Source organism: Pseudomonas parafulva, assembly GCF_000800255.1.
GTDB classification, from domain to species: domain Bacteria; phylum Pseudomonadota; class Gammaproteobacteria; order Pseudomonadales; family Pseudomonadaceae; genus Aquipseudomonas; species Aquipseudomonas boreofloridensis.
Window position 1 is genome coordinate 513721 of the sequence record NZ_CP009747.1, and the last position, 56145, is coordinate 569865.

Below are 56145 nucleotides of genomic sequence, written 5' to 3' on the forward strand. Positions count from 1 at the left end.
GCGGAAGGCCAGGTCCTCACCCAGGAACGAGTCGGGGTCTCGCCAGTTGCTGGTGGCCTGGACCCGGCCGTTGGTGTCCAGCACATAGATGGCCCGGCTGCGGCTGCGCCGGTTCAGGCCTTCGAGGTATTCGTTGACCGCCTGGCGTGGACCGCCGTCGGGGTCGGCGAGCAATTGCGAAACGCTGTCTTCGAGTTCCAGCAGGCTGGGCAGGTAGGTGTACTTGCTGATTTCGCTCTCGACCGTGCGCGCATGCAGCTCGAGCTGGCGTTCGCCGTTCTCGCTGAGGGTGCGGATGCCGTTGCTCTCGCTGATCATGTAGCCGACCGACCCCAGGCCGACCATCAGCAGGATGATCAGAGGCGGTAGAAACAGTTGGCGGATCAGGCGGGATTTCACGGCAGGCTGTGCAGGGCGAAGAAGCGAGGGATCGCATTTCATCACAGTGGCCTTGTCACCACCAGCGTGCGCCGCCTTGGCGGACGGCGCACGCCTGGCGCATCAGTGCTGCAGGATCTTGCTGAGGAAGTGCTGGGTGCGTTCATGACGCGCTTCGGGTTTACCGAAGAAGTCTTCCTTCTGGCAGTCCTCGATGATGTGGCCCTTGTCCATGAAAATGACCCGGTTGGCGACCTTGCGTGCGAAGCCCATTTCATGGGTGACGCACATCATGGTCATGCCCTCATGGGCCAACTCGACCATCACGTCCAGCACCTCGTTGACCATTTCCGGGTCCAGCGCCGAGGTCGGTTCGTCGAACAGCATGACGATCGGGTCCATCGACAGCGCCCGGGCAATCGCCACGCGCTGTTGCTGACCGCCGGAAAGCTGACCGGGGTGCTTCTTGGCGTGGGCGCCCAGGCCCACGCGGTCGAGCAGGGCCAAGCCTTTCTTGGTGGCTTCGGCTTCGCTGCGCCCAAGCACTTTGCGCTGAGCGATGGTCAGGTTCTCGGTGATCGACAGGTGCGGGAACAGCTCGAAGTGCTGGAACACCATGCCGACCCGCGAGCGCAGCTTCGGCAGGTTGGTCTTCGGGTCGGCGATCGAGGTGCCGTCGACCACGATGTCGCCCTTCTGGAAGGGCTCCAGCGCGTTGACGCACTTGATCAGGGTGGACTTGCCCGAGCCGGACGGGCCGCAGACCACCACCACTTCGCCTTTCTTGACTTCGGTGGTGCAGTCGGTCAGTACCTGGAAGTCCCCGTACCACTTGTTGACGTTCTTGATGGAAATCATACGGTGATCCTTTTTTGCAGGCGCTTGACCAACCAGGAGGCGGAGAAACTGATGATGAAGTACACGACACCGGCAAAGATCAGGAACTCGTGGGAGCGCCCGATGATGTCGCCGTTGGCGCGTGCCGAGTTGAGGAAGTCGATCAGACCCACGGTGTATACCAGCGAGGTGTCCTGGAACAGGATGATGCTCTGCTGCAGCAGCAACGGAGTCATCTTGCGAAATGCCTGGGGCAGGATGATCAGGCGCATGCACTGTCCGTAGGACATCCCCAGGGCTTGGGCGGCGCCCATCTGGCCTTTGGAGATCGACTGCACACCGGCGCGCACGATTTCGCAGAAGTAGGCAGCCTCGAACATCATGAAGGCCACGACGCAGGAGGTGAAGGCGCCGATCGGGGTGTCTTCACCGGTGATCCAGCGCAACACGAAGGGCACGGCCAGGTAGAACCAGGTGATTACCAGCAGCAGTGGGATCGAGCGGAAGTAGTTGACATAGGCCCCTGCCAGGTTGGCCATCAGCTTGCTCGAGGACAGGCGCATCAGCGCCAGCAAGGTGCCCAGCACGATACCGCCGACCACGCCCATGACCATCAGTTGCAGGGTGATCAGCATGCCATCCCACAGGGCTGGCAGTGCGGGGATGATTTCACTGAAATCCAGGTCCATCATTTACCTCCCACGGAAATCAGGCCCGGCACGGCGACTTTCCTCTCGATCAAGCGCATGAGCAGCATCAAGCTCATGTTCAAGGTGAAGTAGATCAGCGTGGCCAGGGTAAAGGCCTCGAACAGGTTGGCGGAGAACTCGGCGGTTTGCTTGGTCTGTGCCAGCAACTCCATCAGACCGATCAGCGACGCTACCGACGAATTCTTGAACACGTTGAGGAATTCGGAAGTGAGCGGCGGGATGATGATCCGATAGGCTTGCGGCAGCAGCACGTTCATGTAGATCTGCGTCAGGCTGAAGCCCATCGCCCGCCCGGCCGATTCCTGTCCGCGGGGCAGGGCCTGGATGCCGGTGCGTACCTGCTCGCACACGCGCGCGGCGGTGAACAGGCCCAGGCAGATGACTACGCTGATCAGTGCCGAGGTGGTCGGGTTGAGATCCTGCTTGAACCATTCCTGCAGGCCTTCGGGCAGCAGGTCCGGTACCAGGAAGTACCAGATGAACAACTGCACCAGCAGCGGTACGTTGCGGAACAGTTCCACATAAGCGGTGGCGATGCCCGATACGAGGCGATTCGGCACGGTACGCATCACGCCCAGCAGCGATCCCAGCAGCAAGGCGATGATCCAGGCTGAAACGGCGATGGCAATGGTCCAGCCCAGACCGGTGATGTACCAGTCCAGGTAGATTTCGTCGCCCACGCCGGTGGACTTGAAGAAAACGCCCCAGTCCCAGTTGTAATTCATCGGGATTTCCCCTCAGACGGTTGTTTCACGGGCACCTTTGAACTTCCAAGGGCGCAGGCGCCCTTGGAAGTAAAGGTTAGACACTAATGAGTGGCCTGTCGGATCGATTGCGGTGCGTTGGAGCACCAGGCCACTAGCTACTGGAGGTCAGGACTTCTTTTCGTCCGCAGCCTTGTCGGTAGGCTCGGCAATCAGCTTTTTCAGTTCGTCGCTCATTGGGAATTGCAGGTTCAGACCCTTCGGCGGAATCGGCTGCTCGAACCATTTGTTGTAGCTCTTCTCGACAGCGCCCGACTTGTAGTAGGCAATGATGGCGTCGTCGACTGCTTTTTTGAACTGGGGATCGTCCTTACGCACCATGCAACCATAGATTTCGTAGGATTGCGGGGTGCCAGTAATGACCCAGTCGGTCGGTTTCTTGGCCTTGGCCATCTCGCCGGCCAGCAGGGCGTCGTCCATCATGAAGGCGACTGCACGACCGCTTTCGAGCATGTTGAAGGCTTCACCGTGGTCCTTGGCGGAGATCACGTTCATCTTCATGTTTTTCTCGGCGTTCATCGCTTTGAGCAGACGCTCAGAGGTGGTGCCCGCGGTGGTGACGACGTTCTTGCCCGCCAGGTCCGGGAAGTCTTTGTACGCCGGCTGACCGTCCTTGACCTTGGTCAGCAAGCGAGTGCCGACTTCGAAGATGCCCACGGTAAAGCCAACTTGTTGCTGGCGTTCGACGTTGTTGGTGGTGGAGCCGCACTCCAGGTCAACGGTGCCGTTCTGCACCAGCGGGATGCGGTTCTGGGAAGTGACGAGCTTGTAATCGACCTTGATATCGGTGCCCAGCTGCTTTTTCAGCGCCTCGACCACGGCCAGTTGGACATCATGGGAGTAACCCTGAGGAACGGTGCCGCCCGTCAGGTACGAGAAGGGAATGGAAGAGTCGCGATGACCCAGGCTGATGGTGCCGGAATCCTTGATCTTCTTGAGCGTGCCGGTCAGCTCTTCAGCCATGACCGGCGAAGCGATGACGGCGGCGGCGATTGCAGCGCCCAGCAATTGACGAACGATACGCATCAAATTTTCCTCGACGTTTGTTTTTCTTATGGAGCCGTTGGCGGACTCTTCGTTCAACGAACACACCGTGGGGGAGGGTGTTCGGCTTTTAAGTGTAGAGCATGACTCGTGCCAAACTCAGATATCGATCATAACGTCTGAATTTACTTGGCTTAAGTCTTTTCTGGATCGCCAGATGAACAGTCCGTGTGCGGTTTTCCGAATAGGGTGTGCTTGCTCGTTCGGAATGCCGAACGAGAAGGTTGGTGGCCAAGTGGGTATTAGCTGATTACCACCAGGGTCTGCCCAGAAGCGGGTGTGCTGATGGACACCACCAGCGAGACGCAACCATGACCCCTGTTCTGCATCCTGAATCCGTCGATACCTTCATCGCCTCTCGTTTGCCGCCTTGGTTAACCCAGGCAGGTCTCGATCAGTTCACACTCTACCGCCGTGCCTTGTTCACCCACCGGGCGTCTGCCGAGCGTCTGGCGGCACTGCTCGACAGCATCCCAACGCTCGACGACTTCGCCGAACAGCGGCTGGGCCAAGCGCTCAAGGCCAGGGGCGTGCCTCAGACCGACCTGCGTCGTTCCTGCGTACGCATCACCCGGCAGGTCAAGGCGCCTTCGGTCGGTACCGCTCTGCCGGGGCCGGTATATCCGGTGGTGTCGCAGCAAAGCTTGCTCGGCGCGGCGTTGCACAATTTTCATGTGGCGGAGACCCGTCCACATTTCATGCGCACTGGGCAATTGCTGGACCCCCAGGGCAAGCCTCTGCCGTTGGGGCTGGAGGCTTTCGCTGGGCTGTGTCGTCAGGTGGACATCGGCAAAGCCTACCAGGCGCGACTAGAGCAATGCCTGCGCCCGGCCGATGTTCCTGGGCAGCCCCCCGGAGAGGGGCGCAGGGTCGTGAATCGTGTCTTCGAGGAGAGCTGGCGTGCCAGCCTGGAGTTGGCCGTGCGTACGGCCAGGTTGAAAGACGAGCTGGACGAGACCCGCTACCTGCAACTCCTCCCGCTGTTCGCGCGCCCCCCCGTCGTGCCGACATTGCCAGTGATGCTCACGACGTGCCAGCCCTACCTGCTCGGCAAGTGCCTGCGAGGCGTGGTGGGCATCGAGGTTCGGGATGTCGGAAAAACCGAGCTCAGCGCGGTGTTGATCTGGATTGCAAACGATCCTGAGCGTCCGATGAGCTGCCATCGGTCCTGGGACGCCTTCTACCGCGCCCAGGCCGAACGTCTTCGACAGGTCGGTTATCAGCGCTTCTTCCAGCATTTGGTCAGCCTGCGTGATCGCCCACAGTTCCTCAGCGTGCTGAGAGCACGGCTGGCCAAGCTCGACGCATCGCAGGCCGATCATCTGGATGGTCGCGCCCTGCCGCTGGCAGAACCGCTGTTTTCCCACTTACGCCAGCAGCAGATCGATACCCTCTTCGACGACGCGCGATTGCTGGCGGTACCCACGGGTGACGAGGACGAGGAAGACCGGCAGCAACGTCTGCAAAGCTACTTATCGTTGGGCATGGACTTGGTAGGCATGGCAGGGTTCTTCGTTCCGCTGCTGGGTCAGGCGCTACTGGTGGTTGGCGTGGCGCAGATCGCCAATGACATTTATGAGGGGTACGAGGACTGGCAGATCGGTGACCGCAAAGGGGCCATCGACCATGCATTGAGTATTGCCGAGCAAGTGGTGATTGGCGCTGTGGTGTCGGTAGGCGGCGCTGCTGTGGCACAGCGGCTGCCGCGCCTGGACTTCGTCGACGCCCTGGCACCGGTACGCCTGGATGATGGCCAGGTGCGGTTAATGGATCCGCAACTGGCCGGCTACTACCGGCCGGAGGCTGCTCAAGCGATCGCGGTGGGGCAAAGCCGCTTCGGGCTTGCGTTCGAAGAGGGTGGAGATTCGGCACGTATCGTTCATCCATCACGCCCCGAGGCATACCCTCCGCGCGTGTCGAGCAATGGCGCGTCCGGCTGGCGACACGAGCTTGAGCGGCCACAGCATTGGCAAGGCGCTCGTGAGTTGCTGAGCCGATTTGGCGACGGCTTCGGCGACATTCCCGATACAGTGGCCGAGGATGTACTACAGATCACAGGTATGAGTCAGGATCAATTGCGTCGCCTGCATCTGGAGAGCGCGCCGGCGCCGGCCCGGCTGGCCGATCTGGTAGACCTGCTTCGTCTGCACCAAGCTCAGCCGGATGCCGGGATGGCTGCACTGGAGGAACAACAGTTCTTGCGCCAACGTCCGAGCTCGACCCATGAACGTCTGCTCAAGGACAGTTTTCCAGGACTCACGCTGCGCTGCATCCAGGAACTGCTGGAGCGGTCGGGCACCGCGGATATCGAACGGCTGACCAGCGCCGGACGCGTGCCTCTCTCGCTCGCCGAGCACGCGCGCTGGGCCTTGCGCCAGCGCCGACTGGATCGCGCCTGTGCGGGGTTGCGCTGGCCATGGGCGAGCTCTGCGGACAGTGAGCAACTGGCGCTGGGGCTGCTGGATCAGCATGCGCCCTGGCCGGACTCTGTGCGTGTCGAAGTGCGCGACACGACCGCGCAAGGCCCGTTGTTGGCCAGTCATGGCTCTCTGCAGGCGTCGGAGCTGCTGACGGTCGTCCGCGCAGCCGATGGCTATCGAGTGCAGGGCACCGACGCCCCTTCGAATCACGTGATCGGTGCATTATTGAGCCGGCTGACTACGCAGCAGCGCAGCGTTCTGGGCCAAAGTGCGTCCAGCGAAGCGGCGCTATTGGCCAAGGTCACTCACGCTATCGATCGTGAACGCGCTGCATCGATACTGGGCATGAAGGGTGACCGGGCTGGCTTCGCGCCACCCCGTCGATTCGCCGACGGTCGGCTGGGCTACCCGCTCAGCGGGCGTGCCGGGGGAGATCGACAGGCGATACGACGCGGTATTCATCAGATTTATCCAACGCTCGATGCCCTGCAACTGGATGCCTATCTGGAGTCCTTGGGTCAGCAGCGGGTGGGCCTTTGGGAGCATTATGCGCAGTTGCAAGACCAGTTGGGCCGGCTGCGCCAGGCGCTGGCGAGTTGGCAGAGAAACTGGTCGAATCCGCTCGATGCGCTCAGGCGTCGCCGCGTGGCCACGTCGATTCGCCGTAGCTGGCGACGCAAAGTCACCGATCAGGCGGAGGACTTCGTACTGCTCATCGATGGCGAGTCGGTCGGCAGCCTGCCTCGCTTGCCCTCAGACGTGAGCTTTGCGCACATACGCCGTCTGCGCCTGCGCAACATGGCGCTCGAAGACATCGACAACGGATTTCTCGGGCGCTTCGAGAGGTTGATCGAGCTGGATCTGAGCGCCAATCGGCTGCAGGCCATTCCACAGGCCATCGAGCAGATGCCCCGACTTCGCGAGCTACGTCTGGCCAACAACCGCATCAGCCTGACGGCTGCTGGCGAACGCACCTTGTCAATGCTGCACGAGCTGGAGGTGCTTGACCTGAGCCACAATCCGCTGGGGCGTGCTCCGGCACTCACGCAGTTGCGACGTCTGCGCGAAGTGCGCCTGCGCGATGCCGGTCTCAATGCGCTGCCCGAGCAGGTCAGTTGGCGCGGTAGGGTGGACGTGCGTGACAACCAGATTCGCCAGTTGCGCGAGGATTTGCGTCAGTTGCGCGACCAGCTAGAGCGAACGGCGCTACATGACAATCCTCTGAACGAGGCCAGCGAGGCTTTGGCCGACCAGGCGGCGGGGATTGCGTCCGGGGTTCGCGGCAGCCCGTCGTTCCGGCATGCTCCCGTGGACATCGCGTTGCGCGATGCGTGGGTTGGCGATGTCAGTGCGCAACTGCGCGACAGGCGCCGTGCGATCTGGGCGGCGTTACAGGGGGAAGCGGAATCGGTAGACCTGTTTCGGTTTCTCGCCGACCTGCTCGAGAGTGAAGAGGCCGAGTCCTACCCCCAGTACTACCGCAAACGCGTATGGCAGATCCTGCAAGCGTGCGAACAGCACACGGCACTGCGTCAACGGTTGTTTCTGGAGGCGGCAGGGCCTGGCACCTGTGAGGATCGCTTGACATTGGTGCTCGAGCAGATGGAGATCGCCGTCATGGCCCAAGGTGTCCTGGCTGCGGGCAACGCAACTGAATCAGAAGCGAATCTGGTCGCGCTTGGCCGGGGGCTGTTCCGCCTCGACGAAGTCGATCGCATTGCCTCGCGGCATATCGTGCGCATGCGCGAGGAACCCATGGCGGTGGTGGACGAGATCGAGGTGCGCTTGTATTACCGGCAGAGGTTGCTCAGGCCGCTGGCATTACCGATCAATGCTGACGAAATGTATTACGAAAGCTTCGCAAACGTCACCACCAGCCACCTTTCGGCGGCGCAGCAGGAGGTGCTGGCTGCAGAAACGCCCAGGGTCCTGGCTGAATCGATTGCTCAACGACCTTTCTGGGGCGAGCAGATGCGCGTCCTGCACCCGCAGCGCTTCGACGCGCTGGCAGACCAGTTCCATGGTCGGATGGAAGCGTTGGAGGCGCAGGTCGAGCGTCACGCGATCGACGAGTGGACATATGAACTGCGCAGCAGGGGGCTCAAGTACGAGTACGAGATAGCCGAGAGCAGATTGTTGCGCACGATGGCAGAGCAGGCCCTGCGACGTCTGCAGTGATGTCGCCCGAGCCGGGGCCGGTCATGAGTCCCGGCCCGCGGAATTCAGGCGGCTGCCCGATGAAGTCTGTGTTGTAGATAGTCGGCCAAAGCCTGTTGCTCGGCGGGGGTGGTGAACAAACCCAGCTTGGTTCGACGCCAGAGGATGTCGTCAGCGGACACCGCCCACTCTTGCTCGCACAGATAATCCACCTCGCGGGCGAACAGGCCGCCGCCGATGGCCTGGCCAAGATCGTCCGGCCCCTGCACATCCTGCAGCAAACGCCAGACACGGTTGCCATAGGTGACCGCCCAGCGCTTGGCGATGTCCTGTGCCAGCCAGCCGTGGGCCGCCAACAGGGCTTGCACCAACGCTTGCACGCTGGTCATGTCCTCACCGCCGGGCAGCGCCGAGGTGGCGGTCCAACTGCCGCGCATCTGGGGAAAGAACGGCTTGAGTTCGGCCATCGCCGACTCGGCCAGTTTGCGGTAGGTGGTCAGCTTGCCGCCGAACACCGACAGCAGAGGCGCCTGATCGGCGTGGCGTGACAGTGCCAAGGTGTAGTCACGGGTGACTGCCGAGGGGTTGTCGGACTCGTCGTTGCACAGCGGGCGCACGCCGGAGTAGGTGTGCTGGATGTCGACACGCGATAGCTGATGGTTGAAATGGGCATTGACCACGTTCAGCAGGTAATCGGTCTCGGCCTCGGTGATCGCAACTTGCGCCGGATCGCCGCTGTATTCGCGGTCGGTGGTGCCGATCAGGGTGAAACGGTCCAGATAGGGGATGCAGAAGACGATACGCTGATCTTCGTTTTGCAGGATGTAGGCCTGCTCACCTTCGTACAAGCGCGGCACGATCAGGTGGCTACCTTGGATCAGGCGAATGCCGTAGGGCGCGTCCAGTTTCAGATCGTCCTTGATGAAGCTGGCCACCCAAGGGCCGGCGGCATTGACCAGCGCGCGGGCCCGAATGCTCTGCAGACGACCGTCGGCATGCTGCAACTCCACCTGCCACACGCCATCGACGCGCTCGGCGCGCAGGCAGCGGGTGCGGGTCTGGATAGTCGCTCCTTGCTCACGGGCGGCCATGGCGTTGAGCACCACCAGGCGGGCATCGTCGACCCAGCAGTCGGCATATTCGAAACCGCGGCTGATCTCGGGCTTGAGCGGGTAGCCCGGACCGAAGCGCAGGCTGCGCGAGGCGCCCAGGCGTTTGCGCTTGCCGAGGTGATCGTAGAGGAACAGGCCGGCGCGAATCATCCAGGCCGGGCGCAGGTGCGGGCGGTGTGGCAGGACGAAGCGCATGGGCTTGACGATATGCGGCGCCTTGGCCAGCAACACTTCGCGCTCGGCCAAGGCTTCGCGGACCAGACGGAATTCGTAGTGTTCCAGGTAGCGCAGGCCACCGTGAATGAGCTTGCTGCTGGCCGAGGAGGTGTGCTGAGCCAGGTCGTCCCGCTCGCAGAGAAACACCTTCAGGCCACGCCCGGCAGCGTCCGCCGCGATGCCGACGCCATTGATGCCGCCGCCGATCACGGCAAGGTCATAGCACTCTGCGGGGGTCGATGGGGTCTGTGGGGACTGGGACACGGGCAAGGCCTCCTGGGCACGGCTCACAGCGAATGTGAACATCGATGTTCGTTTGCGAAAATACTAGCGCAACAAAACGGCCCTTTCCAGTCGCGATCAATAGAAAATACTGATCGCTTACGGACTAAATGAACATTTGTGAACATGAGATGACGGCCGCGCCGGGTCGTCCCCGGCGGGCGCCGTCCAGGAAGGCTCAGACGACCTCGAGGCGAACTTTGTTCTGGTTCAGCAACTGCGAAAGCGCCGGGGTCGGCGTCTGGTCGGTGACCAGGCAGTCGATCAGGTTGATCGAACCCAGTCGCACCATGGCGTTGCGCCCGAACTTACTGGAGTCGGCCGCGAGCAGCACTTGTCGAGCGTTGGCGATGATCGCCTGGGAGACGCGCACTTCCTGATAGTCGAAGTCCAGCAGGCTGCCGTCTTCGTCGATCCCGCTGATACCGACCACGGCGAAATCCACCTTGAACTGGCTGATGAAGTCGACGCTGGCCTGGCCGACCACGCCGCCGTCACGGCGCACGGTGCCGCCGGCCACCAGTACCTCGAAGTCGTCCTTGGCGGCGAGGATCGAGGCCACGTGCAGGTTGTTGGTGATCACCTTGAGGTGGTTGTGGTTGAGCAGGGCGCGGGCGATGGATTCGGTGGTGGTGCCGATGTTGATGAACAGCGAGGCGTGATCGGGAATCTGCCGGGCCACGGCTTCGGCGATGCGCTGCTTTTCGTCGCGCATCTGGTCGGCGCGCATGGCATAGGCGGTGTTCTCGACGCTCGAGTCGTAGGCGGCGCCACCGTGATAGCGACGCAGCAGGTTGGCTTCGGCCAATTGGTTGATGTCGCGGCGGATGGTCTGGGGGGTGACGACGAACAGTTGGGCCATTTCCTCGATACTGACGTAGCCGCGTTCGCGCACCAGTTCGAGAATTTGTTGTTGGCGGGGGGGCAGATTCATGGGCGGTCCTTTGGGGCTGCCGGACAAATGCTGCAATGATGCCGTAGGACGGGGATGTCGGCCAGTGGCGTATCCCACCGCTGCGTCCTGGCCCTGTAGGCGCGGCGAAGCACCGCGCCTACAGGGTGCAGCAGGCTTCAGTCGGTGTGATCTTCCCAGTCACGGGTGCGCTCGACGGCTTTCTTCCAGCCGGCATACAGCTTTTCTTTGTGCGCGTCGTCCAGTTGTGGGCTGAACTCACGCTCGATGATCGCCTTGTCGCGCAACTCGTCCAGGCTGCCCCAGAACCCGCAGGCCAGGCCCGCCAGGTAGGCAGCGCCCAGGGCGGTGGTCTCGCGCATCTTCGGCCGCTCGACACAGGTACCGAGAATGTCGGCCTGGAACTGCATGAGGAAGTTGTTGGCTACCGCACCGCCGTCCACGCGCAGTTCGGACAGGCGCTGGCCGCAGTCCTGCTGCATGGCGTCGAGCACGTCGCGGGTCTGGTAGGCGATCGACTCCAGCGCCGCGCGGATGATGTGATCGACTTTCACCCCACGGGTCAGGCCGAACAGCGCGCCGCGTGCGTAGGGATCCCAGTAGGGTGCGCCCAGGCCGGTGAAGGCTGGGACCAGGTAGACGCCGTTACTGTCCTTGACCTTGCTGGCGAAGTACTCGGTGTCCAGTGCGTCGTTGACGATCTTCAGTTCGTCGCGCAGCCACTGCACGGTGGAACCGCCGTTGAACACGGCGCCCTCCAGGGCGTAAGCCACCTCGCCGCGCGGTCCGCAGGCGATGGTGGTGAGCAAGCCGTGGGACGAGGTCACGGCCTTGTCGCCGGTGTTCATCAGCAGGAAGCAGCCGGTGCCATAGGTGTTCTTGGCCTGGCCAGGTTCCACACACATCTGGCCGAACAGCGCCGACTGCTGATCGCCCGCGATGCCGGCGATGGCGATGCCGCTCTTGGTGTGGCCGTAGACTTCGGACGAGGGGCGCACCTCGGGCAGCATCTGCCGCGGAATGCCGAGGATCTCCAGCAGTTTGTCGTCCCACTGCAGGCTATGGATGTTGAACATCAGCGTGCGCGAGGCATTGGTGTAGTCGGTGACATGCACCTTGCCGCCGGAGAATTTCCAGATCAGCCAGCTGTCGACGGTGCCGAACAGCAGTTCGCCGCGCTCGGCGCGCTCGCGCACGCCCTCGACGTTGTCCAGGATCCACTTCAGCTTGGTGCCGGAGAAGTAGGGGTCGGTGACCAGTCCCGTGGTTTCGCGAATGTACTGTTCGTGACCGTCACGCTTGAGCTGGGCGCAGATCTCGGTGCTGCGTCGGCACTGCCAGACGATGGCGTTGTACACCGGGCGCCCGGTTTCCTTGTCCCACACCACGGTGGTTTCGCGCTGGTTGGTGATGCCGATCGCGGCCACCTGGGCGTGGCTCAGGCCGGCCTGTGCCAGGGCTTCGACCATGGTTGCGCTCTGGGTGGCGAAGATTTCCATGGGGTCATGCTCGACCCAGCCGGCCTGCGGGTAGTGCTGGACGAACTCGCGCTGGGAGGTACCGACCACGTTGGCGTCGCGGTCGAAGATGATCGCCCGCGAACTGGTGGTGCCCTGGTCCAGGGCGATGATGTAGTGCTTATCCTGGGTGTCTGTCATGGTCGTTGCCTTGCACGAAATGGGTAGGGTCAGGGCTTCAAGGGGCCAGGTGGCTCAGTGCCGATCTCAGGAGGCCTGAGTATCGCCCTGGTTGACGGCCGCTGTCTGCGGTTGGGCGGCTTCGGCCGTCGGCAGGCTGCGGGCGATGAGTACGCGGTAGCCTGCGGCCCCCAGGCAAGCACCGAGAATCGGTGCCAGCAACGGGACCAGGAAGTACGGGATGTCGCGTGCGCCGGTGAAGGCAATATCGCCCCAGCCGGCAAAGAAGGTCATCAGTTTGGGACCGAAATCTCGGGCCGGATTCATGGCGAAGCCGGTCAGTGGGCCCATGGCGCTGCCGATCACCGCGATCAGCAGGCCGATCAGCAACGGCGCGGTGGCGCCGCGCGGCAGGCCGTTGTTGTCATCGGTCAGGGCCATGATCACGGCCATGAGGATGGCGGTGATGATCACTTCCACCAACGCCGCCTGGGCGGTGGACAGCGAGGGATGCGGGTAAGTGGAGAACACCGAGGCCAGCTCCAGGCTCGCCGGACTGCCGCGCAGCATGCCGTGGGCCTGTTCGAAATCGAAGAACAGCGTGCTGTACAGGCAATACACCAACGCAGCGCCACAGAACGCACCGGCTACCTGAGCGATCACGTAGAACGGCAGTTTGCGCTTCTCGAAACCGGCGAACAGCGTCAGCGCGATGCTGACCGCCGGATTCAGGTGAGCGCCCGATACCCCGGCACTGAGGTAGATCGCCATGCTGACGCCAACCCCCCAGATGATGCTGATTTCCCACAGGCCGAAGCTGGCGCCGGCGACCTTGAGCGCAGCGACGCAGCCGGTGCCGAAAAAGATCAGCAGTGCCGTACCCAGGAATTCGGCCATGCATTGGCCGCCAAGCGTCGGTTGTCGTAGAGCTGTGGTCATGGATGAACCTCGGTTCTTGTTGTTGTGAGACGCTGAGCGCTCAGCGGTTCTCGCCGGTAATCCATCCCCATGAATCATCAGCGAGTGTACGAATGTGCACTTTTTCTGTGCGTGTTTTCTTCAAAAACGAAAAAATATAGACAAGAAACGCTGATGTCAAAGGTCGAAAGTGAACGATCAGCCACATTTCGACTCACGACCGCGCAGTCGTTTGCGCACTGCTGGTGCAGGCGGCAGAAGGCCACTGGCTGGCCCCGGGCAATTGGCCTACAGTAGCCGCCGAGCCGATCCTGACTGGAGCTGTGCATGACCCCCGCCCTCGACCTGTTGAAGAACGCGCGCGCCGAACATCGCGTGCTCAGCTACGAACACGACCCAAAGTCCGCGTCCTATGGCCTGGAGGCTGCCGAGAAACTCGGGCTGGATCCGCAGCAGGTGTTCAAGACACTGCTGGCGTGCAGCGAGAAGGGAGAATTGCTGGTTGCGGTGGTGCCGGTGGTCGGCACGCTCGATCTGAAGGCGTTGGCCCATGCCGCCGGGGTGAAAAAGTGCGAGATGGCCGACCCTGCCGCCGCGCAGCGTGCCACCGGCTATTTGGTAGGCGGCATCAGTCCGCTGGGGCAGAAGAAGCGCTTGCGCACCTTCATCGATGCATCAGCGCAGCAGTTCGACAGTATTCATGTCAGTGCCGGACGGCGCGGCCTGGAGGTGGAACTGGCCGCTGCGGTGCTGGCCGAGCATACCAAGGGTGTGTTCGCCAGCATCGGCCGGGGCTGAGACGAGCGTCACAGCCCGGCCGCAGTGATCAATGGGCTGGACTGTGGCGGCGCACGCCGTTGTCCTGCGTGGTGAGGTGCGCGGCTACGCTGCCGGGCACGGCGAACAGCACCAGATGATCGGCCGCTACGGCAATGCCCACGTCCTGACCGATCTGATGATCGACATGACTGGGGAAGATCGCCTCCAGTTGGCTACCGGTCGGCAGTTGCAGGCGATAGAGGGTTGAGGCGCCGAGGAAGCTCTTGCCGTGGATGCGCGCGCGCAATGCGCTGTCCGGGGCATGCACGATGTCGTCGGGTCGCAACAGCACGTCCACTGCGCTGCCCGCGGGCATCGCATAGGCACGGTTGCCGCGCAGCTCGCCCAGCTCCGTGGTGACGGCCTCGGGGCTGCTCATTTGCCCACGGATGAAGTAACCCTGGCCGATGAAGCTGGCGACGAACGGCGTCTGCGGTTCGTGGTACAGGTTGTAGGGCGTGTCCCATTGCTCCAGGCGACCTTCCTTGAACACACCGACATGGTCGCTGACGGCGAAGGCTTCTTCCTGGTCATGGGTGACCAGAATCGCACTGGTGCCGCGGCTCTTGAGAATGTCGCGCACCTCGTGGCTCAGGCGCTTGCGCAGCTCGACGTCGAGGTTGGAAAAGGGCTCGTCGAGCAGCAGCAGTTGCGGCTCCGGCGCCAGCGCGCGGGCCAGCGCGACGCGTTGCTGCTGGCCGCCGGACAGCTCGTGCGGGTAACGCCCGCCCAGGCCGCCGAGCTTGACCAGTTCGAGCATGTCTTCGACCACCTGGGCCTGGCGTGGGTGCTTGGCGATGCCGAAGGCGATGTTCTGCGCCACCGTGAGGTGCGGGAACAGCGCGTAATCCTGGAACACCATGCCGATGCGGCGCTTTTCCGGTGCGAGGGTGAAGCCGGCGCGCGAGATGACCTCGCCGGCCAACTGGATCTCGCCGTCATGCACCGGCTCGAAGCCGGCGATGGCGCGCAGGGTGGTGGTCTTGCCGCAACCGGAGGAGCCGAGCAGGCAACCGATGTCGCCGGCGTTCAGGTGCAGGTTGAGGTTCTGGACGATGCGCTGCTCGCCGTAGCCACAGGCGAGGTTGCGCAGGTTGAGCAGCAGGGGTTGACTCATGCGGTGTGGTAAGCCGGTTCTACAAGGAATTCAAGAAGGGCCTTCTGTGCATGCAGGCGGTTCTCGGCCTGGTCCCAGGCGACCGACCGGGGGTCGTCGAGCAGGTCCTGGCTGATTTCCTCGCCACGGTGGGCGGGCAGGCAGTGCATGAACAGGGCATCGGGTGCCGCCAGGTCGAGCAGTTCGCGGGTGACCTGGTAAGGCGCGAAGTGCGCCAGGCGCCTGGCAGTTTCCTCTTCCTGGCCCATGGAAGTCCAGACATCGGTGGTCACCAGATGCGCGCCGCGCACCGCTTGCTGCGGGTCGCGGATGATCTGCACGCGATCGCCGCCCAACGCCAGGAAGCGCGGATCGGGTTCGTAGCCTTCGGGGCAGGCGATGCGCAGTTGGAAGTCGAACTGGCGGGCGGCTTCGATGTACGAGTTGCACATGTTGAAGCCATCACCGATCCAGGCCACGGTCTTGCCCTGGATCGAGCCGCGGTGCTCGACGAAGGTCTGCATGTCGGCGAGCAGTTGGCAGGGGTGCGATTCATCGGACAAGCCGTTGATCAACGGGACTTTCGAATGGGCGGCGAACTCGGTGAGGGTGCTGTGGGCGTGGGTACGGATCATCACCACATCGACCATGCTCGAGAGCACGATGGCGCTGTCGCCAATCGGTTCGCCACGGCCCAGTTGGGTGTCGCGCGGGGACAGGAATATCGCCTGGCCGCCGAGCTGGATCATGCCGGCTTCGAACGACACCCGCGTACGGGTCGAGGACTTCTCGAAGATCATCCCCAGTACGCGGTTCTTCAGAGGCTCATGGAGCACGCCGCGCTTGCGCAGGCCCTTCAGCTCGATGCCTCGACGGATCACGCCGAGCAGTTCGTCAGCGGTGAAATCCAGCAGGGAGAGAAAGTGCCTGGTGCTCATGAGATGACTACCTTATCTGCAACGTTTTGCAGGCCGGCCGTAGGTTTTTTTTGACAACGGCGGTGACCTGCGGCGTAAGCCGCGCGGGGCGGACGGAATGGGGAAAGGCGCAATACTATAATTAAATGTCGCCTGAAACCAAGAGGTGAAACAGGTCGCCTGTATCAAGGCGTGTCGTAAACCCTTGTGAAGCGACTGTTTTTTATTTTCTACAGGGTTGTACACGGGCCATCGGGGCGTTTGCAAACCCCGTGTCGCGAATCGTGCGCCTGATGACGCTCGATTCACAGCGCTTAGCGCCGTGGCGGCGGGAGGCGCGCGGGCATAGTCTGGGCTCTCCAGAACAACAAGGCAGAGGCGGCCATGACCAAGACCCTGCATTACCGTGCGTGTCATCTGTGCGAAGCCATCTGTGGCCTGGCCATCGAAGTCAGCCACGGACCGGATGGGCTGGCTTCGATCGATTCCATCAAGGGCGACCGCGAAGACCCGTTCAGCCGTGGCCACATCTGCCCCAAGGCCGTGGCCCTGCAGGACATCCAGGACGACCCGGATCGCCTGCGTCAGCCCCATCGGCGGGTCGGCGATCACTGGCAGCCGATCGGCTGGGACGAAGCCTTCGCCCTGGCCGCCGAGCGGCTGTGGCAGATCCAGCAGCATCATGGGCGCAACGCCGTGGCGGTGTACCAGGGCAATCCCAGCGTGCACAACTATGGGCTGATGACCCACAGCAACTACTTTCTCGGCCTGCTCAAGACCCGCAACCGTTTTTCCGCCACTTCGGTCGACCAGTTGCCCCAGCACCTGACCAGCCACCTGATGTACGGCCATGGCCTGCTGCTGCCGATACCGGACATCGACCACACCGACTTCATGCTGATCCTCGGCGGCAACCCGCTGGCCTCCAACGGCAGCATCATGACCGTGCCGGATGTGGAAAAACGCCTGAAAGCGCTGCGTGCCCGCGGTGGTCGTCTGGTGGTGATCGACCCCCGTCGCAGCGAAACGGCGGCGATGGCCGATCAGCACCTGTTCATCCGCCCCGGTGGTGACGCGGCGTTGCTCTGCGGGCTGCTCAACACCCTGTTCAGTGAAGACCTCGCGCGCGGCTCGCACCTGCCGGTGCAAGGGCTGCAACAGGTGCGCGAAGCCATTGCGCCGTTCACGGCCCAGGCCATGAGTGCGCTGTGCGGCGTAGAGGCCGAACAGATCCGCCAGTTGGCCCGCGATTTCGCGGCGGCGCAGCGCGCGGTGTGCTACGGGCGCATGGGGGTCTCGACCCAGACCTTCGGCACCCTGTGCCATTGGCTGGTGCAACTGATCAACCTGGTCACCGGCAACCTCGACCGGGTGGGCGGCGCGCTGTGCACCGACCCGGCGGTGGACCTGGTCGCCAGTACCTCGGGCGGGCACTTCGACCAATGGCGCAGCCGCGTTTCCGGCTTGCCGGAGTACGGCGGCGAGCTGCCGGTGGCGGCGCTGGCCGAAGAAATGCTGACGCCTGGCGAAGGCCAAATCAAAGCCTTGGTCACGGTGGCCGGCAATCCGGTGCTGTCCACCCCCAATGGCCGCCAATTGGACGGCGCCCTGGCGGGGCTGGAATTCATGCTCAGCATCGACCTGTACATCAACGAGACCACGCGCCACGCCGACCTGATCCTGCCGTCCACCTCGGCGCTGGAAAACGACCATTACGACAGCACCTTCAACCTGCTGGCGGTGCGCAATGTCACCCGTTTCAACCGGGCGATCCTGGCCAAGCCGCAGGGCGCACTGCACGACTGGGAGATCTTCGTCGGTCTGGCACGCGCCTTCGCCGAGCGGGCGGCCCTGGAACTCAAGCCGACCTTGCCGCCGGCGCAGATGATCGACCTGGCCTTGCGCACAGGACCCCGTGGCGAAGCCTCGCCCTGGAACCTGTCGTTACAGACGCTGGACGCACATCCCCATGGCCTGGACCTGGGGCCGTTGCAGGCGAACCTCGCCACGCGTCTGCGCACTCCCGCGCAGGCGGTGCAGGCCGCGCCGCAGGTGCTGCTCGACGACTTGCAACGTCTGGCACGCCAGGTGCCCATGGCGCCCGACCAACTGTTGCTCATCGGCCGGCGTCATGTCCGCAGCAATAATTCCTGGATGCACAACTATCACCGCCTGATCAAAGGCAAGCCGCGCCATCAACTGCTCATGCATCCGCAGGATCTGCAGCAGCGGCAGCTCGAAGATGGCCAGTGGGTACGCGTGCGTTCGCGCACCGGCAGCCTGGAAGTGCAGGTGTTGGCCAGTGACGAGGTGATGCCGGGCGTGGTCAGCCTGCCCCATGGGTGGGGGCACGCACGCCAGGGCGTCCAATTGCAGATCGCCCAGGCGCAGCCGGGGGTGAGTGCCAATGACCTGACCGACGAAACCCTGCGCGATGCACTGTCGGGCAACGCCGCGCTCAATGGCGTACCGGTGCAGGTCGAGGCGGCTTGATTCGATCGTGAGCCGAGGGCCATGGCCGAGCACGGCACTCGGCTTTCCGATACAATGCCCGACCGTGCCGACGACCGTGTCGGAAAGTTCAGCCGAGGTGCTCCATGGATATCATCGAAACAATCAAAGAGCAGATTGCCAACAACACCATTCTGCTTTACATGAAAGGCTCGCCGAATGCCCCGCAGTGCGGCTTCTCGGCCCGTGCTTCGCAGGCGGTGATGGGGTGCGGCGAGAAGTTCGCCTACGTCGACATCCTGCAGAATCCGGAAATCCGCGCCAACCTGCCCAAATACGCCAACTGGCCGACCTTCCCGCAACTGTGGGTGGGCGGCGAACTGGTCGGCGGCAGCGACATCGTGCTGGAAATGTTCGAAAAGGGTGAACTGCAGACCCTGATCAAGGACGCGGCCGCCAAGGCCAAGGCCTCCGAGGCCTGATGGTATCTTTGGCACGCCCATGAAAAAGCCCCGCCTAGGCGGGGCTTTTTCATGGGCGGTAGAGGCGAAACTTACTCTTCGCCCATCTGCGACTGCAGGTAGTTCTCGATGCCGATCTTGTCGATCAGGCCCAACTGGGTTTCCAGCCAGTCGATGTGCTCTTCCTCGGCTTCGAGGATGTCTTCGAGCAGGTCGCGCGAGCCAAAGTCACCAGCGGTTTCGCAGTGGGCGATGGCGGCTTTCAGATCGATCAGGCCTTTGTTTTCGATCTTCAGATCGCACTCGAGCATTTCACGGGTGTGCTCGCCGATGAGCAGTTTGCCCAGGTCCTGAACGTTGGGAATGCCTTCGAGGAAGAGAATACGCTTGATCAATTTATCAGCGTGCTTCATCTCGTCGATGGACTCTTTGTACTCGTGCTTGCCGAGCGCGTTCAGGCCCCAGTCTTCATACATACGCGCGTGCAGGAAGTACTGGTTGATCGCGACCAGCTCGTTTCCGAGGATCTTGTTGAGATGCTGGATGACGCTTACGTCGCCTTTCATGTCCGGGTTCCTGCCCTGAGAAGTGAGCCAATAGGCGAAGTCTGAGCCCGACAACTTTCTATGTCAAACCTAAGTTGTTGAATAATAAGTGAAAATTAATAGGAATAAGAATGTTTGTGAACCGCGTTGGTGGGCTAACTTATTGAATTACAGGCATAAAAAAACCGGACACGAGGTCCGGTTCTTTGAAAGGGGGGTGTTTTAAGCGGCGGTGAATTCGACGGGGTAGGGCAGTGCAGGCTGCTGGGCGAGCTGAAGTTCGGTGAGGGTCTCACGAACCACCTGCTTGGCCAGGCAGGCGCATTTACCACATTGGCTGGCCACGTTGGTGGCGGTACGGACTTCCTTGTAGCTGCAGCATCCTTCGTAGATCGCATCGCGGATCTGTCCATCGGTGACGCCGACGCAGAGACATACGTACATAGGGTCTGACCATCGCTGGGTGAGTCGATGCGTTGGAGACTAATGGTAATGAGAATGCTTGTCAAAGCACTTGAAGAATGATTCATCTTCGCGCGACCGGCGGTCCGATTCGGCCTGTCATGATATCCCGTGTATGATGGTCGGTCTTTGCAGGATGCCGGGCGAGTCGACTCGCCTGGGCAACGGTTTTCACCCCCATCAGGAGATGACGAATGAGCGTACTCGTTGGTAAACAAGCCCCGGACTTCACCGTTCCAGCCGTGCTGGGCAACGGCGAGATCGTCGACAGCTTCAACCTGGCTTCGGCGATCAAAGGCAAGTATGGCCTGGTGTTCTTCTACCCGCTGGACTTCACCTTCGTCTGCCCGTCCGAGCTGATTGCCCTGGACCACCGCATTCCCGATTTCGAAGCCCGCGGCGTAGAAGTGATCGGCGTGTCGATCGACTCGCACTTCACTCACAACGCCTGGCGTAACACCCCGGTCAACAACGGCGGCATCGGCCAGGTCAAGTACACCCTGGCTGCCGACATCACTCACGAAATCTGCAAGGCCTACGACGTCGAGTCCGAAGGCGGCGTGGCCTTCCGTGGTGCGTTCCTGATCGACAAGAACGGCGTGGTCCGTTCGCAGATCATCAACGACCTGCCGCTGGGCCGTAACATGGACGAGCTGCTGCGCTTGGTCGACGCCCTGCAATTCCACGAAGAGCACGGCGAAGTCTGCCCGGCCAACTGGAAGAAAGGCGACAAAGGCATGAACGCTTCGCCGGAAGGCGTAGCGGCCTACCTGAGCGAGAACGCCGGCAAGCTGTAATACGGTGTGATGCAAAAAAAACCGGCCTCCTGGCCGGTTTTTTTTTGCGTCGAGTTTTTAGCGACAAGCGGCAAAGAAAGCCAGCACTGCGGTGTCCACGCTTGCCGCTTGCTCAGCCGCGCCAGCCGCCCATGTCCTTCCAACGGTTGACGATGCCGCAGAACAGCTCAGCGGTTTTCTCCGTGTCGTAGCGCGCCGAGTGCGCCTCGCGGCCGTCGAAGTCGATGTCTGCGCTCTGGCACGCTCTGGCCAGTACCGTCTGACCGTAGGCCAAGCCGGCCAGCGTGGCGGTGTCGAAGCTGGAGAAGGGGTGGAAGGGGTTGCGCTTGAGGTCGTTGCGCGCCACCGCAGCGTTGAGGAAGCCCAGGTCGAAGCTGCTGTTGTGGCCGACCAGGATCGCCCGCTTGCAGCCATTGGCCTTCAGCGCTTTGCGCACACCACGGAAGATGTCGGTGAGTGCGCTTTCCTCGCTCACGGCCATGCGCAGCGGGTGATCCAGCTTGATGCCGGTGAACTCCAGCGCAGCAGGCTCGATGTTGGCGCCTTCGAAAGGCTCGACACGGAAGAAGTAGGTGTGTTCCGGGAACAGGAAGCCCTTTTCGTCCATGCCGATGGTGACGGCGGCAATTTCCAGCAGCGCGTCGGTGGCGCTGTTGAAACCGCCGGTCTCGACATCCACCACCACCGGCAGGTAGCCGCGAAAACGCTCGGCCATGGGATGGCGCGAACCGCCACCGGACGGCAAGTCTTGATCGTCTTCGTAGAGGTCTTCGCTCATACGGTGTCCTCCAGCAGGCGCCAGCGCAGGGTTTCACCCGCACGCAGCGGCACCACCTGGGTATCGCCGAACGGCAGGCTGGTCGGTGCGGTCCAGTCTTCACGGATGAGCGTGATGCGGTCGGTGTTCGCCGGCAGGCCATAGAACGCTGGACCGTGCAGGCTGGCGAAGCCCTCCAGCTTGTCCAAGGCGTTGCGTTGCTCGAAGGCTTCGGCGTACAGCTCGATGGCCGCGTAGGCGGTGTAGCAACCGGCGCAACCGCAGGCCGCTTCCTTGGCATGCTGGGCATGCGGCGCCGAGTCGGTACCGAGGAAGAACTTCGGATTACCGCTGGTGGCCGCATCCAGCAGGGCCACTTGGTGCGTATTGCGCTTGAGGATCGGCAGGCAATAGAAATGTGGACGAATGCCGCCGACCAGCATGTGGTTGCGGTTGTACAGCAGGTGCTGCGCGGTGATGGTCGCCGCGACGTTGGCCGGGGCCTCGCTGACGAAATGCGCGGCATCGGCGGTGGTGATGTGCTCGAACACCACCTTGAGCGTCGGGAAGCGCTCGACCAGGCGACGCATATGCTCATCGATGAAGCGTTTTTCGCGGTCGAACACGTCGATGTCCGCGCGCGTCACTTCACCATGCACCAACAGCGGCAGCCCGGTTTCGGCCAGCGCTTCGATCGCCGGGAAGATATTGTCGATGCTGGTGACGCCCGAGTCGGAGTTGGTCGTGGCGCCGGCCGGATAGAGCTTGGCAGCGAACACGATGCCGCTGGCCTTGGCCGCATGGATGTCTTCGGGGCGGGTGCGGTCGGTGAGGTACAGCACCATCAGGGGCTCGAAACGGCTGCCGGCAGGACGCGCCGCGAGGATGCGCTCGCGGTAGGCTTCGGCTTCATGGGCGGTACGTACCGGCGGAACCAGATTGGGCATGATGATGGCGCGGGCGAAGGTACGCGCCACGTCGCCGACGGTATGTCGCAGCACAGCTCCATCGCGCAGATGGATGTGCCAGTCGTCGGGACGCAGGAGGGTCAGGCGATCGGACATTGGGGTTTCCAGGCGGTTCGAACTCAGCCGCCAATGCTACCGGAAAACCCTGAGAGCGGCACGGCTATCAAGTTTTCCAGCAGGCGTCCGATAGCCTGCAGGTAAGACGTCAGAATTTGTGGAGCCGCCTGTGCGCCAGCGTTACCTACTCCTGCTCAGCCTGTGCGCCAGCCTGCCGGCCGGTGCAATGACCTTCCAGACCCGCATGGAGAACATTGCGTGGAAGGTCGAAGGCGATCAGTTCGAGTGTCGGCTGATTCAGCCCATCGAGGGCTTCGGCAGCGGCCAGTTCGTGCGCCGTGCCGGAGAGCAGCCGGTGTTCCAGCTGCGTTCTGACAGCAACGCGCTGGGCGCGGGCTCGGCCACCCTGTTGGCGGCTGCCGCGCCATGGCAACCCGGACGTGGCGACGTCAACCTGGGGGCCGTGCGTCTAAGCCGCTCCGGCGTGCTGTTCAGCACCTCCCAGGGACAGGCCAGCCGGTTGATCAACGGGTTGCTCGACGGCCGCAGTACCGTGGTGCGCAACTATACCGGCGAGGGCGGCCGGCCCATGGAAGTGCATGTGTTGCCGGTCAGCTTCGCCAAGGCCTACAGCGACTATCAGGTCTGCGCCGCCAAGCTGTTGCCGATGAATTACGATCAGATTCGTCAGACCCAGATACCGTTCCCCGGCACCGGTTTCGAGCTGGACAGCTCGGCACGGGCGCGTCTGGACGTGATCCTCGACTACATGAAGGCCGATCCGACGGTCAACCATATCGAGCTCGACGGCCACTCCGACAACAGCGGCAATCGCCTGGCCAACCGCGATGCGTCGCGGCGTCGTGCCATGGCCGTGGCCGAGTATCTGCAAGCCCGCGGCGTGCCGGAGGCGCAGATCGTCGTACGTTTCCACGGTGAGCGTTATCCGCTGGTCAAGAACAACACCCCCGCCAATCGCGCGCGCAATCGGCGTGTGAACATTCAGCTCGACCGTGTCACGCCGGTCGAGAAACCGGTTGAGAAGCCCCACGACGCCGCGCCTGCCACGCCCGCCCAGCCCGCTGCGGCACCTGCCGCGACCGCTGCGCCAGCGGCCACCGCTGCGGCGGCCTCGGCCAAGAAAATCTGATTTCGACGGAAGGTCGCGCCCGCGACACTTCCTGTCGCTTTGGCATCAGAAGCTGTCGCGCCACTGTAAATTCCTCAACGAGATCGGTAGAATCGCGGGTTTTCCGTACAACCCCGTGGAGTGATGGCATGGCGGACGTAAAGAAGGTCGTACTGGCGTATTCCGGCGGCCTTGATACTTCGGTGATTCTCAAGTGGCTGCAAGACACCTACAACTGCGAAGTGGTGACCTTCACCGCTGACCTGGGCCAGGGCGAAGAGGTCGAACCGGCCCGTGCCAAGGCGCAGGCCATGGGCGTCAAGGAAATCTACATCGACGACCTGCGCGAAGAGTTCGTCCGCGATTTCGTCTTCCCGATGTTCCGTGCCAATACCGTCTACGAAGGCGAGTACCTGCTGGGTACCTCCATCGCCCGTCCGTTGATCGCCAAGCGTCTGATCGAAATCGCCAACGAAACCGGTGCCGACGCGATCTCCCACGGCGCCACCGGCAAAGGCAACGACCAGGTGCGCTTCGAACTGGGCGCCTATGCGCTCAAGCCGGGCGTCAAGGTCATCGCCCCGTGGCGTGAATGGGACTTGCTGTCCCGTGAAAAGCTGATGGACTACGCCGAGAAACACGGTATTCCGATCGAGCGTCATGGCAAGAAGAAATCGCCGTACTCGATGGACGCCAACCTGTTGCACATTTCCTACGAAGGCGGCGTTCTGGAAGATACCTGGACCGAGCACGAAGAAGACATGTGGCGCTGGAGCGTCTCCCCGGAGAATGCCCCGGACCAGGCGACTTATCTCGAGCTGACCTACCGCAACGGTGACATCGTGGCCATTGACGGCGTCGAGAAGACGCCGGCCACTGTGCTGGCCGATCTGAACCGCATTGGCGGCGCCAACGGCATCGGTCGCCTGGACATCGTCGAAAACCGCTACGTGGGCATGAAGTCGCGCGGCTGCTACGAGACGCCTGGCGGTACCATCATGCTCAAGGCGCACCGTGCCATCGAGTCGATCACGCTGGACCGCGAAGTCGCTCACCTCAAGGATGAGTTGATGCCCAAGTACGCCAGCCTGATCTACACCGGTTACTGGTGGAGCCCGGAGCGGGTGATGCTGCAGCAGATGATCGACGCTTCCCAGGTCAACGTGAACGGTGTCGTGCGCCTGAAGCTGTACAAGGGCAACGTCACCGTCGTCGGTCGCAAGTCGGACGACTCGCTGTTCGATGCCAACATCGCTACCTTCGAGGAAGATGGCGGCGCCTACAATCAGGCCGACGCGGCAGGCTTCATCAAGCTCAACGCCCTGCGCATGCGTATTGCTGCGAACAAGGGTCGCTCGCTGCTCTGATTGTTGTTGCAGTGACTAAAGCCCGGTCGCAACGACCGGGTTTTTTGTATCTGCAGGTAGTGCTCCGGCCCGCCTACAAGTCGATTTTGTCGCCTTTCTCCAACGCTCGAATCGACAGCAAGATGCGTGATCGGCACTCCAGGTTGTAGAAGATCCACCGGCACTCCCTGCCGGGGGGGCGATTGAGTGCATTGAGCACGTGAGTCTCGATGTTCTTGTGTGCACCGGGCCCTGACAGGGCGATGGTCATGGGCGCCTGGGTATCGGCGTAGAGCGGCTCCTCATCGTCCACAGCGCGCTTGTCCGGGGTGTAGAGCGACTCGTGGTTGAAGTTCAGCGTCAAAAAGAACAGCACGGTGAGGAAAAACGGGAAGCCCACCAGAAACCAGGTGTAGATCGATTGACTGCTCTCGCTCAGGAACGGCAACGAAGCAAGCGCCGACGCCTCGATGATGCCGGAGAAAATGGCAATGATCGTCAAGGGACTCATCTGTTCGGTGCTGTTCATGGCGAGGGCCTCCTTCGGGCTTTGTCCATCTGTACCCTGTCGCCTCGCCGAGAAAAACGCTTGCTGTTTCCCCTCAAGGAAAAAATTACCGGTTGTCATGGGCCCGGTATAACTATTCGCTCCCAAAAGATTGAAAGATCTCACTCGTTGGTCGTGCTATCCACACTTTGCATTTTTGCGGCCACTGGACTTTCACTTGATTGCCCATTCAGGTGATGGATATCGAACGGATCTGTCGCCCAAATGTAGGACGTTTCTATTAGCAGTGTAAGTTTCATCTTTGACTGCGTCCTACTGATGAATCACCGCGCCACAACAGCGATGGCTCGGTTATCGTGGCGCGTCAGAACTTAGAACGGATCAATGGATATCCCATGAATAAAGTACTTATCGTGGATGATCATCCGGTCATTCGCTTGGCCGTACGTATGTTGATGGAGCGTCATGGATATGAAGTAGTGGCGGAGACCGATAACGGTGTAGATGCGCTGCAGATGACCCGGGACTATCTGCCCGATATCGTCGTACTCGACATTGGCATACCCAAGCTCGACGGTTTGGAGGTGATCTCGCGCATGACGGCGGCGAGTCCTGGGAGCAAGGTGCTGGTGCTGACCTCACAGGCCCCAGGGCACTTTTCCATGCGCTGCATGCAGGCCGGCGCGGCCGGTTACGTGTGCAAGCAGCAGGAACTGACCGAACTGCTCAGTGCGATCAAGGCCGTGCTCTCGGGGTATAGCTACTTCCCCAATCAGGCGCTGCACAAGACTCGCAGCGGCGTCAGTGGCGGCAGCGAGAGCGAGATGGTCGAGCGCTTGTCAGGGCGCGAAATGATGGTGCTGCAGCAGTTGGCCAGAGGACGAACCAACAAGGAAATTGCCGATAGCATGTTTCTCAGCAACAAGACGGTGAGCACCTACAAGACCCGGCTACTGCTCAAGCTCAATGCGCGATCGCTGGTGGACCTGATCGAACTCGCGCAGCGCCATGGCCTGGCCTGAAGCACTTGAGGCCTCTAGGGCAGGAGGCCTGCGTGCCACGGGCTACAGGTCGTAATCGAAGTCGGCCAATTGCCGCTGCAAGCGCCGTTCTTCGAGCAAGTTGTCGATAGTGCGGCGTTTGCTCAGGTTGGTTTTGGCAGGTTCCACCTGCGGTTCTGCGTCGTCTTCCGCGACGAAGTCCTCGTCGATCAATTCGTCTTTATCGGTGCTCATGCATCGCTCCAAGCCAAGGGGCCATTGGCCGTCCTTATAGCGAGAATCGCAGAACCGGTAAAAAAGATTTTTTCAATCGGACATCATGATTTTTTGCTAAAGCGTCAATCGTCCGAGGTCTTGTGCCGATACTCGCACAAGTCCTCGATCCGGCAACTGCCGCAGCGAGGCTTGCGTGCCTGGCAGACGTAACGGCCGTGGAGGATCAGCCAGTGGTGGGCGTCGAGCAGGTAATCCTTCGGCACGAACTTCAGCAACTTCTTCTCCACCTCCAGGACGGTCTTGCCTGGCGCAACCCCTGTGCGGTTGCTGACCCTGAAAATGTGGGTATCCACTGCCATCGCCAGTTGCCGAAAGGCCGTATTGAGGACCACGTTGGCTGTCTTGCGGCCCACACCGGGCAGGGCCTCCAGCGCTTCGCGCGTCTGCGGCACCTCGCTACCGTGCTGCTCGATGAGCAGGCGGCACGTTTCGATGACGTTCTTGGCCTTGCTGTTGTACAGGCCGATGGTCTTGATGTACTCGCTCAACCCCGCCACGCCCAGAGCGAAAATGGCCTCAGGGGTATTGGCCACCGGATACAGCCGGGCGGTAGCCTTGTTCACACCCACATCGGTCGCTTGCGCGGACAGAATCACCGCGATCAGCAGTTCGAAGGGGGTGGTGTAGGCCAGTTCGGTTTTTGGATCGGGGTTGTCTTCGTGCAGCCTGCGAAAGATCTCCAGGCGTTTGGCGGCATTCATGAGGCCACGCATTCCTCGGCGACGGAAAGGGGAGAGTCAGCGCTGCAGCCTGGGGCGTCGGAAGACGCCCCAGGCCGGGGCCCGGTTCACTTGATGCGTTGGCCTGGCTTGGCACCGCTGTCGGGGCTGAGCAGGTAGATTTCCTCGCCGCCGGGGCCAGCCGCCATGACCATGCCTTCGGAGACGCCGAAGCGCATTTTGCGCGGCTTGAGGTTGGCGACCATCATCGTCAATCGGCCTTCGAGCTTGGAAGGGTCAGGATAGGCCGACTTGATGCCGGAGAACACGTTGCGCCGTTCATCGCCAATGTCCAGGGTCAGTTGCAGCAGCTTGTCGGCTCCGGCCACCGCCTCGGCTTTGACGATCAACGCGACACGCAGATCGACGGCAGCGAAGGTGTCGAACTCGATCTCAGCCGACAGCGGATCTTTGCCCAATTCGCCATTGCCCGCCGGTGCCTGAGCGTCGGCGCTCAGCAAGTCTTCCTTGCTGGCGGCGATCATGGCCTCGACCTTGGCTGGCTCGATGCGGCTCATCAACGCCTTGAACGGGTTCAGGGTATGGCTTTCCAGGCGCGACAGGTGGTCGTTCCACGTCAGCGGTGCGACGTTCAGGAAGGCCTCGGCATCGGCGGCCAGCAGCGGCAGCACGGGTTTGAGGAAGATCACCAGTTGCCTGAACAGGTTGATGCCCTGGGCACAGATGGCCTGGACCTCGTCCTGCTTGCCTTCCTGCTTGGCCAGGGACCAAGGAGCTTTATCGGCGATCCACGCATTGGCACGATCGGCCAGGGCCATGATCTCGCGCATGGCGCGGCCGAAGTCGCGGGCTTCATAGGCGTCGGCGATCGACGGGGCGGCGGCGAGGAACGCCTCGGTGAGCTCCGGTGCCGCGTCGCCAGCGACCATCACGCCCTGGTTGCCCTTATGGATGAAGCCTGCGCAGCGGCTGGCGATGTTCACCACTTTGCCGACCAGGTCCGAGTTGACCTTCTGCACGAAGTCGTCGAGGTTCAGGTCGAGGTCGTCTACACCGCGTCCGAGCTTGGCCGCGTAGTAGTAACGCAGGTATTCGGGCTGCAGGTGATCCAGGTAGGTGCGGGCCTTGATGAAGGTGCCGCGGGATTTGGACATCTTCGCGCCGTTGACGGTGAGGTAGCCGTGCACGTTCACTGCGGTCGGCTTGCGCAAGCCAGCGCCTTCGAGCATCGCGGGCCAGAACAGCGCGTGGAAGTTGACGATGTCCTTGCCGATGAAGTGGTACAGCTCGGCTTGCGAGCCTTCGTTCCAGAACGCGTCGAAGTCCAGCTCCGGACGGCGAGCGCACAGGTTCTTGAAACTGGCCATGTAGCCGATCGGGGCGTCCAGCCAGACATAGAAGTACTTGCCGGGCTCACCCGGAATCTCGAAGCCGAAGTAGGGGGCGTCACGGGAGATGTCCCACTCCTGCAGGCCGGCGTCCAACCACTCGGCCAGCTTGTTGGCCACGGCTTCCTGCAGGGTGCCGCTGCGGGTCCACTGCTGCAGCATGGCCTGGAAATCTGGCAGCTTGAAGAAGAAATGCTGGGAGTCACGCAGTACTGGGGTGGCGCCGGAGATGGCCGACTTGGGGTTCTTCAGTTCGGTTGGCGCGTAGGTGGCACCGCATTTTTCGCAGTTGTCACCGTACTGGTCCTCGGCGGCGCACTTCGGGCAGGTGCCCTTGATGAAACGATCGGCCAGGAACATACCCTTTTCCGGATCGAAGTACTGGGTCACCGACCGATTGGCGATGTGCCCGGCTTCGCGCAGGCGGGTGTAGATCAGGCTCGACAGCTCACGGTTTTCTTCGCTGTGGGTGGAGTGGAAGTTGTCGAAGTCGACCAGGAAGTCTGCGAAGTCGCTGCTGTGCTCGGCCTGCACGTTGGCGATCAACTGCTCGGGGGTGATGCCTTCCTTCTCCGCGCGCAGCATGATCGCCGAGCCGTGGGCATCGTCGGCGCAGACATAGATGCACTGATTGCCGCGCAGCTTCTGGAAGCGTACCCACATGTCCGTCTGGATGTATTCCAGCATGTGGCCAAGGTGAATCGATCCATTGGCATAGGGCAGGGCGCTGGTGACGAGAATCTGACGTGGCTCGGACATGGTGGCTCGGCTACTTATCTGGCGACGGGTAAAAATGAGGATGATCGGCCACTATAAAGGGCTGGCGCAGATATTTCACCCCGCAGACGCATCTGTGCGCGCTTGCGGGTTAGCATAGGCGCCTGTTCCACTTTTCCGAAAAATGCCACGGGAGTCTCCATGAGTGCCGTCACACCCGCCGCCATCGAAGGCGTGCTTCGCCAGTACACCGACCCGTACCTGAACCAGGATCCGGTCAGCGCCGGCTGCGTGCGCGCCATCGACGTTCAAGACGGTCAGGTCAGTGTGCGCTTGCAATTGGGTTACGCCGCCGGCCTGTTCACCAATGGCTGGGCTCAGGTGCTGCAGACGGCCATCGAGAACCTCGACGGCGTGACGTCGGCGCAGGTGCGCATCGACACGCAAATCGTTGCGCACAAGGCTCAAGCCCAGGTGCCGGCGCTGGCCAATGTGAAGAACGTCATCGCGGTGGCCTCGGGCAAGGGTGGCGTGGGCAAGTCGACCACTGCCGCCAACCTCGCCCTGGCCTTGGCGCGCGAGGGGGCGCGAGTGGGCATCCTCGATGCCGATATCTATGGGCCGAGCCAGGGCGTGATGTTCGGCATCCCGGAGGGTACGCGCCCGCAGATCCGTGATCAGAAGTGGTTCGTGCCGATCAAGGCCCATGGTGTCGAGGTGATGTCCATGGCGTTCCTCACTGACGACAACACGCCGATGGTCTGGCGCGGACCGATGGTCTCCGGCGCCTTGCAGCAACTAGTGACCCAGACCGCCTGGGACGATCTCGACTATCTGGTGATCGACATGCCGCCGGGCACTGGCGACATCCAGTTGACCCTGGCGCAGAAAGTGCCGGTGGTCGGTTCCGTGGTAGTGACCACGCCTCAGGACTTGGCGTTGCTCGATGCCAAGAAGGGCGTCGAGATGTTCCGCAAGGTCAACATCCCGGTGCTGGGTGTGGTGGAGAACATGGCGGTGCACATTTGCTCGAATTGCGGCCATGCCGAGCACCTGTTCGGCGAGGGCGGTGGAGAGAAGCTGGCGAGCCAGTACGGGGTCGAGTTGCTGGCGTCGCTGCCGCTGTCCATGGTCATCCGTGAGCAGGCTGACAGTGGCAAGCCTACAGCTATCGCCGAGCCGGATAGCCAGATCGCCATGATCTATCAGGAACTGGCGCGTCAGGTCGGTGCGCGCATCGTGCTGCAAGAGGCCGCAGCACCGGCGATGCCGAGCATTACCATCAGCGAGGACTGATCCGGCATTTAGGATTGCATTGCGGGCTTGCCCGCGATGCATCCAGCGCTGACCCATTCGCAGCCATAAAAAAACCCGCCATAAGGCGGGTTCTTTTGAAAGCGAGGAAGCTAAATCGACTTAGGCGATTTGAACTTCTTCAGCCTGCATACCTTTCTGGCCGCGGGTAGCGACGAAGGTAACAGCCTGGCCTTCTTTCAGGGTTTTGAAGCCGTCAGCCTGGATGGCTTTGAAGTGTACGAACAGGTCGTCACCCGACTGAGGAGTGATGAAGCCGTAGCCCTTCTCATCGTTGAACCACTTGACGGTACCGGATTGGCGGTTGGACATGTGTCTGTCTCCTTGGACAAAGTAGATTTCGGCTCAGGAAACGCCCTGGCCGGGACTGAGTGCAAAGAGAGCGGAAAATTCAGCGATGGGCCGATCAGGATCGTGCATCTAACAGATTCTCGGTGTCACGTGCAGCACAGTGGCGTCACCTTACCCCACTTTCCGCAACCTGCCAATGGCCAACAGCGGCTTTGATGAAATTCGTCTCGGCGAAGCGCGAGCCCGTGCCGGGCGCGGGATAGGGCAGGAAACTTTATCGTGTCGGCCAGGACCGGTAAGATGCACATCTCGTTTTCAATCTCGACCTTTCAGGACAACCCGCCATGAGCATCAAATCGGACAAGTGGATTCGCCGCATGGCGCAGGAACACGGCATGATCGAACCCTTCGTCGAACGCCAGGTGCGCGGCGAACAGGACAGCCGGGTGATTTCCTTCGGGGTGTCCAGCTACGGCTACGATGTGCGCTGCGCCGACGAGTTCAAGGTCTTCACCAACATCAACTCGGCGACCGTCGATCCGAAGAATTTCGACGAAGGCAGCTTCGTCGACATCAAGAGCGATGTCTGCATCATTCCGCCGAACTCCTTCGCCCTGGCGCGCACCGTCGAGTATTTCCGCATTCCCCGTGACGTGCTGACCATCTGCCTGGGCAAGAGCACTTACGCCCGCTGCGGGATCATCGTCAACGTCACGCCGCTGGAGCCTGAGTGGGAAGGTCACGTGACCCTCGAGTTCTCCAACACCACGACCCTGCCGGCGAAGATCTACGCCAACGAAGGCGTGGCGCAAATGCTGTTCCTGCAGTCCGATGAGGCCTGCGAAGTGTCGTACCGCGACCGTGGCGGCAAGTACCAGGGCCAACGTGGCGTGACCCTGCCGCGCACGTGAACCGACGAACCGGGGGAATTAGTTTCCCTTTTGACACTCCTACGAGGTAACTCCCCGGCGTGCATAACGCGCGCCGGCCTTGTCTGGAGCAGCCCATGAAACTCGACCCTGCAATCAGTGCCAAACTGGCTGGCCTGCAGCCGAACCAGATCGGCATGCTGGCGTGGAGCCTCCTTGCACACCCTCCGGTGCACTTGCATGCCGGCGGTGTACCACACCAGCCCGATCCCGACCCAGCGCCCACGGAGCCCGGCGAACCCACCATACCGGACCAGCCACCGCCTACCCCGATGGCCTGATCACCTGGGTAGTGCCCATACACGATCCCCACCCGCCACGAACAGGCGGGTGCCTGGAGAAGGGTCCACAGTCCAGCCTCCGGTGAACTCGCCGAAGGCTGGTAGCAGGCTGACAGTGTTGTCAAAGACGAAACACGGCAGCCTCAGCCGTTGCCTACCGCGACCTTTGAGCACGCAGGCCGGGTGAACGTGTCCGGCGATCACTGGCAGCGTGGCGTGGGCTTTGGGCTCGTGTGCCAACGCAATACCGCCCATCACCCAAGGTTCCTCCACCACCTCGATCCCCAGCGTGTGCGGCGGGTCGCCTGCATGGCGATCATGGTTACCCCGCACCAGAATCATCTTCAATTGCGGATGCCTGTCGCGCCACAGCGCCAGCCTGGCGAGCGTGGCCGGTGCCCGGGCGCTGCGCGCATGGAGAAAGTCGCCCAGTACGATCAATTGTTGGCAATCGTAATGTTCCAGTAGCCGGTCCAGGCGCTCCAGCGTCGCGCTGGTGGTGCCTCGGGGCACTGGCTGGTGGAGGGCACGGTAGCTGGCCGCCTTGCCGATGTGCACATCGGCCACCAGCAGCGCCCGTTGCGCCGGCCAGTAAAGCGCCTTGTCCGGTAATAGCCAGAGGGTTTCGCCGCAGTGCTCAATGACCAGATGTTGCACGTCCAGCGAGGCCTCCTCGACAGGGTGTGGGTGATTCACGGTCGGCTCGCCGCCTTCTCCAGGTCGGCCACCATCCGCGCGATACGATCGGCGAGCTTTTCGGTGCTCAGGGTCTCGCGCATCCCTTCGATCAGCAGTGCGAAAGCCAGTGGGCTGGGCCGTTGCAATGCATGCAGGTCCAGGCTCAGGCCTGCCAGTTTCTGCAATTGGTGACTCAGCCGCTCGATTTCCAGTTCTTCCATCAGCACCTCATCACGCGCCTGGCCCAGCAGCAGGTTATCCGCATCATGCTTGCGGAACACTTCGTAGAACAGACCGCTGGACGCTTGGATCTGACGGGTACTTTTCTGCGCTGCCGGGTAGCCGCCAAAGACCAGGCCGGCGATCTGGGCGATTTCTCGAAAACGCCGCAGCGCCATCTCCCCCGCATTCAAGCTGGCAAGCACATCCTCGAGCAGATCATCGACCGTCAGCGCGGCGGGCAGATACGCTGCCCAGTCCACCGCGCTGGCGGCCAGCAATTCGAAGCCATAGTCGTTGACGGCGATCGAGACCGACAGCGGCTGCTGCCGGCTGACCCGCCAAGCGAGCAGATTGGCCAGTCCCAGGTTGGCCATGCGCCCGGCGAAGGGATAGACGAACAAGTGCCAGCCCTGGCGCGTATGCAGCGTCTCGGCGAGCAAGGTGCGTTGCGTGGGCAGCGCCGACCAACTGGCCTGAAGCGCCAGCAGGGGACGCACCGCGCGCATTTCCGGGCCCTCGTAATGGCCATGGGCCGCGGCATCCAGGCGCTCGACCAGGGCATCGGCCAGCTCGCTGGACAGCGGCATGCGCCCCCCATTCCAGCGTGCCACCGCCGCTTTGCGCGCCGTGCTGCGACGCACGTAGGCGGTCATGTTTTCCACCCGTACCAGCTCCAGGATGCGCCCGCCGAACAGCAGGGTATCGCCAGGCTTGAGACGGGCGATGAACGATTCTTCGACGCTGCCCAGCGACTTGCCGCCTCCGCCTTTGCTCCAGTATTTCAGTTGCAGGCTGGCATCGCTGACGATGGTGCCGATGCCTAAGCGATGGCGGCGTGCCAGACGCTCGCTGGCCACGCGCCAGAGGCCATCGGGGTGAGCTTCGACGCGTTGGTAATCCGGGTAGGCCGTCAGCGAGCTGCCGCCATGGCGCACGAAGGCCAGTGCCCACTGCCACTGGGCGTCCTGCAAGTCCTGAAAGGCCCAGGTGCTGCGCACCTCTTCGAGTAACTGCTCAGGCCGGAACCCGCTGCCCAGCGCCATGCTGACCACGTGCTGGACCAGCACGTCCATACTCAGCCGCGGCGAGCGACGCGCCTCGATGTGCCCGGCCGCCAAGGCCTGTCGAGCCGCGGCGGCCTCCACCAGTTCCAGGCTGTGGGTCGGTACCAAGGTGATGCGGGACGTCCTGCCTGGCGCGTGTCCCGACCGCCCGGCACGCTGCAGCAGGCGCGCGATGCCTTTGGCCGAACCGATCTGCAGCACCCGTTCGACTGGCAGGAAATCCACCCCCAAGTCCAGGCTCGAGGTGCAGATCACCGCTTTCAGCGTCCCCTGCTTGAGGCTGCGCTCCACCCAGTCGCGGGTGTGCCGGGCCAGCGACGCGTGGTGCAGCGCGATCAGGCCTGCCCAGTCGGGGCGGGCATCGAGCAGCGCCTGGTACCACAATTCGGCCTGGGCGCGGGTATTGGTGAACACCAGGCTGCTGGCGCTGGCCTCGAGCTCGGCGCTGACCTTGGTCAGCATCTTCAACCCCATGTGCCCAGCCCAAGGGAATCGCTCGATTTCGTCCGGCAGCAAGGTATCGACCTGGATGCGTTTGTCCTGGCGCCCTTGCACCAGACGTCCGCCGCCAGGCAGCAGCACCTCCAGCGCGTGCGGCAGGTTGCCCAAAGTGGCCGACAGGCCCCAGACCACCAACTGTGGCTGCCAGCGCCGCAGGCGAGCCAGGGCCAGTTGCAACTGCACGCCACGCTTGTTGCCCAGCAGTTCATGCCACTCATCCACCACGATCATGCGCAGTTCGGCAAAGTCGCGCTCGGCGTGTTCACGGGTGAGCAGCAAGGTCAGGCTTTCCGGGGTGGTCACCAGCGCACTGGGCAGGCGTCGAGTCTGCCGTGCGCGCTCGGCGCTGGACGTGTCACCGCTGCGCACGCCGATGCTCCAAGGCAGCGCCAACTCATCGACCGGTGCCTGCAAGGCGCGGGCGGTATCACTGGCCAGCGCACGCATGGGCGTGATCCATAACACCTGCAGCGGCGCCGGATGACGTCCACTCACAGGACGGGCGAAGGCTCGCAGGGCACCCAACCAGACGGCGTAGGTCTTGCCGCTGCCGGTACTGGCATGCAGCAGGCCCGATTCGCCGCGCTCAATCGCTGCCCACACGGTGCGCTGGAAGGCGAAGGGCTTCCAGCGTCGGCTGCTGAACCAGGCGTTGGCGAGGTCGGGTGAGGTGGGCATCAGTGGCCGGTCTCGTCGAAGGCTGTGCTTCTACAGACCCGCCAGTGTGCGCTTTGGTTTGATTCGCGTCAGTTGGCCAGTAGATAGCCGCTACGGCACACCTGCTCGCCCGCGACATGGGCGATGACCATACCGGTCGTCGCCATGCGGCGCACGCTGCGTGCATAGAGCAGGCCGCCGTGTGCAGTGCTCACTGGGGTCACCTGGTCGTTGAGCGGGTCGATGATCTCAGCGACCTGCTGTCCCGGCTCCAGGTACTGTCCTGGCTTGGCGTGGAACACCAACAGGCCACCACGTGGCGCCGCCAGCGGCTCGACCGCTGCCAGCGGCGTGGCAGGATACCGAAGCGGGGGCAGGGGGCTCGCCTGGCCCGCGATCACGCCCCGGTGCACGAGGAAATCGAGGATCGCCTGGCAATCCTGGCGGGCCAGTTCATGGTTGACGTCGGCCTGGCCGCGCAGCTCGACGGTGACCGCCACGCAGCCCAGGGGAATCGGGAAGCGCTTGGCGAAACGCTGCTGAAGTTGCCACCAGACCAGGCTGAAGCATTCGTCGAACGACTGCCCGCCCGAGTCGGTGGCCAGCAGGCTGGCCTGGGCGCCGAGATAGCGCGCCAGCGGCTCGACCTGCGGCCAGGCTTCGGGAGTGGTGTAGAGGTGTTCGACGGCCTCGAAGTCGCAGTGCAGGTCGAGCACCAGCTCAGCGTCGCAGGCCAGGCGCTGCAAGGTCAGGCGCTGGGCCTGCAGCGGCGTCACCGCCGGGTGGGCCTCCAGCCCGCGACGCAGGTATTTGCGGATCAAGGCGAGGTTATGTTCAGGATCGCCGCTCAGCCGTGGTTCGATCTGATCGCCGATGCTGTCCGACAGATCGACGAATTTGCGGTTGAAGTTCTCGCCACTGTGCAATTCGAAACGTCCCAGCGGCGCATCCAGCAGCACCTGCTCCAGACCCACCGGGTTGGCCACGGGCACCAGCACCACCTCGCGCTGTAGCAGGCCCTGCTGGTGCAAGTCCCGCAGACGCTGCTTCAGGTGCCAGGCGACCAGCATGCCGGGCAACTCATCGGCGTGTAGCGAGGCCTGGATATAGACTTTGCCTTGGCCTCGCGGGCCGAAGTGGAAGCTGTGCAACTGACGGGTGACACCGGGAACCGGAGAGAGCAAGTCGTGGGTCAAGTGATGCATGGGAGTCCTGGGCTGCGCGGGCGTTGATCGTGGCGACTGGAAATAGAAGCACAAACTGAGCCTGCGTGCCTATGCACGTGAGCACCGCACACCGGCAAACGCGTCAGGTCGGACCGAGCAGACTCTGCAAGGTGGCCAAGTCGTCGGCCTCTTCCACGGGCTTGTCCAGGCGCCAGCGGAGCATCCGTGGAAAGCGCACGGCGATCCCGCTCTTGTGACGTTTGGACAGGGCGATGCCCTCGAAACCGAGCTCGAACACCAGGGTCGGCTTGACGCTGCGCACCGGGCCGAAAGTCTCCACGGTGGTCTTGCGGATGATCGCATCGACCTTGCGCATTTCTTCGTCGCTGAGCCCCGAATAGGCCTTGGCGAAGGGCACCAGGGTGCGTTGTGGAGCACCGGCAGGGGCATCCCAGACGGCGAAGGTGTAGTCGCTGTAAAGGCTGGCGCGGCGGCCATGGCCGCGCTGGGCATAGATCAGCACTGCATCGACGCTGAAGGGGTCGATCTTCCACTTCCACCACACGCCCAGATCCTTGGTGCGACCGACGCCATACAGTGCATCGCGCCGCTTGAGCATCAACCCTTCGACGCCAAGGCTGCGCGATTGCTCGCGCTGTTCGGCCAGGCCCGCCCAGTCGTCTGCCTGCAGCAGAGGGGACAGCAGTACCGGCGCCAGCGGGTGTTCGTTCAGCAGACGTTCCAGCCCACTGCGCCGCTCGTGCTGCGGGCGGCTGCGCCAGTCTTCTCCCTGATACTCGAGCAGGTCGTAGGCCTGCAGCACCACCGGCGCATCGGCGAGCAGCTTCTTGCCGAGGATCTTGCGACCCAGGCGCTGCTGCAACAAGGCAAAAGGCTGCACCGCGGGCGCGTCTTGCGTGGTGCCAGGCTTCCACACCAGGATTTCGCCATCGAGTACCACGCCGTCCGGCAGGGTTTCGGCCAGGCTGTGCAGTTCGGGAAAACGCTCCGTGACCAATTCTTCGCCGCGCGACCAGATCCACAATTGGCCCTCGCGCTTGACCACCTGGGCACGGATACCGTCCCACTTCCATTCCACTTGCCAGTCTTCGACCGGGCCGATCAACGTGGCGAAGTCTTCCACCGGCGCTTGCAGGGCATGGGCCAGGAAGAATGGGTAGGGCTGTCCGCCGCGTTGGGCGTGTTCGTCGTCCGATTCCGGGGCAATCAGTTTCAGGTAGCTGTCGGGCGTCGGTCGATGGCTGAGGTCGGTGTAGCCGACCAACCGTTGCGCCACACGCTTGGGGTCCAGGTCGCACAATTGGGCCAGTGCGCGAGTGACCAGCAGTTTCGACACCCCGACTCGGAAACTGCCGGTGATCAACTTCAGGCACAGCATGAGGCTGGGACGGTCCAGACGCAGCCACAGTTGCGGTAACCGTTCGCCAATCACCTCGGCGGGTTGCCCACGCAGGGGCAGCAGGTGCTGCTCGACCCACTGCGCCAGTCCTTCATCGCTGTCGTGATCGTGCTGTGGCAGCAGCAGTGAAATGGTTTCGGCCAGGTCGCCGACCGACTGGTAGCTCTCCTCGAACAACCAGTCCGGCAAGCCCGCCATGGCCGTGGCCAACTCGCGGAGCAAGCGGGTGGGCACCAGTTGCCGTGGGCGACCGCCGGCCAGGAAATAGACCGCCCAGGCCGCGTCGGCGGCCGGAGCCTCGGCGAAGTAGTCGCGCAGGGCCTGTAGCTTGGCATTGCTCGAAGTGGTTGCGTCCAGACGCAGGTAGAGCTCGGCGAAATCCTTCATGGTGCAGGCTCCGCAGCGGGGGCGTCATCCTCATCGCCGTATTCGGTGACGAAGGCGCGGGCGTCCAGGCCCTGTTCGCACAGGTAGCGCACCAGCACGCCGACCGAGCCGTGGGTGACCATCACCCGCTCGGCACCGGTTTGGCCGATGGCCCATAGCAGGCCGGGCCAGTCGGCATGGTCGGAGAGCACGAAGCCGCGGTCCACGCCACGCCGCCGACGGGTTCCGCGCAACAACATCCAGCCGCTGGCGAAGGCGTCGCTGTAGTCGCCGAAACGCCGCATCCAACTGCTGCCGCCGGCCGATGGTGGTGCCAGCACCAAGGCCTGGCGCATCAGCGGATCATTGCGCGGGATATCACCGGCATAGCGGGTTTCCGGAAGCGCGATACCGGCTTCGCGGTAGACCCGGTTCAGCGGCTCCACGGCGCCATGCACCAGAATCGGCCCGAGGCTGGCGTCCAGCCCATGGAGGATGCGCTGGGCCTTGCCGAAGGCATAGCAGAACAGCACGCTGGCCTTGCCCTGGTCGCGGTTGCTGCGCCACCAGGCGTTGATGTCGGCGAACACCTCGGCCTGGGAGGGCCAGCGATAGATCGGCAGACCGAAGGTGGATTCGGTGATGAAGGTGTGACAACGCACCGGCTCGAACGGCGCGCAGGTGCCGTCGGGCTCGACCTTGTAGTCGCCCGACGCCACCCACACCTCGCCCTCGTACTCCAGCCGTACCTGCGCCGAGCCGAGGACATGCCCGGCAGGATGGAAGCTCAAGGTCACGCCGTGGTGCACCAGACGCTCGCCGTACGGCAGGGTCTGCAGGTCGATGTCCTGGCCCAGTCGGCTGCGCAGAATGCCGGCGCCGGGGGCTGCACACAGGTAGTGTCCGTTGCCGGTGCGGGCATGGTCGCCGTGGCCGTGGGTGATCACCGCGCGCTCCACTGGCCGCCATGGATCGATGTAGAAATCTCCGGGTGGACAATACAGGCCTTCGGGACGGGCGATCACGAGATCCATGGGCATTCGCGCTGGCTGGGGTTATTGCTTAGGAGCGCGACGTCGGCGTGGAAGTTCGGCTGGATCGAAGCACGCCGAGCGACCCTGGCGGGCCGCTCGGCAATAGGGCTACTTGCCCGGGGTGAGGGTCAGGCGCTGGCTGCCGTAGGCGCGGGCGAAGTTCTGCGGCTGCAGCGGCAGGGTAGTGAAACGGCCCTTGAACCAGGCGTCCAGGCCGTCGGCGTAGTGGGCGCTGGCAGCGTTGCCGGACTGACCGCTGCTGGTCAGCACTTGCAGCGGTTCGGCCTGGCCGAAGTCGACGATCATCCGCGCCGAGGCCGGCAACCTGGTCTCGAAGTCACGGCCCCAGGCGTAGGGCGTCAGGGCCAGGGTGCTGAAGTCGCCACCGGCCGCCATCGGTGCCTGGTTCAGGGCGTCGCCCAGGCCATGTACGTTCGGCGCAGGCCAGTGGTATTGGTGCAGCTTGCCCCATTGCCAGGCCTTGCGGTCGGCGCCGAATCTGGCGATGCCTTCGTCCATGGCCGCCGCGAGGCTACGGGCGAGAATGGTCGGTTTGTCTTCCTTCTGCGGCGTGCTGCGGTCGTCCCAGAACGGGCTGTCTTCACGGCCGAGCAGGTGATCGGCCTGGGCCGAATAAGACAGCTCGGCATTGCTCACGAAGGCTTGCCAGGCGGCACTGGACTCAGGGCCGAGGTCGTCGAGGAAGGTCTGGCGCACGACGGTCTGCAGGAACAGTTCATAGAGCGCGGCGTCGGCCGAGACCGGACTGAGGCGACCGTCGAAGGCTTTCAGCCTGGCCAGGGTTTCGCGGGCCTTGTCGCGCTGTGCGGCAGGCAACGCGTCGATGGCCTGCTTGAGCGGCTGGGCCATGCCGGGCGCGTCGAACATGCGCTTGAGCTTGTCGGCGAGCAGCGTCACCTGGTCGTTCTGCAGGGCCATCAGGCTGCGGCTGTCGTGGCGACCGTTGCCCGCCAGTTGGCCCAGACGCTCGGCGCGTTCGGGGTAATACCAGGTACTCGACAGCTGCATGCCATAGCCTTTGGGCAGGCTGCGCTGGTTGGCGTGGCCGATCCAGCCACTGGGCGGATCCTGGTCGTAGGGGTGAAGCATGGCGTCGGCGAAACCGTCCCAGTCATAACGCCCGTCCCAGCCAGGGGAGGGCAGCAGGCCCTGGCCTTCATGACGGTTCGGGTAGCGCCCGCTGACCTGCCAACCGATATGCTCGGGTTCGGCGAAGACGAAGTTCAAGGCCGCGGCGCCGATTTCGCGGGTGCTGTCGAAGGCGCGTTCCAGCGTGCTGGCGCGGGTCAGGTCGAACAGCGCGTCCAGGCTACGGTCGTCCTTGAGCTGCGGCAAGTGCAGGGCAAGGCCGTAGCCGTTGCCGGGCTGGCCGAGCAGGGTGCCGTGGCGGGTGTCGTACAGCACTTCGCGCACGGGTCGCTGACCGCGCACGAAGAAGGTCTCGTTGCGCCCACGCGCAGCCTGCCACTTGCCGTCGGCCAAGTAGGTGAGCTGGTTGCCCTGGCGGCGCAGTTGTTCGAGGAACAGGTCCTGGTTATCGGCCATGACCGCGCTGGCGCTCCACGCCAACTTGCCGTTGTAGCCGGCCAGCACGATGGGCAAACCGGGCAGCGACAGACCGGCGACCTGGTACTTGCTGGTGTGGATCTGCACCGGGCTCAAGGCCCAGGCGGCGCGGCTGTCGCTGGCCAGCAGGCTCTTGCCGCTGCGGCTGCGCAGCGGACCCAGCGCGAGGTTGGACGAGCCGGCGCTGCCCAGCAGGCCCAGCTCGGTGAGCTTCTGGCTGGCCGCAGTGACGTCGCCCAGGCCGGGGATGCGCGTCAGATCGATGCCCTTGAGCTTGTCGGCCTCGCCATTGGCCAAGGCCTCGTCAGGGGCGCTGGGCAGCAGCCAGGCGAGTTTGTCGCTGCCGACTTTCTGCGCCAGGGTGAGCGCGGACAGCTCTTCCTGCAGGTTCACCGACTGGCTGAAGGCATACAGACTGAAAATCAGCGCCGAGTCCTCGGCTTTCCAGTACTCAGGGCGATAGCCGCTGCTGGCCAGGTCGCTGGGCAGTTTGTCGCGGTAGCGGAACAGGTAGGCGTTGACGCCTCGGGCGTAGACTTCGAAGAAGCGCTTGAGCCGCGGTGAGGCATCGGCATATTGCTGGGCGGCGCTTTGCTTGAGATTGGCCGCGCGCATCAGCCGGTCGATATCGAGCGCCTCGGCCCCGGCGATTTCGGACAGGCGCCCCTGGGCCAGCAAGCGCATGGCGATCATCTGTTCGATGCGGTCGCCAGCATGCACATAGCCCAGACTGAACAGTGCATCGTGAAAGCTGCTGCTCTCGATCAGCGGCGCGCCCATGGCGTTACGCCGTACCGAGACGTTCTGCGCCAGTCCTTTGAGCGGCTGCACGCCGGTGCTCGGCGGCACACTGTCCTGATGGCCGCCCACCTGACAGCCGGCAAGCCCGAGCAGGCCGAGCAGCACGGCGCCAGGGCCGAACCGGAAACGCAAAGGAGGAAACACGGGGGCAGCCATTGCAAAGGCTCCTGAAGAGGGGAAGTCGGCTAGTTTCAAGCGGGTAAGTTTCAAGCGGTAAGTTGCAAGCGGCAAGGTGCAAGTAAAGGCGCGTGAGCCCACGCATCGCGAGCGACTTCGAGGGGCGGCGCCTCGGCATGCCCGCACTCCAAGCTTGCCGCTCGCGGCTAATTCAAGCGCCGTGGCACTTCTTGAATTTCTTTTCGCTGCCGCAGGGGCACGGGTCGTTGCGGCCGACGTCTTTCAGCGCATTGCGCACCGGCTCCTGATGGCCGTGGTTGCAGTGCGGGCCGTGCACATGGCCGTGGTCGTGGTGGTGGTCGTGACCGTGGTCGCAGTCGGGGCCATGGACATGGGGTTGTTGGGTCATTGCGGGTTACTCCGGTTTGAGATCGCCGCGGATTATCTCACCACTGCGCGACAAGTGCAGGTCCCTGTGCACGATCAGCCCGGTGGCAAGCTCGGCCTGCAAACTGTAGTTCAAGGGTTTGCCACTTCTGAGCAGCTTGGCCAGCGGTTTGAGGTGCTGCCAGAGGTTGGTGCGCACATCGATCTTGAAGGTCCGCCGCGAGTGGGCGCCGACGCTGCGCCACAGGCTGGCCTCGTCCTGCACCAGCAGCAGGTCGCCCAGGCGTACCGTATAGGCAATGGTGCGGATGAACAGACGACTGTCGGTCGGGTTGTCGACACGCACATGCAGGACGAATTGCTGCTGGTGCAGGCGCGCCTTGACCGTTTCCACGCGCAGTAAATGAACCTCGGGCCGGGCCCGCTCGCTGGCGTCCCAGCCCGCGCAACCGCCCAGCCAGAGGAAGGTGACAGTTAGCAGGCAGAGCCGCCCGATGAAGTTCATGGTCAGTGGCCGACGTAGCTGGCGCAGCATTTCTTGAACTTCTGCCCGCTGGCGCAGGGGCAGGGATCGTTGCGCCCGGCGCGCAGTGCCACGGTGGGGTCGATGAAATACCAGTGCCCGCCATGCTGCACGAAGGCCGAGCGTTCGCGGTGCTGGTGGTCGCCTTGTTGATCGTGCCAGCGCGCGGTGAAGGTGACGAATGCATGCTCAGGCTGTCCGCCGAGCACTTCGCTGCTTTCGACGTCCAGGCCCAGCCAGGTGCTCTGGGCGCTCCAGGTGGCCATGGCGGCGCGGTCCAGATCGGCTTGCTGGGCGGGCAGCGTGGTTGCCACCAGGTAGTCCACCAGGCCCAGTACATAGGCGCTGTAGCGCGAGCGCATCAAGGCCTGGGCATCGGCTGCCGGCGTGCCTGCATGGAAGCGCCCACAGCAGGCGTCGAGAAGATTGCCGCTGCCGCAGGGACAGACCGTAACGCTCATGAAGTCACCACCAGTACTTGCCGAAGTTTTGCGGATTGGCCCAGAACTTGGCATTGAGCCAGTCCGGCACCTGCTTGTAGTCATGCAGATCATAGGTGAACAGGCTCAGCACCTGCTCCTGGCGGCGAAACTTTTCGCTCGCCGACATCGCCAGGGCGAAGAAGTCGGTGTCGTGCCAGCCGCAGGCGGCCAGGTCGGCCAACACGGCCACCTTGCTGGCGTTGAGATTGCGGATGCCGCCCAACAGTTCCAGGCCGCTGCGCTTGGGCAGGTGCTCCAGGCAGTCCACCAGCACGGCCAGGTCGAAACGCTGCGCGGCCAAGTCGGCGGGCAGCGGCCCCGGCGCGGCTACCTGCACCTGGGTCGCCGGGTGTGCGGCGGCAAAGGCGTCCAGGGCCGGGAAACGCGAGCCCACCAGCAGCAGGCGGGCGGGTGCGAAGCGCTCGAGCAGGGCCGCCAGGGCCTGTTGCGGAGTGCGCTGGGAAAAACCGTCGGTCATTGCCAATCCTCGTTCAGGTCGCTCTAGACTAGCGGGCCTGGCTTTGCGGGCAAAGCGGGTTGTGGTGCAGTCATGGCCCATTGCTGGCAGAGCGGGCACGGGCGGTCTTTACTCCCTGAGCATCGGTCGTGCACCGATTCCCTCAGGAGAGACGACAAAAATGAGCATAGTACGCACTGCGATACCCCTGGTTCTGATCACCGGTGTGTTGACCGGGTGTGCAGGCCTGCAGAAAACCGACTGGCCGAAATGCGCAGCGGTCGGTGGTGTAGGGGGCGCGGCCCTGGGCGCCATCGAAAGTTCGAGCTGGGCTGGCTGGGGCGCCTTGCTCGGCGGTGGCCTGGCAGCCGGTTACTGCTGGTCCCATGGCGACGGTGACGAAGACGGCGATGGCGTGCCGGACAGCCGCGACAAGTGCCCCGGTACGCCGCGTGGGGTCCAGGTCGACGCCAACGGTTGTCCACTGCAGCCGGTGGTCGAGGAGCGGGTGGTCGAGGAGGTGGTGGTGGTCGAGAGGGAAGAGGTCATCGTCATCCGCGACGTGCACTTCGAGTTCGACTCGGCGCGGCTCACCGCCACCGACAAAGAGCGCCTGAACAGCGTAGCCACCCGCTTGAAGCAAGAGGCGCCCAGCGCCCGCCTGAGCGTCACCGGGTACACCGACAGTGTCGGCGCCGATGGCTACAATCAGAAACTTTCCGAGCGTCGTGCCCATTCGGTGACCGACTACCTGATCGGCAGCGGTATACCGCGTGACCGCTTCGTGTCGGTGGTCGGCGCGGGCGAGCGTCAGCCAGTGGCCGACAACGCCACGGCCGAGGGCCGCGCCCTGAACCGTCGCACCGAGATCAAGATCCAGCGTTGATGGGCCGCGTCCACGTCGCCGGTCGGGGCGTGGGCTTGTGCTGCGAAGCCGTGTCGCCGGCCCCTGGCGCACGGCCCGGCACGGCGTTACTGTTGGCCGCAGCGTCCGCTCGAACGGGCCGCAAGCCAACAACAAGACAGTCGGGGGCGAGGTATGAAATTCATCTTGGGTCTGGGCAAGGCCCTGACGGTGGTGTTCTGGTGGGTGGTGCTGGTCAATCTGACCCTGCCGCAGCCATTGCCATTGAATCTGTTGATCAATGCAGCCGGTGCGTTCTTGCTGGCCCTGCACCTGCTTGAGGTGCTGATGTTCAATGCCAGTCTTCGCGGGCGCAGTCACCGCTGGTTCGATCGCCTGCAAATCCTGTTGACCGGCATCTTTCACGTCATGTCCATTCCCCGTCCGCTGGAGGCTCCGCGCCATGCGTAAGTTGATGTTGTTGGCCGCGTTGGCCGCTCCGCTGGCGCAGGCCGAAAGCCTTCAGGTGGGTGCCCATTCCATGCTGCGGTTGCCGAACAAGTCGTCCAGCGTGCACCTGGAGCGTGTCGAGGTGGCCGACTCGGCGACGCTGCTGCTGCCGGCCACGCTGACCGCGCTGAAGATCGACCACTTGGTCATGGGCCGCGAGGCACGTATCGCCATCGCGCCGGCGCCGAGCGCGTTGAGCATCGAGGCCGGTACCGCGGTGCTCGGTCCTGGTAGCGAGATCAGCGCGCCCGGCGCTGCCGGAACCTATCAGCGCCCTGCACGCCCAGGGCGTGACCTGGACCTGCGCTTGCAGACACTGGAGGCCGAGCAACTGATGATCGATGCCAGGGGTGGGGCCGGAGCGCCTGGCTTTGCCGGTCTCGACGGCGGTACTGGCAGCGCCGGAGGCTGCACCTGGGGCACTGCCAGCCGCGGCGCGAATGGCGACAATGGCGGTGACGGCCACGATGGCGCTGCGGGCGGACGGGTGCGTCTGGCCGTCCCCGGTGATTTCCCGGTGGAGCGCATTCAGGTCCGTGTCGAAGGCGGCGCTCCGGGTCAACCCGGCGCGGCGGGCAAAGCGGGGCAGGGCGGGGCCAGCAAAGGCTGTCTGGTGTATCGCACCGCAGCGGGCAGCGCGGGGCGAGCGGGCTTGCCAGGACAGCCCGGGCTGGCCGGGGCAGCGGGGGAGTTGATTCTGCAAACGATCCGTTAGTTCGGTGCTCAGGGCTGCACTGCAGCCCTGCTCGATCTGTCAGAGGGGAAGGCGCGAACTGGCGACGGCCACCACGGCGACGCCCAGCAGCAGGTTGATGCCGACCATCCGTCGGATCCTGCCCAGCACCGCAGCACCCGAGGCCCAGTCCTCGGCTTGCACGGCGGTGCGCAACTCCGGGAGCAGCAGCGCCTGCACGCGCATGAACAACGCGAACATCGCGATGCCGCCGCCGATCATCACCTGAACGTGGCGTGGCGCGGCATCGAAGCCGCCGAAGCGCAGGTGCAACATGCCGATACCACTGATCGCCAGCACCGCCACGGCCAGCCAGACCCATCCGAAGAAACGTCGGAAAACTTCCAGCCACAGCCGCAGGCGCGCTGGCCCTTCCAGCGCTACGACTGCCGCCGGGCGCAGTATCAGCCAGGCGAAGAACATGCCGCCGACCCAGACCAACGCGGCCAGAACGTGCAGTGTGTAGGGCAGGGCAAAGGCAAGCATCCGGATCTCCATGGGGCATCGAGGGCAATGACGGGGTATGATAGCCGCCCCATGCAAAACACTGAAAATATATCCAGCCCGTCGGGCGCGCCCAGACCATGATCAGCAATGAACTAAAAGCCACCATCCAGGGCGCCTACTCGCGTTTTCTCGAAGCCAAAAGCCTCAAGCCTCGCTACGGCCAGCGCCTGATGATCGCCGAAGTGGCCAAGGTGCTCGGCGATATCGCTTGTGACGAGGAAGGTCGTCGATCTGGTGAACCCGCCGTGGTGGCGGTCGAGGCCGGCACCGGTACCGGCAAGACGGTCGCCTACAGCCTCGCCGCGATCCCCGCTGCCAAGGCTGCGGGCAAGCGTCTGGTGATTGCCACCGCCACCGTCGCCTTGCAGGAGCAGATCGTCTTCAAGGACCTTCCCGACCTGATGCGCAACAGCGGCCTGAATTTCAGCTTCGCGCTGGCCAAAGGGCGGGGCCGCTACCTGTGCCTGTCCAAACTCGACGTGCTGCTGCAGGAAGGCCACGCGCAGTCGGCCACCGCTCAGTTGTTCGAAGAGGAAGGTTTCCACATCGAGGTGGATGAGCGCAGCCAGAAGCTGTTCAACAGCATGATCGAGAAGCTTGCCGGCAACCGCTGGGATGGCGACCGCGACAGTTGGCCCGAAACCCTCGAGGACCAGGACTGGGCGCGCCTGACCACCGACCACAGCCAGTGCACTGGCCGGCATTGCCCGAATTTTCAGCAGTGTGTCTTCTATAAAGCCCGCGAAGGCATGGGTAAGGTCGACGTCATCGTCACCAACCATGACATGGTTCTTGCCGACCTGGCGCTCGGTGGCGGTGCAGTGCTGCCCGACCCACGCGACACGATGTACGTGTTCGACGAAGGCCACCACCTGCCGGACAAGGCTATCGGCCATTTCGCCCACTATTCGCGTCTGCGCTCCACCGCCGACTGGCTGGAGCAGACCGCCAAGAACCTGGCCAAGCTGTTGGCCCAGCACCCGCTGCCAGGCGACCTTGGCCGGCTGATCGAGCAGGTGCCGGAGTTGGCGCGGGAAATCCGCACCCAGCAGCAGTTCATGTTCACCCTGTGCGAACAGGTAGCCGACTTCCGCGTGGGCGAAGACATGGAGGGCCGTGACCGACCGCGCTATCGCTTCGAGGGTGGCGTGGTGCCCGAGCAGATCCGCGAGGTGGGCATCGAGCTGAAGAAAGGCTTCACCCGGCTCAATGACCTGTTCACCCGCTTGGCCGACCTGCTCAAGGAAGGCATGGATGGCGAGGTCAACATCGGCATCGCCAGTCACCAGGCCGAAGAGTGGTACCCGCTGTTCGGCAGCCTGGTGACCCGCGCCCAGGGTAATTGGGAGCTGTGGACGGCGTTCACTGCCGAAGATCCGCAGGACAGTCCGCCCATGGCGCGCTGGTTGACCCTCGCCGAAAGCGGCGCGCTGTTCGACATCGAAGTCAATGCCAGCCCGATCCTGGCCGCCGAGATGCTGCGGCGCAATCTCTGGCATGTCGCCTACGGTGCCTTGGTCACCTCGGCGACGTTGACGGCGCTCGGCAAGTTCGACCGGTTCCGCATGCGCTCGGGGCTGCCCCGCGATGCCGTCACCTGCGTGGTGCCCAGTCCCTTCGTGCACGGCGATGCCGGTCTGCTGCGCGTACCGGACCTGGGCGCCGACCCGCGCGATGCCGCCGGGCATACCGCAGCCATCATCCGCGAACTGCCGGCGATCGTCGAAGACGCGCGCGGTGCGCTGGTGCTGTTCTCGTCGCGCAAGCAGATGCAGGATGTGTTCGACGGCCTGGACCGCGACTGGCGCAAGCTGGTGCTGATCCAGGGCAACCTGTCCAAGCAGGAAACCCTGAACAAGCACAAGGCGCGGGTCGACGACGGCCAGCACAGTGTCCTGTTCGGCCTCGCCAGCTTTGCCGAAGGGGTCGACCTGCCAGGTGCCTACTGCGAGCACGTGGTCATCGCCAAGATCCCATTTGCGGTGCCCGACGACCCGGTTGAAGCCGCGCTCGCCGAATGGATCGAGGCCCGTGGCGGCAATCCGTTCATGGAAATTGCCGTGCCCGATGCCTCGCTGCGCCTGATCCAGGCGTGCGGTCGCCTGCTGCGTACCGAGCAGGACCGCGGCGTCATCACCTTGCTCGACCGGCGTTTGGTCACCCAGCGCTACGGCAAGGCTATCCTCAATGCACTACCGCCCTTCCGGCGGGAGATTCAGTAAACGGCTGGAGCACGATGCTCCGGCCTGTTGTCCATGACTCGATACGGGCCCATGAGGGCCTTGAAGGAGAGCCCCGTCCACATGATCCGCCGCACCCTGCCCGTTGTCCTTACCCTGTTGTGCAGCACTGGCGTGCTGGCTGAGCAGCAGACGCTGTTCAGCTTCGTGCGTCCGACCTCGATGGTGACGGTCACCACCGAAGATACCGGCATGCCGCAATACAATGCGGAACAGACGGCCGAGGGCGAGGTGCTTCGACGCGTGGTGTTCAACCCGGTGGCGCATCCTACCCTGCGCCTGAGTCCCCAGACTGGCGTGTGGGACTGGTCGGCTGGGCAGTTCCTGACGCTGCGCCTGCAGAGTGCCCAGGACTGGGCGCTGACCGTGGATGTGACGGTCACGGGCGGTGACGGCCGCAGCCTGGTCAGCCGTATCGATCTGCCGGCAGGCCCGGCGCAAACGGTGATGGTGCCGCTCAAGGCCAGTTCGCCGCTCAGCCAGGGCATGCGCGCCGGTCCGCCGATGCCCTGGAGTTACGACGGCCAACGTCTGCTGTTGACCAGTAGCAGCGGCGAGCTGGACCTCAAACAGGTGGCGTCGGTCAGCTTGAGCATTCCCCAGCCCAAGGTCGCGCAGAACCTGCTGGTGGAAAAGCTCGGCCTGGAGAGCGACGACCGCGCAGTGCGTGCGGCCTACAGCGAGTTGATCGATGCCTATGGTCAGTCCACTCGCAGTCGCTGGCCAGAAAAGATCGCCAGCGACGAGCAACTCAAGGCAGCCGATGTCCGCGAACAGCAGCAACTCAAACGTTGGCTGGGCGAGCGCGAGCAACAGTCGCTCGACCTTTATGGCGGCGTGATCGCCGGTCCGGCCTTCGAGGCCCAAGGCTTCTTCAGAACCGAAAAGCGCGATGGGCGCTGGTATCTGGTCACGCCGCAAGGCCATGCGTTCTATTCCCTGGGCGTCAATGCCGTGTCTGCGGACGGTGGGCGCACCTACGTCGCTGGACGGGAAACGATGTTCAAGGGCCTGCCGGCGCAGGGCGAGGCACTCTCGGCATTCTATGGTGAAGGCAACAATGACGATGGCAACGCGTCTTCCCAGGGGCGCGGCTTCAAGCAAGGCCGCTGGTTCGACTTCTACGCGGCCAACCTGCAGCGCACCTACGCCAAGCCCTGCACGCCGGTCGCCGAGAGTCAAGGGCCCGCCGACTGTGCGACTGCGACTCTCGATGCGACGCGCTGGCAAACCCATAGCCTCGACCGGTTGCTGGCCTGGGGTTTCAATACCTTGGGTAACTGGAGCGATCCAGCGTTGGGTGAGGCGCAGAGGGTGCCTTACACCCTGCCACTGTCGATTGTCGGTGACTACGCCAGCATTAGTACGGGCATGGACTGGTGGGGCCGCATGCCCGATCCGTTCGACCCGCGCTTTGCCATGGCCACCGAGCGGGCGGTGGCCATCGCGACCCGCGACCACCGCGACGATCCTTGGCTGATCGGCTATTTCGCCGACAACGAGCTGGCCTGGGCCGCGCCTGGCGACGATCCCAAGGCGCGTTATGGCTTGGCCTTCGGTACGCTTCGGCTGACCACCGATGTGCCCGCCAAGCGCGCGTTCCTCAAGCAGTTGCGCGACAAGTACCGCAACCAGGAGGGTCTGTCGAAAGCCTGGGGCATCGAGCTCAAGGCCTGGGAACTGATGGAAGACCCAGGCTTCGAGGCGCCGTTGCCCAATGCCGAGCATCCGGAGATCGAGCGTGACTATCAGTACTTCCAGCAGGTGTTCGCCCAGACCTACTTCAAGACCATCTCCGATGCCCTGAAGTGGCATGCGCCCAATCACCTGCTGCTGGGTGGGCGCTATGCGATCAGCACACCGGAAGCGGTCGAGGCATGCGCCGAATTCTGCGATGTCATCAGTTTCAACTTCTATACCCTCAAGCCCCAGGACGGCTATGACTTCGCGCGTCTGGCCGAGTTGGACAAGCCGGTACTGGTCTCGGAGTTCCAGTTCGGCTCGCGCGACCGTGGTCCGTTCTGGCCTGGGCCGCTGGAAGTGGCGCGGGAAGAGGATCGAGGTCCGGCCTACAGCAATTTCCTCAAGGCCGCGCTGGCCCAGCCAATGATCGTCGGGGCGCATTGGTTCCAGTACCTGGATCAGCCCGCCAGTGGTCGGCTGCTCGATGGTGAGAACGGCCATCTCGGGCTGGTGGCCATCACCGATGTCGCCTATCCGGGCTTCGTCGAAGCGGTGCGCAAGAGCAATCGGGAAACCCTCGAGGAGGTGCGTCGAATGCTGGAGTCCAAGACGCGCTGAGCGTCGTTGGGGAACTTGGGCTTTTTCCGACAACCTTCCGGCCACATTCAGTAGGCAAAACCGCCAACTACTGAAACAATGCCCGCCTTTGACTGGCAAGTGGTACGGAGAGCGGGCGGGTGCACATTCAGGGTCACTTTGAGCTGAAGTTCGAGGCAGTGCGCGACGCCTTTGCCGCCTTGTTCGAGGATTCCCAGGAGCGTGGTGCGGCGCTGTGCATTCAGGTGGGCGGAGAGACCGTCATCGACCTGTGGGCGGGCACAGCCGACAAGGACGGGCAGCAGGCTTGGCACAGTGACACCCTTGCTAACCTGTTTTCCTGTACCAAGACCTTCACCGCAGTAACCGCGCTGCAGTTGGTCGGCGAGGGCAAGCTGGCACTGGATGCCCCTGTGGCCCGTTACTGGCCCGAGTTTGCCCAGGCTGGCAAGGAAGGCATCACGCTGCGCCATCTGCTCAGTCACCGTGCCGGCCTGCCAGCCATCCGTCATCTGCTGCCGGCCGAGGCGCTCTACGACTGGTCGTTCATGGTCGATACCCTGGCGGCCGAGGCGCCTTGGTGGACACCGGGCACTGAGCATGGCTATGCCGCCATCACCTACGGCTGGCTGATCGGCGAACTGATCCGGCGCGCCGACGGTCGCGGCCCGGGCGATTCGATCGTGGCCCGCACAGCGCGTCCTCTGGGTCTGGATTTCCATGTGGGCTTGGACGATGCCGAATTCCACCGTGTCGCGCATATCGCTCGCGGCAAGGGCAACCCCGGGGACGCCGCTGCCCAGCGCTTGCTGCAGGTGACGATGCGTGAGCCGCAGGCGCTGTCCACCCGCGCTTTCACCAATCCCCCGGCGATTCTCACCAGCACCAACAAGCCCGAGTGGCGCCGCATGCAGCAACCGGCTGCCAATGGCCACGGCAATGCGCGCAGCCTGGCTGGTTTCTACGCCGGTCTGCTCGATGGCAGTCTGCTGGAGTCGGAGCTGCTCGACGAGTTGACCCGCGAGCACAGCCTTGGCCAGGACCGGACGCTGCTGACCCAGACCCGCTTCGGCCTGGGCTGCATGCTCGACCAGCCCCAGGTCGCCAACGCCACGTTCGGGCTGGGCGCACGGGCGTTCGGTCATCCCGGCGCAGGTGGTTCGGTCGGTTTTGCCGACCCGGAGTACGACGTGGCGTTCGGCTTTGTCACCAACACCCTCGGGCCTTACGTGCTGATGGATCCGCGGGCGCAGAAACTGGTGCGGGTACTGTCCAATTGCCTTTGATCGGGTAATGCGGGTAATGCCCGATTCCTTTGACTATCCTCAATGCCAACGCCACCACGGGTGGGCAAAATCTTCTTCTAATTCATGGTGTATCGCCGATGTCTTCACACAAAACCTTAGCACTCGCCCTGTGCCTGGCCATGACCGGCTGCGCCAGCCAAACCCCGGATGGCTCCAAGAGCGCGGCCCTGAGCTGGTGGCCGTTTGGTTCGGACAAGGTCGCTGACCAGGAAGTGAAAGCGGCGGTCACCGAGAAGGTTGCGAAAGCTGACGCCAAGTCCGAGGGCGGCAGTCACTGGTGGTGGCCGTTTGGCTCGAGCGAGAAGCAGGCTGAAGCGCCAGTCGTACCGAAGATCGACCAGAAGGCCACCCAGGCCTGGCTGGATGCGTACGAACCCAAGCTGCGCGAAGCCGCCAAGGACAGCAAGCTGGAGGTGGAGCGTCGTGAAGATGTACTGGTCGTGATCCTGCCGGTCGACGGTTCGTACAACCCAGATCGACCCAATATGCTGCTCCCCGTCACGCTCGGCCCTATCACCCGTGTGGCCAAGATTGTCGAAGGCGATCCCAAGACCGCAGTGCTGGTGCTCGGCCACGCCGACACCAGCGGTGTTGCCGTCGCCAACCAGAAACTCAGCCTGGAGCGCGCGGCCTCGGTATCGGCTATTTTCCGTTTGAGCGGCCTGCAGCGTGATCGCCTCAACCTCAAGGGCATGGGTGCGGTCATGCCGCGTGCAGCCAATGACAGTGTCGAGGGCCGGGCGCTGAACCGCCGTGTCGAGATGCTGCTGACCCCGCAGAACACCATGCTGGCGCTGCTCGCCAAGTATCAGCAGGCAGCCCCAGCGCCTATGGCTGCTCCGGCGGCAATGGTTGCGGCGCAAGACGCCAAAGCGCCAGTCAAGGCCGCTGCGGCCAAGCCAGCCGCCAAACCTGCGACCAAGGCCGCCGCCAAGCCTGCTGCGAAGAAGACTGCGAGCAAGGCTGCTGCCAAGCCCGCCGCTAAGAAGGCGGCTGCAAAACCCGCCGCGAAAAAGGCGACCACTACTACGGACAAGAAAGTCGCCGCCAATAGCCCTGCGAAGACCAACTGATCGTCAAGGAAACGCAGCAATGACCCAATCCCTGGCCGATATGCGGCGCGACTACACCCGTGATGGCCTGGCCGAAGAGCAGGCCCCGGCCGAGCCCTTCGCCTTGTTCCACCACTGGTTCGGCGATGCGGTGAAGACCGAGCAGCCGCCAGTGGAGGCCAACGCCATGACGCTGGCCACGGTCGATGGTCAGGGGCGCCCGCATTGCCGGGTGTTGCTGCTCAAAGGGCTCGATGAGCGCGGGTTCACTTTTTTCACCAACTACGAGAGCGCCAAGGGCCAGCAACTGCTGGTCAATCCTTTTGCGGCCATGACCTTTTTCTGGCCTGCGCTGGAGCGTCAAGTGCGCATCGAGGGGCGAGTGGAAAAGGTCTCGGCGAAGGAGTCGGACGATTACTACCAAGTGCGTCCTCTGGGTAGTCGCCTGGGTGCCTGGGCGTCGCCGCAAAGCCGGGTGATCGCTGACCGTGCCGAGCTCGAAGGCTTGGTCAAGGCTACCGAAGCGCGGTTCTCCGACACTCAGCCGCACTGTCCGGAACACTGGGGCGGCTATCGTTTGCTGCCTGAGCGCATCGAATTCTGGCAAGGCCGTTCGAGCCGTTTGCACGATCGTTTGAACTACCGCTGGATCGACGGTGTGTGGCAGCGAGAGCGTCTGGCGCCTTGATCGGTGAGGGCCGTTCAGGCCCTCGTCTTCACGCAGCTTCCTTCGCGTAGGCATCGGCCTCACGCTTCAACCAGTCCGCCAGTTGCCCTCGAGCGATCTTCTGTTCTCGCGCCTGTGCCAATCGTTGCAGCACATAGGCAACTTTTGCGGCGTCCTGGCCCGCCAGTGACAGCGCCAGGTCACGGTCCATCCAGCGCCGCATACGCAGGTATAGCCAGCCGTGAAAGTACAGGCCGGCGGCGGTGGTCACCGCGACGATGAAGTAATCCATGGCTATCATTGGTCTCAGTATTCAAGCGCGGCGATGGGCTATCGCCTGTACCTGAACTGAATGAAAACAATTTAATAGCCTGGGTGTCGTGACACCCATCAATGCGCGGAGTCTAATGGACACCTGACTTATGGAGATTTCCCATGCGTAAATCCGTTCTGCTGATGGCCAGCTTCACCACCATGGCGCTGCTGCTCGGCGGTTGCCAGTCGAGCCTGACCGGCGACAGCTATTCCCGTGACGAGGCCCGCCGTGTGCAAACCGTGCGCATGGGCACCATCGAATCCCTGCGTCCGGTGAAGATCGAAGGCAGCAAGACGCCGATCGGTGGTGGCGCAGGTGCCATCGTCGGTGGTGTTGCAGGCAGCGCAGTCGGCGGCGGTCGTGGCAGCATCGTCGCTGCGGTGATTGGTGCAGTGGCCGGTGGCCTGGCGGGTTCTGCCGCCGAAGAGGGCTTGACCCGCACTCAAGGTGTCGAAATCACCGTGCGTGAAGACGACGGCAGCATGCGAGCCTATGTGCAGCAAGTGCAGCAGAACGAGATCTTCCGCGTTGGCGAGCGCGTGCGCATCATGACGGTCGATGGCACCAGTCGCGTTACCCACTGATTGCTAAGTATGAAAAACCCGACTCGGCACGGCCGGTCGGGTTTTTTTGCGCTTGGCGATCAGGGCGTGGCCGTTGCAGGATCGCGCTGGCGACTGGCTGCCGCCGTGACGGCGTAGCCGATCAACGCCGCGAAGAACGAGCCGGTCAGAATGCCCATTCGATCCTCGCCCGCATATTCGCTCACCCCTGAAGGGAAGGCCAGGGATCCGACGAACAGGCTCATTGTGAATCCGATCCCGCACAAGATGGCTACACCGAAAACCTGGCCCCAATTGGCGCCTGCTGGCAGCGAAGCCAGGCGCAGCTTTATGGCGACCCAAGTAAGGCCGAACACACCGACCGTTTTGCCCAGCACCAGGCCGATGGCTACGCCCAGCGGCACGGAGTGGATGAAGCTCTGAGCCGTTACACCGACCAGCGAAACCCCGGCGTTGGCGAAGGCGAACAAGGGAAGGATCGCATAGGCCACCCAAGGGTGTAGTGCATGTTCCAGCGTGATCAGCGGCGAGGCGGTTTTGTCGTCGCGGCCCCGCAGCGGGATGAACATCGCCAACATGACGCCCGCAAGCGTGGCATGGATGCCGCTTTTCAGCACGCAGACCCACAGCACCAGGCCGACGATCAGGTAGGGTGCCAAGCGTTTGACCCCCAGCCGATTCATCCCCAGCAGTACTAGCAGACACGCGCCTGCCAGGCTCAGCGCCAGACTCGAAAGGGCGCCGGAATAGAACAGGGCGATGATGATGATCGCGCCCAGGTCATCGATGATTGCCAGCGTCATCAGGAACAGTTTCAGCGACACAGGTACGCGCTTGCCGAGCAGTGCCAGCACGCCGAGGGCGAAGGCGATATCGGTCGCCGTGGGGATTGCCCAACCCGCCAACGTGGCAGGGTTGTCGCGGTTGATGAACCAGTAGATCAAGGCGGGCACCAGCATGCCGCCGACGGCTGCGGTCGCTGGAAGAATGATTTGCGATGGCTTGGACAGCTGGCCCTGGAAGACTTCTCGCTTGACCTCCAGGCCGATCAGCAGGAAGAACAGTGCCATGAGGCCATCGTTGATC

The 56145-nt window shown here is 63.3% G+C and carries 53 protein-coding genes (2 of these 53 cut by a window edge); 20 read left to right on the forward strand and 33 right to left on the reverse strand.

The features are described 5' to 3' along the window. From NJ69_RS02260 to NJ69_RS02280, 5 genes are all read right to left on the reverse strand, one after another. A protein-coding gene (locus NJ69_RS02260; RefSeq protein WP_039575921.1) for a sensor histidine kinase crosses the window boundary here: on the reverse strand, positions 1–441 show its 5' portion. The gene continues 1464 nt to the left of window position 1, outside the view; only the first 441 of its 1905 coding nucleotides appear in the window; its start codon is at positions 439–441; its stop codon lies beyond the left edge, outside the window. Positions 442–501: 60 nt separating this feature from the next. Further along, positions 502–1236 carry an amino acid ABC transporter ATP-binding protein gene (locus NJ69_RS02265; RefSeq protein WP_039575924.1) on the reverse strand — a complete coding sequence of 245 codons (735 nt, stop codon included), beginning with the start codon at positions 1234–1236 and terminating at the stop codon, positions 502–504. Further along, positions 1233–1904, reverse strand: coding sequence for an amino acid ABC transporter permease (locus tag NJ69_RS02270; RefSeq protein ID WP_029614093.1), 672 nt, complete (start codon positions 1902–1904; stop codon positions 1233–1235). Before NJ69_RS02270 ends, NJ69_RS02265 begins: the two co-directional genes overlap by 4 nt. Further along, a complete protein-coding gene (locus NJ69_RS02275) occupies positions 1904–2650 on the reverse strand; it encodes an amino acid ABC transporter permease (protein WP_039575926.1) in 747 nt (248 codons plus the stop codon). Before NJ69_RS02275 ends, NJ69_RS02270 begins: the two co-directional genes overlap by 1 nt. A gap of 147 nt (positions 2651–2797) precedes the next feature. Further along, a complete protein-coding gene (locus NJ69_RS02280; protein WP_029614092.1) occupies positions 2798–3715 on the reverse strand; it encodes a glutamate/aspartate ABC transporter substrate-binding protein in 918 nt (305 codons plus the stop codon). A 329-nt stretch (positions 3716–4044) separates the two neighbouring features. Here NJ69_RS02280 and NJ69_RS02285 point away from each other — a divergent pair, with 329 nt between their 5' ends. After that, a complete protein-coding gene (locus NJ69_RS02285; RefSeq protein ID WP_039575928.1) occupies positions 4045–8331 on the forward strand; it encodes an NEL-type E3 ubiquitin ligase domain-containing protein in 4287 nt (1428 codons plus the stop codon). A 44-nt stretch (positions 8332–8375) separates the two neighbouring features. Here the strand turns inward: NJ69_RS02285 and glpD are convergent, their stop codons facing one another. The 4 genes from glpD to NJ69_RS02305 all read right to left on the reverse strand — a co-directional run bounded on the left by glpD (position 8376) and on the right by NJ69_RS02305 (position 13409). Then, positions 8376–9902, reverse strand: a complete 1527-nt coding sequence (gene glpD / locus NJ69_RS02290) for a glycerol-3-phosphate dehydrogenase (RefSeq protein ID WP_245219495.1) — start codon at positions 9900–9902, stop codon at positions 8376–8378. A 196-nt stretch (positions 9903–10098) separates the two neighbouring features. Then, positions 10099–10854, reverse strand: a complete 756-nt coding sequence (gene glpR / locus NJ69_RS02295) for a DNA-binding transcriptional repressor GlpR (protein WP_039575932.1) — start codon at positions 10852–10854, stop codon at positions 10099–10101. Positions 10855–10991: 137 nt separating this feature from the next. Next, positions 10992–12491, reverse strand: a complete 1500-nt coding sequence (gene glpK, locus NJ69_RS02300) for a glycerol kinase GlpK (protein WP_039575934.1) — start codon at positions 12489–12491, stop codon at positions 10992–10994. Positions 12492–12557: 66 nt separating this feature from the next. Beyond that, positions 12558–13409, reverse strand: a complete 852-nt coding sequence (locus NJ69_RS02305) for an MIP/aquaporin family protein (protein WP_039575936.1) — start codon at positions 13407–13409, stop codon at positions 12558–12560. 306 nt (positions 13410–13715) lie between these two features. Here NJ69_RS02305 and ybaK point away from each other — a divergent pair, with 306 nt between their 5' ends. Next, a complete protein-coding gene (gene ybaK / locus NJ69_RS02310) occupies positions 13716–14186 on the forward strand; it encodes a Cys-tRNA(Pro) deacylase (RefSeq protein WP_039575937.1) in 471 nt (156 codons plus the stop codon). 28 nt (positions 14187–14214) lie between these two features. Here the strand turns inward: ybaK and NJ69_RS02315 are convergent, their stop codons facing one another. Together NJ69_RS02315 and argF are read right to left on the reverse strand one after the other, a co-directional pair. Further along, positions 14215–15324, reverse strand: coding sequence for an ABC transporter ATP-binding protein (locus NJ69_RS02315; RefSeq protein ID WP_039575939.1), 1110 nt, complete (start codon positions 15322–15324; stop codon positions 14215–14217). After that, positions 15321–16241, reverse strand: coding sequence for an ornithine carbamoyltransferase (gene argF / locus NJ69_RS02320; RefSeq protein ID WP_029613239.1), 921 nt, complete (start codon positions 16239–16241; stop codon positions 15321–15323). The genes NJ69_RS02315 and argF overlap by 4 nt, the downstream gene beginning before the upstream one ends. A gap of 363 nt (positions 16242–16604) precedes the next feature. On the opposite strand from argF, the gene NJ69_RS02325 reads away from it, so the two are divergent. Both NJ69_RS02325 and grxD read left to right on the forward strand, forming a co-directional pair. Beyond that, positions 16605–18713: a molybdopterin oxidoreductase family protein gene (locus NJ69_RS02325; protein ID WP_039575940.1), complete on the forward strand. Its 2109-nt coding sequence runs from the start codon at positions 16605–16607 to the stop codon at positions 18711–18713. A gap of 104 nt (positions 18714–18817) precedes the next feature. Then, positions 18818–19153 carry a Grx4 family monothiol glutaredoxin gene (gene grxD, locus NJ69_RS02330; protein WP_039575941.1) on the forward strand — a complete coding sequence of 112 codons (336 nt, stop codon included), beginning with the start codon at positions 18818–18820 and terminating at the stop codon, positions 19151–19153. Positions 19154–19224: 71 nt separating this feature from the next. Here the strand turns inward: grxD and bfr are convergent, their stop codons facing one another. Next, entirely contained in the window at positions 19225–19698 is a 474-nt protein-coding gene (gene bfr / locus NJ69_RS02335) for a bacterioferritin (protein ID WP_029613238.1), read from the reverse strand. Between the two features lie 201 nt (positions 19699–19899). Beyond that, positions 19900–20121, reverse strand: a complete 222-nt coding sequence (locus NJ69_RS02340; protein WP_029613237.1) for a bacterioferritin-associated ferredoxin — start codon at positions 20119–20121, stop codon at positions 19900–19902. A gap of 212 nt (positions 20122–20333) precedes the next feature. On the opposite strand from NJ69_RS02340, the gene NJ69_RS02345 reads away from it, so the two are divergent. Next, complete coding sequence (locus NJ69_RS02345) at positions 20334–20936, forward strand: peroxiredoxin (RefSeq protein WP_039575942.1); 603 nt, start codon at positions 20334–20336, stop codon at positions 20934–20936. Positions 20937–21048: 112 nt separating this feature from the next. Here the strand turns inward: NJ69_RS02345 and rnt are convergent, their stop codons facing one another. Then, on the reverse strand, positions 21049–21714 hold the full coding sequence (gene rnt, locus NJ69_RS02350) for a ribonuclease T (RefSeq protein ID WP_029613236.1): 666 nt from the start codon (positions 21712–21714) through the stop codon (positions 21049–21051). After that, positions 21711–22757: a dihydroorotase gene (pyrC, locus tag NJ69_RS02355; protein ID WP_039575944.1), complete on the reverse strand. Its 1047-nt coding sequence runs from the start codon at positions 22755–22757 to the stop codon at positions 21711–21713. The genes rnt and pyrC overlap by 4 nt, the downstream gene beginning before the upstream one ends. A 130-nt stretch (positions 22758–22887) precedes the next feature. Here pyrC and NJ69_RS02360 point away from each other — a divergent pair, with 130 nt between their 5' ends. Beyond that, the gene (locus NJ69_RS02360) at positions 22888–23868 is read left to right on the forward strand and encodes a flagellar protein MotY (RefSeq protein WP_039575946.1); all 981 of its coding nucleotides are present in this window, start codon (positions 22888–22890) and stop codon (positions 23866–23868) included. A 128-nt stretch (positions 23869–23996) separates the two neighbouring features. After that, the gene (locus NJ69_RS02365; RefSeq protein WP_029613234.1) at positions 23997–25214 is read left to right on the forward strand and encodes an argininosuccinate synthase; all 1218 of its coding nucleotides are present in this window, start codon (positions 23997–23999) and stop codon (positions 25212–25214) included. Positions 25215–25287: 73 nt separating this feature from the next. Here NJ69_RS02365 and NJ69_RS02370 read toward each other — a convergent pair whose 3' ends face one another. Further along, entirely contained in the window at positions 25288–25722 is a 435-nt protein-coding gene (locus NJ69_RS02370; protein WP_039575948.1) for a hypothetical protein, read from the reverse strand. A 374-nt stretch (positions 25723–26096) separates the two neighbouring features. Here NJ69_RS02370 and NJ69_RS02375 point away from each other — a divergent pair, with 374 nt between their 5' ends. Next, a complete protein-coding gene (locus NJ69_RS02375; protein ID WP_039575951.1) occupies positions 26097–26723 on the forward strand; it encodes a response regulator transcription factor in 627 nt (208 codons plus the stop codon). Positions 26724–26765: 42 nt separating this feature from the next. On the opposite strand, the gene NJ69_RS22710 is transcribed toward NJ69_RS02375, so the two are convergent. From NJ69_RS22710 to metG, 3 genes are all read right to left on the reverse strand, one after another. Further along, entirely contained in the window at positions 26766–26936 is a 171-nt protein-coding gene (locus NJ69_RS22710) for a PA3496 family putative envelope integrity protein (RefSeq protein WP_029613231.1), read from the reverse strand. Positions 26937–27040: 104 nt separating this feature from the next. Continuing rightward, the gene (nth, locus tag NJ69_RS02385; protein ID WP_039575953.1) at positions 27041–27679 is read right to left on the reverse strand and encodes an endonuclease III; all 639 of its coding nucleotides are present in this window, start codon (positions 27677–27679) and stop codon (positions 27041–27043) included. 86 nt (positions 27680–27765) lie between these two features. After that, on the reverse strand, positions 27766–29805 hold the full coding sequence (gene metG / locus NJ69_RS02390; protein WP_039575955.1) for a methionine--tRNA ligase: 2040 nt from the start codon (positions 29803–29805) through the stop codon (positions 27766–27768). 159 nt (positions 29806–29964) lie between these two features. Here metG and apbC point away from each other — a divergent pair, with 159 nt between their 5' ends. Further along, the gene (gene apbC / locus NJ69_RS02395) at positions 29965–31059 is read left to right on the forward strand and encodes an iron-sulfur cluster carrier protein ApbC (RefSeq protein WP_039575957.1); all 1095 of its coding nucleotides are present in this window, start codon (positions 29965–29967) and stop codon (positions 31057–31059) included. Between the two features lie 120 nt (positions 31060–31179). Here the strand turns inward: apbC and NJ69_RS02400 are convergent, their stop codons facing one another. Beyond that, positions 31180–31389, reverse strand: coding sequence for a cold-shock protein (locus NJ69_RS02400; RefSeq protein ID WP_016488765.1), 210 nt, complete (start codon positions 31387–31389; stop codon positions 31180–31182). A 323-nt stretch (positions 31390–31712) separates the two neighbouring features. Between NJ69_RS02400 and dcd the strand changes: the two genes are divergently transcribed. Next, on the forward strand, positions 31713–32279 hold the full coding sequence (gene dcd / locus NJ69_RS02405; RefSeq protein ID WP_029613227.1) for a dCTP deaminase: 567 nt from the start codon (positions 31713–31715) through the stop codon (positions 32277–32279). A 95-nt stretch (positions 32280–32374) separates the two neighbouring features. Next, positions 32375–32578 carry a hypothetical protein gene (locus tag NJ69_RS02410; RefSeq protein WP_029613226.1) on the forward strand — a complete coding sequence of 68 codons (204 nt, stop codon included), beginning with the start codon at positions 32375–32377 and terminating at the stop codon, positions 32576–32578. On the opposite strand, the gene pdeM is transcribed toward NJ69_RS02410, so the two are convergent. The 10 genes from pdeM to NJ69_RS02460 form a co-directional block, all read right to left on the reverse strand. Then, positions 32579–33235 carry a ligase-associated DNA damage response endonuclease PdeM gene (pdeM, locus tag NJ69_RS02415; protein ID WP_029613225.1) on the reverse strand — a complete coding sequence of 219 codons (657 nt, stop codon included), beginning with the start codon at positions 33233–33235 and terminating at the stop codon, positions 32579–32581. 35 nt (positions 33236–33270) lie between these two features. Then, the gene (locus NJ69_RS02420; RefSeq protein WP_039575962.1) at positions 33271–35721 is read right to left on the reverse strand and encodes a ligase-associated DNA damage response DEXH box helicase; all 2451 of its coding nucleotides are present in this window, start codon (positions 35719–35721) and stop codon (positions 33271–33273) included. Positions 35722–35789: 68 nt separating this feature from the next. After that, entirely contained in the window at positions 35790–36905 is a 1116-nt protein-coding gene (locus tag NJ69_RS02425) for a succinylglutamate desuccinylase/aspartoacylase family protein (RefSeq protein WP_039575964.1), read from the reverse strand. 103 nt (positions 36906–37008) lie between these two features. Next, positions 37009–38673, reverse strand: coding sequence for an ATP-dependent DNA ligase (locus NJ69_RS02430; RefSeq protein ID WP_039575967.1), 1665 nt, complete (start codon positions 38671–38673; stop codon positions 37009–37011). Beyond that, positions 38670–39686 carry a ligase-associated DNA damage response exonuclease gene (locus NJ69_RS02435; RefSeq protein ID WP_039575969.1) on the reverse strand — a complete coding sequence of 339 codons (1017 nt, stop codon included), beginning with the start codon at positions 39684–39686 and terminating at the stop codon, positions 38670–38672. The genes NJ69_RS02430 and NJ69_RS02435 overlap by 4 nt, the downstream gene beginning before the upstream one ends. A 108-nt stretch (positions 39687–39794) precedes the next feature. Beyond that, positions 39795–42230 (reverse strand): penicillin acylase family protein, encoded by a 2436-nt coding sequence (locus NJ69_RS02440; protein WP_039575972.1) that lies wholly within the window; start codon positions 42228–42230, stop codon positions 39795–39797. A gap of 172 nt (positions 42231–42402) precedes the next feature. Next, complete coding sequence (locus NJ69_RS02445; protein ID WP_029613223.1) at positions 42403–42600, reverse strand: SEC-C metal-binding domain-containing protein; 198 nt, start codon at positions 42598–42600, stop codon at positions 42403–42405. 6 nt (positions 42601–42606) lie between these two features. After that, on the reverse strand, positions 42607–43083 hold the full coding sequence (locus NJ69_RS02450; RefSeq protein ID WP_039575973.1) for an LEA type 2 family protein: 477 nt from the start codon (positions 43081–43083) through the stop codon (positions 42607–42609). Positions 43084–43085: 2 nt separating this feature from the next. Next, positions 43086–43562, reverse strand: a complete 477-nt coding sequence (locus NJ69_RS02455) for a YchJ family protein (RefSeq protein ID WP_029613221.1) — start codon at positions 43560–43562, stop codon at positions 43086–43088. A 4-nt stretch (positions 43563–43566) separates the two neighbouring features. Next, positions 43567–44061, reverse strand: a complete 495-nt coding sequence (locus tag NJ69_RS02460) for a DUF6231 family protein (protein ID WP_039575975.1) — start codon at positions 44059–44061, stop codon at positions 43567–43569. Between the two features lie 160 nt (positions 44062–44221). Here NJ69_RS02460 and NJ69_RS02465 point away from each other — a divergent pair, with 160 nt between their 5' ends. From NJ69_RS02465 to NJ69_RS02475, 3 genes are all read left to right on the forward strand, one after another. Further along, positions 44222–44926, forward strand: a complete 705-nt coding sequence (locus NJ69_RS02465) for an OmpA family protein (RefSeq protein WP_029613219.1) — start codon at positions 44222–44224, stop codon at positions 44924–44926. A 153-nt stretch (positions 44927–45079) separates the two neighbouring features. Continuing rightward, positions 45080–45355, forward strand: coding sequence for a DUF1145 domain-containing protein (locus tag NJ69_RS02470; protein ID WP_029613218.1), 276 nt, complete (start codon positions 45080–45082; stop codon positions 45353–45355). Beyond that, on the forward strand, positions 45348–46109 hold the full coding sequence (locus tag NJ69_RS02475) for a hypothetical protein (RefSeq protein WP_039575977.1): 762 nt from the start codon (positions 45348–45350) through the stop codon (positions 46107–46109). The genes NJ69_RS02470 and NJ69_RS02475 overlap by 8 nt, the downstream gene beginning before the upstream one ends. Positions 46110–46148: 39 nt before the next feature. Here the strand turns inward: NJ69_RS02475 and NJ69_RS02480 are convergent, their stop codons facing one another. After that, the gene (locus NJ69_RS02480) at positions 46149–46613 is read right to left on the reverse strand and encodes a CopD family protein (RefSeq protein WP_039575979.1); all 465 of its coding nucleotides are present in this window, start codon (positions 46611–46613) and stop codon (positions 46149–46151) included. A 98-nt stretch (positions 46614–46711) separates the two neighbouring features. On the opposite strand from NJ69_RS02480, the gene dinG reads away from it, so the two are divergent. The 5 genes from dinG to pdxH all read left to right on the forward strand — a co-directional run bounded on the left by dinG (position 46712) and on the right by pdxH (position 54201). Continuing rightward, positions 46712–48856 carry an ATP-dependent DNA helicase DinG gene (dinG, locus tag NJ69_RS02485; RefSeq protein ID WP_039575980.1) on the forward strand — a complete coding sequence of 715 codons (2145 nt, stop codon included), beginning with the start codon at positions 46712–46714 and terminating at the stop codon, positions 48854–48856. Between the two features lie 81 nt (positions 48857–48937). After that, on the forward strand, positions 48938–51175 hold the full coding sequence (locus NJ69_RS02490; protein ID WP_039575981.1) for a beta-galactosidase: 2238 nt from the start codon (positions 48938–48940) through the stop codon (positions 51173–51175). Positions 51176–51294: 119 nt separating this feature from the next. Next, entirely contained in the window at positions 51295–52440 is a 1146-nt protein-coding gene (locus NJ69_RS02495; protein WP_039575982.1) for an EstA family serine hydrolase, read from the forward strand. Positions 52441–52538: 98 nt separating this feature from the next. Beyond that, entirely contained in the window at positions 52539–53534 is a 996-nt protein-coding gene (locus NJ69_RS02500; RefSeq protein ID WP_039575983.1) for an OmpA family protein, read from the forward strand. 19 nt (positions 53535–53553) lie between these two features. After that, positions 53554–54201 carry a pyridoxamine 5'-phosphate oxidase gene (gene pdxH / locus NJ69_RS02505; RefSeq protein WP_039575984.1) on the forward strand — a complete coding sequence of 216 codons (648 nt, stop codon included), beginning with the start codon at positions 53554–53556 and terminating at the stop codon, positions 54199–54201. 28 nt (positions 54202–54229) lie between these two features. Here pdxH and NJ69_RS02510 read toward each other — a convergent pair whose 3' ends face one another. Then, positions 54230–54472: a hypothetical protein gene (locus NJ69_RS02510; protein ID WP_039575985.1), complete on the reverse strand. Its 243-nt coding sequence runs from the start codon at positions 54470–54472 to the stop codon at positions 54230–54232. A gap of 143 nt (positions 54473–54615) precedes the next feature. On the opposite strand from NJ69_RS02510, the gene NJ69_RS02515 reads away from it, so the two are divergent. Next, positions 54616–55080: a glycine zipper 2TM domain-containing protein gene (locus NJ69_RS02515; RefSeq protein WP_029613212.1), complete on the forward strand. Its 465-nt coding sequence runs from the start codon at positions 54616–54618 to the stop codon at positions 55078–55080. Between the two features lie 59 nt (positions 55081–55139). Here the strand turns inward: NJ69_RS02515 and nhaA are convergent, their stop codons facing one another. After that, positions 55140–56145, reverse strand: the 3' portion of a protein-coding gene (nhaA, locus tag NJ69_RS02520; RefSeq protein ID WP_029613211.1) for a Na+/H+ antiporter NhaA. Its footprint extends 185 nt past the window's final position; only the last 1006 of its 1191 coding nucleotides appear in the window; the start codon falls outside the window, past its right edge; its stop codon occupies positions 55140–55142.

What these genes read in the sequence shown, in the direction of transcription:
- NJ69_RS02265 (WP_039575924.1), bottom strand. Translation starts at nt 1,236, where the DNA reads ATGATTTCCATCAAGAACGTCAACAAGTGGTACGGGGACTTCCAGGTA.
- NJ69_RS02270 (WP_029614093.1), bottom strand. Translation starts at nt 1,904, where the DNA reads ATGGACCTGGATTTCAGTGAAATCATCCCCGCACTGCCAGCCCTGTGG.
- NJ69_RS02275 (WP_039575926.1), bottom strand. Translation starts at nt 2,650, where the DNA reads ATGAATTACAACTGGGACTGGGGCGTTTTCTTCAAGTCCACCGGCGTG.
- NJ69_RS02280 (WP_029614092.1), bottom strand. Translation starts at nt 3,715, where the DNA reads ATGCGTATCGTTCGTCAATTGCTGGGCGCTGCAATCGCCGCCGCCGTC.
- NJ69_RS02285 (WP_039575928.1), top strand. Translation starts at nt 4,045, where the DNA reads ATGACCCCTGTTCTGCATCCTGAATCCGTCGATACCTTCATCGCCTCT.
- glpR (WP_039575932.1), bottom strand. Translation starts at nt 10,854, where the DNA reads ATGAATCTGCCCCCCCGCCAACAACAAATTCTCGAACTGGTGCGCGAA.
- glpK (WP_039575934.1), bottom strand. Translation starts at nt 12,491, where the DNA reads ATGACAGACACCCAGGATAAGCACTACATCATCGCCCTGGACCAGGGC.
- NJ69_RS02305 (WP_039575936.1), bottom strand. Translation starts at nt 13,409, where the DNA reads ATGACCACAGCTCTACGACAACCGACGCTTGGCGGCCAATGCATGGCC.
- ybaK (WP_039575937.1), top strand. Translation starts at nt 13,716, where the DNA reads ATGACCCCCGCCCTCGACCTGTTGAAGAACGCGCGCGCCGAACATCGC.
- NJ69_RS02315 (WP_039575939.1), bottom strand. Translation starts at nt 15,324, where the DNA reads ATGAGTCAACCCCTGCTGCTCAACCTGCGCAACCTCGCCTGTGGCTAC.
- argF (WP_029613239.1), bottom strand. Translation starts at nt 16,241, where the DNA reads ATGAGCACCAGGCACTTTCTCTCCCTGCTGGATTTCACCGCTGACGAA.
- NJ69_RS02325 (WP_039575940.1), top strand. Translation starts at nt 16,605, where the DNA reads ATGACCAAGACCCTGCATTACCGTGCGTGTCATCTGTGCGAAGCCATC.
- grxD (WP_039575941.1), top strand. Translation starts at nt 18,818, where the DNA reads ATGGATATCATCGAAACAATCAAAGAGCAGATTGCCAACAACACCATT.
- bfr (WP_029613238.1), bottom strand. Translation starts at nt 19,698, where the DNA reads ATGAAAGGCGACGTAAGCGTCATCCAGCATCTCAACAAGATCCTCGGA.
- NJ69_RS02340 (WP_029613237.1), bottom strand. Translation starts at nt 20,121, where the DNA reads ATGTACGTATGTCTCTGCGTCGGCGTCACCGATGGACAGATCCGCGAT.
- NJ69_RS02345 (WP_039575942.1), top strand. Translation starts at nt 20,334, where the DNA reads ATGAGCGTACTCGTTGGTAAACAAGCCCCGGACTTCACCGTTCCAGCC.
- rnt (WP_029613236.1), bottom strand. Translation starts at nt 21,714, where the DNA reads ATGAGCGAAGACCTCTACGAAGACGATCAAGACTTGCCGTCCGGTGGC.
- pyrC (WP_039575944.1), bottom strand. Translation starts at nt 22,757, where the DNA reads ATGTCCGATCGCCTGACCCTCCTGCGTCCCGACGACTGGCACATCCAT.
- NJ69_RS02365 (WP_029613234.1), top strand. Translation starts at nt 23,997, where the DNA reads ATGGCGGACGTAAAGAAGGTCGTACTGGCGTATTCCGGCGGCCTTGAT.
- NJ69_RS02370 (WP_039575948.1), bottom strand. Translation starts at nt 25,722, where the DNA reads ATGAACAGCACCGAACAGATGAGTCCCTTGACGATCATTGCCATTTTC.
- NJ69_RS02375 (WP_039575951.1), top strand. Translation starts at nt 26,097, where the DNA reads ATGAATAAAGTACTTATCGTGGATGATCATCCGGTCATTCGCTTGGCC.
- NJ69_RS22710 (WP_029613231.1), bottom strand. Translation starts at nt 26,936, where the DNA reads ATGAGCACCGATAAAGACGAATTGATCGACGAGGACTTCGTCGCGGAA.
- nth (WP_039575953.1), bottom strand. Translation starts at nt 27,679, where the DNA reads ATGAATGCCGCCAAACGCCTGGAGATCTTTCGCAGGCTGCACGAAGAC.
- metG (WP_039575955.1), bottom strand. Translation starts at nt 29,805, where the DNA reads ATGTCCGAGCCACGTCAGATTCTCGTCACCAGCGCCCTGCCCTATGCC.
- apbC (WP_039575957.1), top strand. Translation starts at nt 29,965, where the DNA reads ATGAGTGCCGTCACACCCGCCGCCATCGAAGGCGTGCTTCGCCAGTAC.
- NJ69_RS02400 (WP_016488765.1), bottom strand. Translation starts at nt 31,389, where the DNA reads ATGTCCAACCGCCAATCCGGTACCGTCAAGTGGTTCAACGATGAGAAG.
- dcd (WP_029613227.1), top strand. Translation starts at nt 31,713, where the DNA reads ATGAGCATCAAATCGGACAAGTGGATTCGCCGCATGGCGCAGGAACAC.
- NJ69_RS02410 (WP_029613226.1), top strand. Translation starts at nt 32,375, where the DNA reads ATGAAACTCGACCCTGCAATCAGTGCCAAACTGGCTGGCCTGCAGCCG.
- NJ69_RS02420 (WP_039575962.1), bottom strand. Translation starts at nt 35,721, where the DNA reads ATGCCCACCTCACCCGACCTCGCCAACGCCTGGTTCAGCAGCCGACGC.
- NJ69_RS02425 (WP_039575964.1), bottom strand. Translation starts at nt 36,905, where the DNA reads ATGCATCACTTGACCCACGACTTGCTCTCTCCGGTTCCCGGTGTCACC.
- NJ69_RS02430 (WP_039575967.1), bottom strand. Translation starts at nt 38,673, where the DNA reads ATGAAGGATTTCGCCGAGCTCTACCTGCGTCTGGACGCAACCACTTCG.
- NJ69_RS02435 (WP_039575969.1), bottom strand. Translation starts at nt 39,686, where the DNA reads ATGGATCTCGTGATCGCCCGTCCCGAAGGCCTGTATTGTCCACCCGGA.
- NJ69_RS02440 (WP_039575972.1), bottom strand. Translation starts at nt 42,230, where the DNA reads ATGGCTGCCCCCGTGTTTCCTCCTTTGCGTTTCCGGTTCGGCCCTGGC.
- NJ69_RS02445 (WP_029613223.1), bottom strand. Translation starts at nt 42,600, where the DNA reads ATGACCCAACAACCCCATGTCCATGGCCCCGACTGCGACCACGGTCAC.
- NJ69_RS02450 (WP_039575973.1), bottom strand. Translation starts at nt 43,083, where the DNA reads ATGAACTTCATCGGGCGGCTCTGCCTGCTAACTGTCACCTTCCTCTGG.
- NJ69_RS02455 (WP_029613221.1), bottom strand. Translation starts at nt 43,562, where the DNA reads ATGAGCGTTACGGTCTGTCCCTGCGGCAGCGGCAATCTTCTCGACGCC.
- NJ69_RS02460 (WP_039575975.1), bottom strand. Translation starts at nt 44,061, where the DNA reads ATGACCGACGGTTTTTCCCAGCGCACTCCGCAACAGGCCCTGGCGGCC.
- NJ69_RS02465 (WP_029613219.1), top strand. Translation starts at nt 44,222, where the DNA reads ATGAGCATAGTACGCACTGCGATACCCCTGGTTCTGATCACCGGTGTG.
- NJ69_RS02470 (WP_029613218.1), top strand. Translation starts at nt 45,080, where the DNA reads ATGAAATTCATCTTGGGTCTGGGCAAGGCCCTGACGGTGGTGTTCTGG.
- NJ69_RS02475 (WP_039575977.1), top strand. Translation starts at nt 45,348, where the DNA reads ATGCGTAAGTTGATGTTGTTGGCCGCGTTGGCCGCTCCGCTGGCGCAG.
- NJ69_RS02480 (WP_039575979.1), bottom strand. Translation starts at nt 46,613, where the DNA reads ATGCTTGCCTTTGCCCTGCCCTACACACTGCACGTTCTGGCCGCGTTG.
- dinG (WP_039575980.1), top strand. Translation starts at nt 46,712, where the DNA reads ATGATCAGCAATGAACTAAAAGCCACCATCCAGGGCGCCTACTCGCGT.
- NJ69_RS02490 (WP_039575981.1), top strand. Translation starts at nt 48,938, where the DNA reads ATGATCCGCCGCACCCTGCCCGTTGTCCTTACCCTGTTGTGCAGCACT.
- NJ69_RS02500 (WP_039575983.1), top strand. Translation starts at nt 52,539, where the DNA reads ATGTCTTCACACAAAACCTTAGCACTCGCCCTGTGCCTGGCCATGACC.
- pdxH (WP_039575984.1), top strand. Translation starts at nt 53,554, where the DNA reads ATGACCCAATCCCTGGCCGATATGCGGCGCGACTACACCCGTGATGGC.
- NJ69_RS02510 (WP_039575985.1), bottom strand. Translation starts at nt 54,472, where the DNA reads ATGGATTACTTCATCGTCGCGGTGACCACCGCCGCCGGCCTGTACTTT.
- NJ69_RS02515 (WP_029613212.1), top strand. Translation starts at nt 54,616, where the DNA reads ATGCGTAAATCCGTTCTGCTGATGGCCAGCTTCACCACCATGGCGCTG.